Annotated in this window: 54 protein-coding genes (2 of these 54 running past the window's edge); 18 read left to right on the plus strand and 36 right to left on the minus strand. The window is 64.0% G+C overall.

From position 1 onward, the window contains the following. Positions 1–752, minus strand: partial view of a propionyl-CoA synthetase gene (locus AB4Z43_RS12605; protein WP_202360990.1) — the beginning only. The gene continues 1,156 nt to the left of window position 1, outside the view; only the first 752 of its 1,908 coding nucleotides appear in the window; it begins with the start codon at positions 750–752; its stop codon lies off the left edge, out of view. A gap of 156 nt (positions 753–908) precedes the next feature. On the opposite strand from AB4Z43_RS12605, the gene AB4Z43_RS12610 reads away from it, so the two are divergent. Then, positions 909–1,139 carry a hypothetical protein gene (locus tag AB4Z43_RS12610; protein WP_038651769.1) on the plus strand — a complete coding sequence of 77 codons (231 nt, stop codon included), beginning with the start codon at positions 909–911 and terminating at the stop codon, positions 1,137–1,139. A 479-nt stretch (positions 1,140–1,618) separates the two neighbouring features. Here AB4Z43_RS12610 and dhaK read toward each other — a convergent pair whose 3' ends face one another. The 14 genes from dhaK to AB4Z43_RS12680 all read right to left on the minus strand — a co-directional run bounded on the left by dhaK (position 1,619) and on the right by AB4Z43_RS12680 (position 14,380). Beyond that, a complete protein-coding gene (dhaK, locus tag AB4Z43_RS12615; RefSeq protein WP_202360989.1) occupies positions 1,619–2,605 on the minus strand; it encodes a dihydroxyacetone kinase subunit DhaK in 987 nt (328 codons plus the stop codon). A gap of 32 nt (positions 2,606–2,637) precedes the next feature. Then, positions 2,638–3,063, minus strand: coding sequence for a hypothetical protein (locus AB4Z43_RS12620; RefSeq protein WP_202360988.1), 426 nt, complete (start codon positions 3,061–3,063; stop codon positions 2,638–2,640). 11 nt (positions 3,064–3,074) lie between these two features. Next, entirely contained in the window at positions 3,075–4,649 is a 1,575-nt protein-coding gene (gene ptsP / locus AB4Z43_RS12625; RefSeq protein WP_441937692.1) for a phosphoenolpyruvate--protein phosphotransferase, read from the minus strand. Positions 4,650–4,690: 41 nt separating this feature from the next. Beyond that, positions 4,691–4,993 carry an HPr family phosphocarrier protein gene (locus tag AB4Z43_RS12630; RefSeq protein ID WP_019862865.1) on the minus strand — a complete coding sequence of 101 codons (303 nt, stop codon included), beginning with the start codon at positions 4,991–4,993 and terminating at the stop codon, positions 4,691–4,693. Between the two features lie 20 nt (positions 4,994–5,013). Then, complete coding sequence (gene dhaM, locus AB4Z43_RS12635; RefSeq protein ID WP_019862866.1) at positions 5,014–5,403, minus strand: dihydroxyacetone kinase phosphoryl donor subunit DhaM; 390 nt, start codon at positions 5,401–5,403, stop codon at positions 5,014–5,016. Next, complete coding sequence (gene dhaL / locus AB4Z43_RS12640; protein WP_441937695.1) at positions 5,400–6,002, minus strand: dihydroxyacetone kinase subunit DhaL; 603 nt, start codon at positions 6,000–6,002, stop codon at positions 5,400–5,402. Before dhaL ends, dhaM begins: the two co-directional genes overlap by 4 nt. Before the next feature lie 72 nt (positions 6,003–6,074). Further along, complete coding sequence (locus tag AB4Z43_RS12645) at positions 6,075–7,718, minus strand: dihydroxyacetone kinase subunit DhaK (RefSeq protein ID WP_202360985.1); 1,644 nt, start codon at positions 7,716–7,718, stop codon at positions 6,075–6,077. A 70-nt stretch (positions 7,719–7,788) separates the two neighbouring features. Then, complete coding sequence (locus AB4Z43_RS12650; protein WP_441937697.1) at positions 7,789–8,802, minus strand: ABC transporter ATP-binding protein; 1,014 nt, start codon at positions 8,800–8,802, stop codon at positions 7,789–7,791. Beyond that, a complete protein-coding gene (locus AB4Z43_RS12655; protein ID WP_202360983.1) occupies positions 8,795–9,907 on the minus strand; it encodes an ABC transporter ATP-binding protein in 1,113 nt (370 codons plus the stop codon). The genes AB4Z43_RS12650 and AB4Z43_RS12655 overlap by 8 nt, the downstream gene beginning before the upstream one ends. A gap of 2 nt (positions 9,908–9,909) precedes the next feature. Then, complete coding sequence (locus AB4Z43_RS12660; protein WP_441937699.1) at positions 9,910–10,116, minus strand: hypothetical protein; 207 nt, start codon at positions 10,114–10,116, stop codon at positions 9,910–9,912. After that, positions 10,113–11,063: a carbohydrate ABC transporter permease gene (locus AB4Z43_RS12665; RefSeq protein ID WP_019862873.1), complete on the minus strand. Its 951-nt coding sequence runs from the start codon at positions 11,061–11,063 to the stop codon at positions 10,113–10,115. Before AB4Z43_RS12665 ends, AB4Z43_RS12660 begins: the two co-directional genes overlap by 4 nt. Beyond that, a complete protein-coding gene (locus AB4Z43_RS12670; protein WP_441937773.1) occupies positions 11,060–12,007 on the minus strand; it encodes a carbohydrate ABC transporter permease in 948 nt (315 codons plus the stop codon). The genes AB4Z43_RS12665 and AB4Z43_RS12670 overlap by 4 nt, the downstream gene beginning before the upstream one ends. A 110-nt stretch (positions 12,008–12,117) precedes the next feature. Then, positions 12,118–13,449, minus strand: coding sequence for an ABC transporter substrate-binding protein (locus AB4Z43_RS12675; RefSeq protein WP_038651785.1), 1,332 nt, complete (start codon positions 13,447–13,449; stop codon positions 12,118–12,120). 232 nt (positions 13,450–13,681) lie between these two features. Beyond that, positions 13,682–14,380, minus strand: coding sequence for a PIG-L deacetylase family protein (locus tag AB4Z43_RS12680; protein ID WP_441937702.1), 699 nt, complete (start codon positions 14,378–14,380; stop codon positions 13,682–13,684). A 27-nt stretch (positions 14,381–14,407) separates the two neighbouring features. Here AB4Z43_RS12680 and AB4Z43_RS12685 point away from each other — a divergent pair, with 27 nt between their 5' ends. From AB4Z43_RS12685 to nhaA, 5 genes are all read left to right on the plus strand, one after another. Further along, positions 14,408–15,298: a DMT family transporter gene (locus AB4Z43_RS12685; protein ID WP_441937704.1), complete on the plus strand. Its 891-nt coding sequence runs from the start codon at positions 14,408–14,410 to the stop codon at positions 15,296–15,298. A 49-nt stretch (positions 15,299–15,347) separates the two neighbouring features. Then, positions 15,348–17,810, plus strand: a complete 2,463-nt coding sequence (hrpB, locus tag AB4Z43_RS12690) for an ATP-dependent helicase HrpB (RefSeq protein ID WP_441937706.1) — start codon at positions 15,348–15,350, stop codon at positions 17,808–17,810. A 26-nt stretch (positions 17,811–17,836) separates the two neighbouring features. Next, positions 17,837–19,168 carry an ActS/PrrB/RegB family redox-sensitive histidine kinase gene (locus tag AB4Z43_RS12695; RefSeq protein ID WP_038651796.1) on the plus strand — a complete coding sequence of 444 codons (1,332 nt, stop codon included), beginning with the start codon at positions 17,837–17,839 and terminating at the stop codon, positions 19,166–19,168. 64 nt (positions 19,169–19,232) lie between these two features. Beyond that, positions 19,233–19,796: an ActR/PrrA/RegA family redox response regulator transcription factor gene (locus AB4Z43_RS12700; RefSeq protein WP_010913121.1), complete on the plus strand. Its 564-nt coding sequence runs from the start codon at positions 19,233–19,235 to the stop codon at positions 19,794–19,796. A gap of 224 nt (positions 19,797–20,020) precedes the next feature. Continuing rightward, positions 20,021–21,217: a Na+/H+ antiporter NhaA gene (nhaA, locus tag AB4Z43_RS12705; RefSeq protein ID WP_441937709.1), complete on the plus strand. Its 1,197-nt coding sequence runs from the start codon at positions 20,021–20,023 to the stop codon at positions 21,215–21,217. Between the two features lie 17 nt (positions 21,218–21,234). On the opposite strand, the gene AB4Z43_RS12710 is transcribed toward nhaA, so the two are convergent. Then, complete coding sequence (locus tag AB4Z43_RS12710; protein ID WP_167470424.1) at positions 21,235–21,735, minus strand: MmcB family DNA repair protein; 501 nt, start codon at positions 21,733–21,735, stop codon at positions 21,235–21,237. A 157-nt stretch (positions 21,736–21,892) separates the two neighbouring features. Here AB4Z43_RS12710 and AB4Z43_RS12715 point away from each other — a divergent pair, with 157 nt between their 5' ends. Beyond that, positions 21,893–22,279: a hypothetical protein gene (locus AB4Z43_RS12715; protein WP_441937711.1), complete on the plus strand. Its 387-nt coding sequence runs from the start codon at positions 21,893–21,895 to the stop codon at positions 22,277–22,279. Positions 22,280–22,352: 73 nt separating this feature from the next. On the opposite strand, the gene AB4Z43_RS12720 is transcribed toward AB4Z43_RS12715, so the two are convergent. The 3 genes from AB4Z43_RS12720 to cueR all read right to left on the minus strand — a co-directional run bounded on the left by AB4Z43_RS12720 (position 22,353) and on the right by cueR (position 24,250). Then, positions 22,353–22,520 (minus strand): hypothetical protein, encoded by a 168-nt coding sequence (locus AB4Z43_RS12720; protein ID WP_019862884.1) that lies wholly within the window; start codon positions 22,518–22,520, stop codon positions 22,353–22,355. An 802-nt stretch (positions 22,521–23,322) separates the two neighbouring features. Then, positions 23,323–23,655 carry a sunset domain-containing protein gene (locus AB4Z43_RS12725; RefSeq protein WP_202360977.1) on the minus strand — a complete coding sequence of 111 codons (333 nt, stop codon included), beginning with the start codon at positions 23,653–23,655 and terminating at the stop codon, positions 23,323–23,325. Positions 23,656–23,827: 172 nt separating this feature from the next. Next, complete coding sequence (gene cueR, locus AB4Z43_RS12730; RefSeq protein WP_027047690.1) at positions 23,828–24,250, minus strand: Cu(I)-responsive transcriptional regulator; 423 nt, start codon at positions 24,248–24,250, stop codon at positions 23,828–23,830. 226 nt (positions 24,251–24,476) lie between these two features. Between cueR and AB4Z43_RS12735 the strand changes: the two genes are divergently transcribed. Continuing rightward, on the plus strand, positions 24,477–25,094 hold the full coding sequence (locus AB4Z43_RS12735; RefSeq protein ID WP_019862886.1) for a L,D-transpeptidase: 618 nt from the start codon (positions 24,477–24,479) through the stop codon (positions 25,092–25,094). Between the two features lie 152 nt (positions 25,095–25,246). Here AB4Z43_RS12735 and AB4Z43_RS12740 read toward each other — a convergent pair whose 3' ends face one another. From AB4Z43_RS12740 to AB4Z43_RS12775, 8 genes are all read right to left on the minus strand, one after another. Continuing rightward, positions 25,247–25,816 carry a NifU family protein gene (locus AB4Z43_RS12740; RefSeq protein ID WP_019862888.1) on the minus strand — a complete coding sequence of 190 codons (570 nt, stop codon included), beginning with the start codon at positions 25,814–25,816 and terminating at the stop codon, positions 25,247–25,249. Between the two features lie 146 nt (positions 25,817–25,962). Next, on the minus strand, positions 25,963–26,454 hold the full coding sequence (locus AB4Z43_RS12745; protein WP_010913128.1) for a universal stress protein: 492 nt from the start codon (positions 26,452–26,454) through the stop codon (positions 25,963–25,965). A gap of 281 nt (positions 26,455–26,735) precedes the next feature. Next, positions 26,736–27,803 (minus strand): tryptophan--tRNA ligase, encoded by a 1,068-nt coding sequence (gene trpS, locus AB4Z43_RS12750; RefSeq protein WP_019862890.1) that lies wholly within the window; start codon positions 27,801–27,803, stop codon positions 26,736–26,738. 151 nt (positions 27,804–27,954) lie between these two features. Beyond that, on the minus strand, positions 27,955–29,256 hold the full coding sequence (locus AB4Z43_RS12755; protein ID WP_441937716.1) for a glycosyltransferase family 2 protein: 1,302 nt from the start codon (positions 29,254–29,256) through the stop codon (positions 27,955–27,957). Between the two features lies 1 nt (position 29,257). Then, complete coding sequence (locus AB4Z43_RS12760; RefSeq protein WP_064984495.1) at positions 29,258–29,788, minus strand: dTDP-4-dehydrorhamnose 3,5-epimerase family protein; 531 nt, start codon at positions 29,786–29,788, stop codon at positions 29,258–29,260. A 181-nt stretch (positions 29,789–29,969) separates the two neighbouring features. Then, complete coding sequence (murJ, locus tag AB4Z43_RS12765; RefSeq protein ID WP_019862893.1) at positions 29,970–31,550, minus strand: murein biosynthesis integral membrane protein MurJ; 1,581 nt, start codon at positions 31,548–31,550, stop codon at positions 29,970–29,972. 46 nt (positions 31,551–31,596) lie between these two features. Then, positions 31,597–34,398 (minus strand): [protein-PII] uridylyltransferase, encoded by a 2,802-nt coding sequence (locus tag AB4Z43_RS12770; RefSeq protein ID WP_019862894.1) that lies wholly within the window; start codon positions 34,396–34,398, stop codon positions 31,597–31,599. A gap of 90 nt (positions 34,399–34,488) precedes the next feature. Next, positions 34,489–35,286 (minus strand): glycosyltransferase family 25 protein, encoded by a 798-nt coding sequence (locus AB4Z43_RS12775; RefSeq protein ID WP_064984498.1) that lies wholly within the window; start codon positions 35,284–35,286, stop codon positions 34,489–34,491. Positions 35,287–35,591: 305 nt separating this feature from the next. Here AB4Z43_RS12775 and AB4Z43_RS12780 point away from each other — a divergent pair, with 305 nt between their 5' ends. The 3 genes from AB4Z43_RS12780 (at position 35,592) to AB4Z43_RS12790 (ending at position 39,479) form a co-directional block, all read left to right on the plus strand. After that, positions 35,592–38,111 carry a heavy metal translocating P-type ATPase gene (locus AB4Z43_RS12780; RefSeq protein ID WP_064984499.1) on the plus strand — a complete coding sequence of 840 codons (2,520 nt, stop codon included), beginning with the start codon at positions 35,592–35,594 and terminating at the stop codon, positions 38,109–38,111. A 43-nt stretch (positions 38,112–38,154) separates the two neighbouring features. Continuing rightward, positions 38,155–38,544 (plus strand): CopM family metallochaperone, encoded by a 390-nt coding sequence (gene copM / locus AB4Z43_RS12785; RefSeq protein WP_096453109.1) that lies wholly within the window; start codon positions 38,155–38,157, stop codon positions 38,542–38,544. Between the two features lie 89 nt (positions 38,545–38,633). Further along, entirely contained in the window at positions 38,634–39,479 is an 846-nt protein-coding gene (locus AB4Z43_RS12790; RefSeq protein ID WP_441937720.1) for an aldo/keto reductase, read from the plus strand. On the opposite strand, the gene mutS is transcribed toward AB4Z43_RS12790, so the two are convergent. Further along, entirely contained in the window at positions 39,480–42,206 is a 2,727-nt protein-coding gene (mutS, locus tag AB4Z43_RS12795; protein WP_441937722.1) for a DNA mismatch repair protein MutS, read from the minus strand. A gap of 214 nt (positions 42,207–42,420) precedes the next feature. On the opposite strand from mutS, the gene AB4Z43_RS12800 reads away from it, so the two are divergent. Next, positions 42,421–44,700, plus strand: coding sequence for an NADP-dependent malic enzyme (locus tag AB4Z43_RS12800; protein WP_019862900.1), 2,280 nt, complete (start codon positions 42,421–42,423; stop codon positions 44,698–44,700). A 177-nt stretch (positions 44,701–44,877) separates the two neighbouring features. Then, positions 44,878–45,963, plus strand: a complete 1,086-nt coding sequence (locus AB4Z43_RS12805) for a sensor domain-containing diguanylate cyclase (RefSeq protein WP_019862901.1) — start codon at positions 44,878–44,880, stop codon at positions 45,961–45,963. 12 nt (positions 45,964–45,975) lie between these two features. On the opposite strand, the gene AB4Z43_RS12810 is transcribed toward AB4Z43_RS12805, so the two are convergent. Next, positions 45,976–46,668, minus strand: coding sequence for an antitoxin Xre/MbcA/ParS-like domain-containing protein (locus AB4Z43_RS12810; protein ID WP_064984511.1), 693 nt, complete (start codon positions 46,666–46,668; stop codon positions 45,976–45,978). Between the two features lie 393 nt (positions 46,669–47,061). Next, positions 47,062–48,054 (minus strand): adenosine kinase, encoded by a 993-nt coding sequence (locus AB4Z43_RS12815; protein WP_027047691.1) that lies wholly within the window; start codon positions 48,052–48,054, stop codon positions 47,062–47,064. Positions 48,055–48,297: 243 nt separating this feature from the next. On the opposite strand from AB4Z43_RS12815, the gene AB4Z43_RS12820 reads away from it, so the two are divergent. Beyond that, positions 48,298–49,200, plus strand: a complete 903-nt coding sequence (locus AB4Z43_RS12820; RefSeq protein ID WP_441937725.1) for a DMT family transporter — start codon at positions 48,298–48,300, stop codon at positions 49,198–49,200. Between the two features lie 94 nt (positions 49,201–49,294). Continuing rightward, positions 49,295–49,993 carry a sulfate transporter family protein gene (locus AB4Z43_RS12825; protein WP_441937727.1) on the plus strand — a complete coding sequence of 233 codons (699 nt, stop codon included), beginning with the start codon at positions 49,295–49,297 and terminating at the stop codon, positions 49,991–49,993. A 27-nt stretch (positions 49,994–50,020) separates the two neighbouring features. Here AB4Z43_RS12825 and AB4Z43_RS12830 read toward each other — a convergent pair whose 3' ends face one another. The 6 genes from AB4Z43_RS12830 to AB4Z43_RS12855 all read right to left on the minus strand — a co-directional run bounded on the left by AB4Z43_RS12830 (position 50,021) and on the right by AB4Z43_RS12855 (position 53,641). After that, a complete protein-coding gene (locus AB4Z43_RS12830) occupies positions 50,021–50,824 on the minus strand; it encodes an isocitrate lyase/PEP mutase family protein (protein ID WP_441937729.1) in 804 nt (267 codons plus the stop codon). Between the two features lie 76 nt (positions 50,825–50,900). Beyond that, positions 50,901–51,269, minus strand: a complete 369-nt coding sequence (locus AB4Z43_RS12835) for a hypothetical protein (protein WP_441937731.1) — start codon at positions 51,267–51,269, stop codon at positions 50,901–50,903. After that, complete coding sequence (locus AB4Z43_RS12840; protein ID WP_441937732.1) at positions 51,263–51,754, minus strand: hypothetical protein; 492 nt, start codon at positions 51,752–51,754, stop codon at positions 51,263–51,265. Before AB4Z43_RS12840 ends, AB4Z43_RS12835 begins: the two co-directional genes overlap by 7 nt. 175 nt (positions 51,755–51,929) lie before the next feature. Next, positions 51,930–52,589, minus strand: a complete 660-nt coding sequence (locus tag AB4Z43_RS12845; protein ID WP_019862913.1) for an HAD family hydrolase — start codon at positions 52,587–52,589, stop codon at positions 51,930–51,932. Further along, positions 52,589–53,074 carry a dUTP diphosphatase gene (dut, locus tag AB4Z43_RS12850; protein ID WP_019862914.1) on the minus strand — a complete coding sequence of 162 codons (486 nt, stop codon included), beginning with the start codon at positions 53,072–53,074 and terminating at the stop codon, positions 52,589–52,591. The genes AB4Z43_RS12845 and dut overlap by 1 nt, the downstream gene beginning before the upstream one ends. A gap of 96 nt (positions 53,075–53,170) precedes the next feature. Continuing rightward, positions 53,171–53,641 (minus strand): Lrp/AsnC family transcriptional regulator, encoded by a 471-nt coding sequence (locus AB4Z43_RS12855; protein ID WP_020629124.1) that lies wholly within the window; start codon positions 53,639–53,641, stop codon positions 53,171–53,173. A gap of 113 nt (positions 53,642–53,754) precedes the next feature. Between AB4Z43_RS12855 and AB4Z43_RS12860 the strand changes: the two genes are divergently transcribed. The 3 genes from AB4Z43_RS12860 to AB4Z43_RS12870 form a co-directional block, all read left to right on the plus strand. Further along, entirely contained in the window at positions 53,755–54,003 is a 249-nt protein-coding gene (locus tag AB4Z43_RS12860) for a DUF6356 family protein (protein ID WP_019862916.1), read from the plus strand. A 15-nt stretch (positions 54,004–54,018) separates the two neighbouring features. Next, positions 54,019–54,819 (plus strand): class II glutamine amidotransferase, encoded by an 801-nt coding sequence (locus AB4Z43_RS12865; protein WP_019862917.1) that lies wholly within the window; start codon positions 54,019–54,021, stop codon positions 54,817–54,819. 320 nt (positions 54,820–55,139) lie between these two features. After that, on the plus strand, positions 55,140–55,763 hold the beginning of the coding sequence (locus AB4Z43_RS12870; protein WP_441937736.1) for an amidase. It continues 750 nt past the right edge of the window; the window shows 624 of its 1,374 coding nt (coding positions 1–624); it begins with the start codon at positions 55,140–55,142; the stop codon falls past the right edge of the window.

Raw genomic sequence — 55,763 nt, forward strand, 5'->3', positions numbered from 1 at the left:
TGGCCGGTCGTGCCTGATGTGTAGATGATGTAGAGCGGGTCGGTGGCCAGCACCGGCACGCAGTCGACATTGGCGCCGGCCGCCCGTTCGCGCGCGACGGCGTCGGCATAGTCGATGTCGAAATTCTCCTTCAGCTCGCAGCGCAGCTGGTCGCGCTGCAGGATCAGGCAGGCGTCCGGCTTGTGGCGGGACATCTCGATCGCCTTGTCGAGCAGCGGCTTGTAGGCGACGATCCGGCCCGGTTCCAGGCCGCAGGAGGCCGAGATGATTACCTTCGGCTTGGCATCGTCGATGCGCGTGGCCAGTTCATGCGAGGCAAAGCCGCCGAACACGACCGAATGCACGGCGCCGATGCGGGCGCAGGCGAGCATGGCGATGGCCGCCTCCGCCACCATCGGCATGTAGATGATGACGCGGTCGCCCCTGCCGATGCCCCGGTTCTTCAGCACCGAGGTCAGCGCCACCACCTCGCGCTTGAGTTCGGCGTAGGTGAATTTTTTCACCGTTCCGGTGATGGCGCTGTCATGGATCAGTGCGATCTGGTCGGCGCGTCCGCCGGCGACATGCCGGTCGATGGCGTTGTAGCAGGTGTTGCAGGTCGCGCCGGTGAACCAGCGGCCATAGACGCCGGCGGTGGCGTCGAACACCTTGTCCCAGGGCGAATACCAGTCGATGGCGCCGGCCGCATCCGCCCAGAATTGTTCCGGGTCGCGTTTCCATCCGTCATAGACCTCATGATAGCGTGAAGCCATCCGTACCTCCCCAGGAAACCATTTGCCGTCTTTGCCAACAGCCTATGCTGTTTTTTCCGGCGCTGTCTTCCCTGATTTTCGTATGAACCGATCCCGGCTTGGCCCCTTGCGCGCCGTATCGTGAAGTGAAGTCTTCTCGGGAGAGGGATCTGAGCGATGCGCCATCCAGCATCGATCGTGGCAAAACCGGTGTTTGCGCTGACGATCGGCGCGGTGCTCGCGATCTCCACCGCAACCGCCCTGGCCGGAGATGCCGCGGCTAGGCGCATCATCGGCTTTTCGCCTTCCGGCAAACCGGCGGTGATCGTCGTGCTGCTGCAACGCTTCAGCCAGGGCTTCGAAGGGCGCGACCACCGCTTCATCGCCGTGACCGGGCAGCCTCGTTGAGAAGCCGGCCGATAGCCGTCTAGAGAGGTTCACCGTTTCACGGAAACGGCGACACTTTCTAACTCTTTGTTTTTTTACGCAATTCCGTACGGAAAACCGGTTCCCACTTTTCCTGGAATTGCTCTAACAAACGGAATTCAGGGGACGAAATGCCGGCCGCACTAGATCGGCAGGGCCACAAGCATGAGGCCTACGCCGCCGAAGATCAAAATGGCTGCCGCCAGCGCTTTCCGATGACGTTCGAAAGTCGTCGGAGCCCGCTCCCAGTTGTAACGCATACGCTATCTCCCCAAAACCCCGGGGAGTCCTTACCTTACTTAGGGGAAGAAAAGCAACGGTCCGGCGAGTCGACGCAGGCTTCGTGGTGACGACTATTTCTGGGGTGATTCACGCTGAGGGCAGGTGATGGCGTATAGATCGCCATTCCCAACGGAAGCGCTATGGCTCTTTCCCGGGAGAATCGCCGCGCATTCGAATTTCTACATGCCCCAACGCAGCGCCGCCGTGTGGACAGGCGCGTCCCACCAGCCGGTCATCTCGTCATCGAGCATGGTGAGCGTGATCGAGCAGCCGGCCATGTCGAGCGAGGTGACGTAGCTGCCGACCAGCGAACGGATTATCGTCACGCCGCGCTTCTCGAAAATTTTGCGCGCGCTGTTGTACATCAAATAGAGCTCCATCAGCGGCGTGCCGCCGAAGCCGTTGACGAACAGCAGCGCCGGTCCTTTCGCTTTGTCGCCGAGATCGCCCAGGATCGCGGTACAGATCTCCTCGGCGATCGCGTCGGCGCTCTTCAAGGTGTCGCGCCGGCGGCCGGGCTCGCCATGGATGCCGACGCCGAATTCCATCTCGCCGTCGCCGATGTCGAAGGTCGGCTTGCCCGCCGCCGGCACGGTGCCGCTGGTCAGCGCCACGCCCATCGAGCGGGTCGCGGCATTGACGCGCTCGCCCAGCGTCTTCAGCACCGGCAGTGCCAGGCCATGCTCGGCAGCCGCGCCGACGATCTTTTCCACCACCAGCGTGCCGGCGACGCCGCGCCTGCCGGTCGTGTAGGACGAATTCTCGACGGCGACATCGTCATTGGTCACCACCTGCAGGACGCCATCAGACATTTCAGCCGCCATGTCGAAATTCATCACGTCGCCCTCGTAGTTCTTGACGATGAACAGGCAGCCGGCGCCGCTGTCGACGGCCTGCGCCGCTGCCAGCATCTGGTCCGGCGTCGGCGAGGTGAACACCTGGCCGGGGCAGGCGGCGTCCAGCATGCCATGGCCGACAAAGCCGCCATGCAGCGGCTCGTGGCCCGAGCCGCCGCCGGAGATCAGCGCCACCTTGCCCGGCCGCAACGTCCTGCGGCGGACGAACTTGTGCTCCTCGCCAAGCACGAGGATATCGGTGTGGGCGGCCACGAAACCGTCGAGGCTCTCGGTCAAAACCGTGTCCACCGCGTTCATAAATTTCTTCATGGCGTCCTCCCAAACAGCCCGGCAAGAAACGGTTAGCTGCCACCCTTGCCGGCGATGCTGGTAATCTTCTGGATGAATTCGTTGATCGCCCGGTCGAGCGCCGCATTCTGCTTGTCGTCGCCGAAATCCGGCACGACAAGCGACACATGCCGCGTCTTGCGCATGCCCGCGGCGATCGACATTTTTCCCGGATGCGCCTGATGGTAGGCGGCGAGAAACTGATCCCGCTCGGCCGGACTGAAATGGCAGACGGAGAAAATAGCCGGCAAATGCTTGGATGGAATGGGCACTGTATAGGCCGGGCTTGAAATCTGCGTCACGAAGCTGCGGTGCTTGCCGAGCGCGTCGGCAAGGCGCTGGCGCGTGCCGGACGGGCGCTGGTCTATGACCTGCGACAGGATCGTCTTGTAGGCGCGGATCGCCTCTTCGGAACCGGGTTCGGGTTTGATGTCAACCATGCCGGCCGCGCCTAGACCGATACATCCGCGATGGCCGACTTGGCCATGGCGAGTTGCGCCGGCGCGACGGAAAGATCGCGCAGACCGGCTTCGAGCAGCGACGGGATCGCGGCCGGATCGCCGCCGGCATCGCCGCACAGGCTGACGGGAATGCCGTTTTCCCGTCCGAAGGCCGTGACTGAGCCGATCAACCGCAGCACAGCGGGATGACGGACCGAATTGAGATGGGCCACAGCAGCGTTATCCCGCGCGGCAGCCATCACATATTGCGTCAAATCGTTGGAGCCGATCGAGAAGAAGGCGACGCCGGCGAACGCCTCCGGCGCGATGGCCACCGACGGCACCTCGACCATGATGCCCAGCGGCGGCATCTTTTGGGTGACGCCACGCGCGGCAAGGACTGCCTGCTCTTCGCCGAACAGAGCGGCTGCGCGTTCATATTCATCGGCCATGGCGATCATCGGAAACATCACCCTGAGATTGCCGTGCGGCGCGGCGCGCAGCAATGCCCTGATCTGTACGCGAAAAATGTCGAGCCGTGCCAGCGACAGCCTGATGCCGCGCAAGCCAAGGAACGGATTGCCTTCCTCGACGGTGAAGCCCGGCACCGGCTTGTCGCCGCCGGCGTCGACGGTGCGGATCGTCACCGGTTTTTCGCCTGCCCATTCCAGCACCTTGCGATAGGCGCGGTATTGCGTCTCCTCATCCGGCAAATTCTTGCCGAACAGGAACTCTGTTCGCATCAGCCCGACACCGTCGCAGGTCGCGATGTCGATGCCGTCGACATCGGACGGATCGGCGATGTTGACCTGCACGCGCACCGCTGTGCCGGTCTTGGTCACAGCCGGCCGCGCCAGAAAACGCCGGACCACGCCCTGGCGGGCGACGAAGGAAGCGGACGACTGCCGGAACGCGCCGATCTCAGCCGGCGAGGGCGCCAGCACGATGCTGCCATGCTCGGCGTCGAGCAGTGCCGTGCCGGCGAGACTGGCAAGTGTTTCGCGCAGCCCCACGACCATCGGCACGCCACGCGAGCGCGCCAGCATGGCGACATGGCTGGCCGTGCTGCCCGCCTTCAGCGCGATGCCGCCGCCATGGCTCCAGTCGGTTTCGAGAAAGCGCGTCGGCGCGATGTCCTCGCCGCAGAGGATGGCACCGGTAGGCGCTGTGCTGTCGCCGTCCTCGGTCAGGGCCCGCAGCACCTGGTCCCTGATATCGCGCAAATCCGTGGCGCGGGCACGGAAATAGTCCTGGTCGGAGGCCTCGTAACCGCCGATCTCGGCATCAAGCGCCTCTCGCCATGCCACGTCGGCGGTCTGTCCGGAAGCGATCGATGCGAAGGCCGGGCCGCTCAAGGCGTCGTCTTCCAGCATGGCAATGTGGAATTCGAGTATGCCGGCGGCGTCGCTGTCGGCGGCCTCCGCCATGGCGGCAAGCCGGCTCACTGCCGTGCCGATCGCGGCTTCCAGCGACGTCTTCTCTTCCGTAGCGGTGGCTTTGCCTGCGTAGACGGCGGGCGGCCGGTCCAGGTCGAACAGCGGCCCCTCGGCATAGCCGGCCGAGGCCGGAACGCCCTCAATCCGCATGGCCCGCATTCCCTGCGGGCTGGCGAAGAAGCGCCCCAGCCTCACGCCGAGCGGACATGACCGGCGTCCTCGTCGAAATCGCGCTGCACTAGGTCGATCAGCGCGCGCACCGCATCATCGGCGCCGCTGCCGCTGGCCCTGATGTGCAGCACCGTGCCCTTCGGCGCCTTGGCGGCCATCACCTTGACGATGCTCTTGGCATCGAACCACGGCCCGTTGGCGGCAAGCGCGATTTCCACGTCGGCGGCAAACGTCTTGGCCAGTTTGGTGAACTTCACCGACGGACGCGCGTGCAGCCCCACATCGTGGGTGATCAGGACGGTCGCTTCGGCGGCTGCGGACATTTTTCAGAAATCCCGTTCATTCACGACGGCGACAATTCATGCGCCGTCGCCACCACTTCCTTCAGCGAGGCGCCGCCGGAGGATTCGGTCGCGGCCATCACCGCGCCCTCCACGATCGGCGCGTTGCACACGATGATCTTCTGCGCACGCGGCTCGCCGATCATCTCCACCGCCATTTCCGAGTTGGTCTCGGCGCCGCCGAGATCGACGAGGATGGCGACACCGGCTTCCGACCAGGCCTTGTCGATGGCGCCCATGATCGCCTCGACGTTGGTGCCAAGCCCGCCATGGCCGTTTCCGCCGCACCATGCAAGCGGCACTTCTTCGCCCACCATCTGGCGTACCATGTCGGCCGTGCCCTCCGCGACCAGCGGCGAATGCGACACGATCACGATCCCGACATTGCTCATGCGCTTTCCCCGATCGCATGCCCCACCGAGCGCACCAACAGCGCGGTCGAGCGCGCGCCGGCATCCATATGGCCGATCGAGCGCTCGCCGAGGAACGAGGCGCGGCCGCGCAGCGCCTTCATCGGCACCGTCGCTTCGGCGGCGGCGTCGGCGATGTCGGCGATTTCCGCCGCCGTCTTTCCCCCGGCCAAGGCATCATGCACCGGCTGTAGCACATCGAGCATGGTTTTTTGTCCGATCTGCGACTTGCCGCGCGCGGCCACCGCGTCGACCGCCTTGCCGAAGGCGGCGGCCAGATTGTTGCGATCGGGATCCGCCGCAATCTCCTTGCCCAGCGCCATGAACAGCGTACCGAACAAGGGACCCGAAGCGCCGCCCACCGTCATCACCAGCTTGGTGCCGATCGCCTTCAGCGCGTCGGGCAAGGGTTTGGCAGCGAACGCATCAGCCTCGGCCCGCACGGCCTCGAAGCCGCGCTTCATGTTCAGCCCATGGTCGCCGTCGCCGATCGCCTGGTCGAGCGCCGTCAATTCCTCGGCGTGAGCGGCAATCGTCTCGGCGGCCACCGCGATCAGCCTGGCAAGGTTCAATGCCGCCATGTCGCCCAAAATCCCGGTTTCCACTGTGCCGGCAGTAACGAAAGAACGGTCATTCGACAACTGCTGCATGCGTCAGGCCGTGACGAGCAGCGCGGCGGCGGCCGAAAACACCTCGGCCACCGCATGGGCGCCGGGGTCGACCACACCTTGCAATTTGGTGCCGACATAGGCGGACCGTCCAGCCTTCGCCTTCTCCATGACGGCCGTCTCCTCGGCGCCGCGCCGGGCGGCGGCCGCCGCCTCTTCCAGCCCGTTGGCGTCGAGCGCTTTCAGCGCGGGCTCCAGCGCATCGACCATGGTGCGATCACCCGGTTTGGCGCCGCCGTAGAAAGTCATCCGCTCGAGGCCGGCAAGCAGTGCCTTGGACAAGCTGCCGCCGCCGCCGAGGGCCTGTGCCGCCGCCGTGAAGAAGATCGACAGCAGCACGCCGCTCGAGCCGCCCATCGACGCGCTCAATATGTCGCCAATCGCGCCGAGCGTCGCCGCCGGGTTCGCCAGAGGCAGCATGTCGAGCCGCTCGAGAATGCTGCGCGCGCCGGTCGCCACCGTCGAGCCGGTGTCGCCGTCGCCCGCCCTGGCGTCGAGCCCGTTCAATGACGCTTCAAGTGAAATCAGTTTTTCGCAGACGGTCACGATCAGGCGCCTGGCACCGGCATCCTGGCTGGCCTTGTGTACCGCACTTTGCCCGGCTGCTTTCGCCATCGGCACGATGACTGGCGCCGCGACTGGCTTGGCCGGCATCCAGGCATGCGGGCCGACCGGCGCCAGCAGGGCGGCCTCGCGCGCCGCATCGAGCCGGATCAGCGACAGCGAGAAGCCGTTCATGTTGAGCGCCGTCATCAGCGGGCCGGGGCCGATCGCCAGCTTGAGGGTCTTGGCCAGCGGCGAGGCCAGAACCGCATTGGCAACCAGCGACATCTCGAGCGGCGGCACCGCGCCGAGATTGTTGATCAGCAAGGCATGGCTTGCCTTCGGGTCGAGCCCTGCCGCGAGGCGCTCCGCCATGATCGCGACCAGCCTGTCGACGCTTTGCAAGGCAATCCGCTCGACGCCCGGCTCGCCATGAATGCCCAGGCCAAGTTCGCCGTCGTCCGCGCCAAACCTGTCTTCATGCGGCTGCCCGGGGATCGAGCAGGACGACAGCGACATGCCGAGCGAAACGATATCCTTTGCTGCCGCCCGCGCCGCTGCCGCGATGTCGGCAAGATGATGGCCGGCCTCCGACAAATGGCCCGAAATCTTGTGCACGAACAATGTGCCGGCGACGCCACGCGGCTGGTTGATGTCAGGCAAAGCGATGTCGTCGGCAACGATCACCATCTCGACGCGAAAGCCCTCGGCGCGCGCCTTCTCGGCGGCCAGGCCGAAATTGAGCCGGTCGCCGGTGTAGTTCTTGACGATCAGCAGGCAGCCGGCCGGCCCGGTGACCGCGCGGATGGCCGCCAGTACCGCTTCGACACTCGGCGAGGCGAATATCTCGCCGGAGACCGCCGCCGTCAGCATGCCCTTGCCGACAAAGCCGGCATGCGAAGGCTCATGCCCGGCGCCGCCGCCGGAGACGACGCTGACCTTCGACTTGTCCCAGTCGGCGCGCAGCACGACCTTGATCTCGGGATAGCCGTCGAGGCGCGCGAGGTCGTCCGAGCCGCTGGTGCGCAACAGGCCGTCCAGCGCCTCGGTGACGATCGTTTCCCTGCGGTTGAAAAAGTGCTTCATCGAATTCGTCCCGTATTCGCGATCGTCAATCAGAAGCTGCGTTGCCCCGGCTGGGAACACCGAAAGCCGTTCACATCAATCTTTGTCCATCGGCGCCGAAATAGAGCGGCGAGCGGTAGCGGATCACCACTTTGTCGCCTTGCGCCAGATCGGTGTCGGGGTCGGTCAGCGTCACCAGTTTCTTCGGCCCCACGGTCACATGCAGGTGGTTCTGGTCGCCGAGATGCTCGACCCAGTCGACGACGCCGTCGGCATGACCATTCCTGGCCTTTTCGATCGTCAGATGTTCGGTGCGCGCGCCGATCGTCCTGGTGCCCACCGGCGCGCTGCCATCGGGCAGCAGGCCGGTTGGCAGAAGATTGATCGCCGGCTGGCCGAGCCTTGCCGCGACATGCAGGTTTGCCGGCTCCGAATAGATGGTTCGCGGCGAGCCGATCTGCACCAGCACGCCATCGGCGAGGATGCCGATGCGGTCGGCCATGGTCATCGCCTCGATCTGGTCGTGCGTGACATAGAGCATGGTGGCGCCGAGTTCGGACTGGATGCGCTTCAGCTCCAGCCGCAGATCCGCGCGCAGCTTGGCGTCGAGCGACGACAGCGGCTCGTCCATCAGATAGATGGCGGGCTTGCGCACCAAAGCGCGGCCGATAGCGACGCGCTGCATTTCGCCGCCCGAAAGCTTGGCCGAGCGGTTGGCGAGCTTGTGGTGGATGCGCACCATCTTCGCCACCTCCTCGATCCGCCGGCGGATCTGGTCCTCCGGGATCTTCCTCGCCGGCGAGCGCAGCGGGAAGGCGAGATTGTCGTAGACCGACAGATGCGGATAGAGCGAGTACTGCTGGAACACGAAGGCCGTGTCGCGCTCGGCCGGCGACAGCGTCGTCGCATTATGGCCGCCGATTTCGATGATGCCGGCATCCGGCTGTTCCAGCCCGGCGATCAGTCGCAGCGTCGTCGTCTTGCCGGCCCCGGTCGGCCCGAGCAGCACGACGAATTCGCCGTCTGCTATGTGCAGGTCGAGACCGTTGACGGCGACATGCTCGCCAAAGCTCTTGGTCACATTCTTGATATGCACGTCAGCCATGCTGCGCTCTCCCCTGAGAGGCGGTGTCGTGGACCGCGGTTCTCACCGCGCGGCCCGATCCCTTGTCGAACAGCGACAGCCGTGCGCTGTTCAGCGCCAGGCCGACATGATCGCCGGCGTTGAGCCGGATCTCGGCCGGAACCCGCGCCTTGATGATGCCGTCGGCCGTTTCCACCGCGACGATCTGCGTGGTGCCGAGATATTCGGTGCCGTAGATGGCGCCGCGCAGCTTCGAGGCATCGTCGAAACGAATGTGTTCCGGGCGGATGCCGAGCGCCATGTCGGCCGGCGCGATATCCTCGCGCACCTCTGGCACCGCGACCTTCGCGCCCTGGACGACGATCTCCTTGGCGCCCTTGGTAAGCCCGCCGCCGAAGCCCAGAAAATTCATCGGCGGCGAGCCGATGAAGTCGGCGACGAACATGGTCGCCGGGCGGTCGTAGATTTCGCGCGGCGTGCCGAACTGTTCGATGACGCCGTGGTTCATCACAGCGATCTTGTCGGCCATCGACATCGCCTCCATCTGGTCGTGGGTGACATAGACTGTGGTGGCGTGGATGCGGTTGTGCAGCTCGCGCAGCTCGTGGACCATGAGGTCGCGGAACTCGGTGTCCAGCGTGCCGAGCGGCTCGTCCATCAGGAAGCATTTCGGCCGCCGCACGATGGCGCGGCCGAGTGCCACGCGCTGGCGGTCGCCGCCGGCGAGGCCGGAGACGGATTTGTTGAGCAGATGGTCGATGCGCAGGAGCTTTGCCGTCTCCTCGACACGTGCGCGGATTTCGGCCGACGGCATGCCTTGCGCCAAGAGCGGAAAGCCGATGTTCCTGCGCACATTCATGTGCGGATAGAGCGCGAACAGCTGGAAGACGAAGGCGATGTCGCGCTCTCGCGCCCGCAGCATGGTGACGTCCTCGCCGCCGAGCAGGATCTGGCCGCCGGTGGGCAGTTCGAGCCCGGCGATCATGCGCAGTGTCGTCGTCTTGCCGCAGCCCGACGGGCCGAGCATGACGAAGAACTCGCCATCCTCGACGACGAAGTTGGAATCCTGCACGGCGACGAAATCGCCGAAGGCCTTTCTCAGGTGCTGAACACGGATCTCGGCCATGATTATTCCGGGAACTTCGAGACGATGATGAACATCACGGTGCCGGCGAGCATGGTGATGAAGGAATAGGTGTAGAGCGACAGCGCGAAAGGCTGGAACAGCATCAGGAAGCCGATGGCGATCAGCACTGTGGCGATGTTTTCCATCAGGCCGCGCCGCGCCCAGATCGGCCAGCGCGACTTGCGTTTGAGGGGATTGGTCATGCTCATTTGCGCACCGCACCGAAGGTGATGCCGCGCAGCAATTGCTTGCGAAGCAAGATGGTGAAAACCAGGATCGGCACCAGGAAGATTGTCGTGCCGGCGGCGACAGCCGGCCAGTCCTGGCCGCCTTCGCCGATGATGGTCGGGATGAAGGGCGGCGCGGTCTGCGCCGTGCCCGAGGTCAAAAGGGCCGCGAAGGCATATTCGTTCCAGGCGAAGATCAGGCAGAAGATCGCGGTCGCGGCGATGCCGGTGGTCGCTTGCGGCAGCACGGTGCGCCAGAATGCCTGCAGCCGCGTATAGCCGTCGATCATCGCCGCTTCTTCATATTCGCGCGGGATCTCGTCAATGAAGCCTTTCAAGAGCCACACCGCCAGCGACACGTTGACCGCCGTGTAGAGCAGGATCATGCCGAGCGCGGTGTCCGACAGGCCAAGCTCGCGGTACATCAGGTAGATCGGAATGGCGACCGCGATAGGCGGCATGAAGCGCGTCGACAGGATGAAGAACAGGAGGTCGTCGGCGAGCGGCACCTTGAAGCGCGAGAAACCATAGGCCGACAGCGTGCCGAGAAAGACGGCGCAGAACGTCGAGCCGAAAGCGATGATCAGCGAGTTGAGGAAGCGCGGCAGGAAGTTGGACGGGCCGGCGATCACCATGTTGCGCTTGCGCACGGTCTCGTCGCAGAAGCCGGTCGCCGGACCCAGCGAGTTGATGTATTCCGGCGTCTGCCGCGTCCGCGTCGTGAACAGGTTGCAATAGCCCTCGATGCTCGGCTGGAACACGATTTTCGGCGGATATGCGATCGAATCCGGCGGCGTCTTGAAGCTGGTGGCGAAGATCCACAGGAGCGGCACGATCGAGATCAGCGCGTAGGCGATGATGATCGCGCCGGCGACGCGCTTCGAATTCGCTGACGGTGCGACGACCGAATGGGCAGTGGTCAGGCTCATCTCTGCTTCACCTTGTTGAGCGCCTTGACGTAGATGTTGGCAAGACCGAACACCGCCACGAACAGGATGATGGCGAAGGCCGAGGAATAGCCGGTGCGCCAGCTCTCGAAAGCCTGCCGCTTCAGTGTGATCGAGGCGACCTCGGTGGTCGAGCCGGGCCCGCCGCCGGTCAAGAGATTGACCATGTCGAACATCTTGAAGTTCTCGATGCCGCGAAACAGCACCGCCAGCATGATGAAGGGCAGCGCCATCGGCAGCGTGATCGACCAGAATTGCCGCCAGTTGGAAGCGCGGTCGACCTCGGCCGCCTCATAGATATATTCGGGGATGGAGCGCAGTCCGGCGAGGCAGATCAGCATGACGTAGGGCGTCCACATCCAGGTATCGACGATGATGATCGACCATGGCGCCAGCGACACGTTGGAGAGCATCTGGATGCTTGTCGGTGGAATGCCGCTGACGAACGAGATCACATAGGAGAACAGGCCGATCTGCGGCTCGTAGAGGAAGCGCCAGAAATTGCCGACCACCGCCGGCGACAGCATCATCGGCACCAGGATCAGCGTCGTCCAGAAGGCGTGGCCGCGGAATTTCCGGTCGATCAGCCAGGCCAGCGTGAAGCCGATCAGCGTTTGCAACAGGATGGTCCAGAACACGAAATGCGCCGTCGTCTGCATGGCGATCCAGATGTCCTGGTCGCCGAGGATGCGCTGGTAGTTGGCAAAGCCGAGATTCTTCACCACTTCGTTCGGCCGGTTGGCCCGGTAGTTGGTGAAGGACAGATAGATCGCCCAGAACAGCGGGAAGATGTTGATGGCGAGCAGCAACAGGATCGTCGGCGAGATGAACAGCCAGGCGAGGCCCTTGTCGCTGATGCCCCGGACCTTGCGGGCCAACGGTTCCGGGGTCGCCCGGGCAACGTTCTCCACGGTCCCATTGAGCATGGTCAGTCCTGCTTCGGTCACTTGGGTCGTCTCTGTGATGGAATTTATCTGAACTGCGTCCCGTGCCAAGGGTGGCACGGGACGCCTGGGCCTAGCTCGGGAGGAGCCGGTTACATCTTGCCATCGTCCTGGAACACCTGGGTCCAGTCCTTGACCAGGCCGTCGAGCGCGTCCTTGGCTGAGCCCTGGCCGGCGACGACATAGTCATGGAAGCGCTTCTGCGAGGCCTGCAACAGCGGTGCGTAGCTCGGCTCGGCCCAGAAGTCCTTCACGATCGCCATCGAGTCGAGGAAGGCCTGGGCGTAGGGCTGGCTGGACGGGAACTTCGGGTCCTTGACCACGGAGTTCAGGCAGGAATAGCCGCCGAGCGACCACCACTTGGCCTGCACGTCCTTGTTGGCGAACCACTTGATGTATTTCAGCGCCGATTCCTGCTTGTCGGAGTAGGAAACCACCGAAATGCCCTGGCCGCCGAGCTGCGCGAACTGGGCGCCGCCAGGACCCTTGGGATTGACGAAGTAGCCGATCTTGTCGCCACCGACATTCTCGTCCTTCTGCAGGCCGGGCCAAGTGAAGGCGAAGTTCATGTGCATCGCCACCTGACCGGATTTGAAGGCATCGACGCCTTCGCCCATGTAGCTGTTCGATGCGCCCGGAGGGGTGCAGCAATCATAGAGAGCCTTGTAGAATTCCAGTCCCTTGACCGAGTCGGCTGAATTGACGAAGCCTTCCATCTCGTAGGGCTTCTTCGGGTTCTCATACTGGAAGCCGTAGCTGTAGAGCACGTCCATGGCGCCCATGGTGATGCCTTCCGAGCCACGCTCGGTGTAGATCGAGGCGCCATAGACGGTCTTGCCGTCGATCTGCCGCTTCTGGAAGAATTCGGCGATCTGCTTCAACTGGTCGAAGGTCGCCGGCGGGCCGAGATCCCAGCCATACTTTTCCTTGAATTCCTTCTGCAGCTCCGGCTTGGAGAACCAGTCCTTGCGATAGGTCCAGCCGACGACGTCGCCCATGGCCGGCAGCGCCCAGTAGTTCGGCGTGTTCTTCGGCCATTCCGAGTAACCGACGACGGTCGCCGGCACGAAGTCGTCCATGCTGATCTTCTCCTTGTCGAAGAAGTCGTTCAGCTTGACGTAGTGGCCGTTCTCGGCCGCGCCGCCGATCCACTGGCTGTCGCCGATGATCAGGTCGCACAGTTTGCCGTGCGAGTTCAGTTCGTTGAGGAAGCGGTCGGCATAGTTGGTCCACGGCACGAACTCGAATTTCATGCCGATGCCGGTTTCCTTGGTAAAGTCCTTGGACAATTCGACAAGTGCGTTGGCCGGGTCCCAGGCGGCCCAGCAGAGCGTCAGGTCTTCAGCGTGTGCGGCGTTCGAGACGGCTGTCGACGCTGCAATCGCCGAGGCCAGTCCCAACGCCAGTTTCAAGCTCGATTTCATGCCTTCCTCCCATTTACGAAACGCGCCCGGATGACGGTTTCAAGAGCCCTCAACCTCTCTCCTCAGAGGCCTAAACATGGCGGCGCCGGAGCGCGGCAGATGTTTAGTAATTTGTTTAGTGATGCAATTTTTACTAAACAACGCAAGCGAATTCGTTGCTGCGTCGCAACATGACGAAAGGAATGATTGAAATCGTTTGGAAATGATCGCCGGATGTTTCTCCGGCAGCCGCTCAGCCGGCCTCGCCGATGAGGTTCGTCTGTGGCGTCACCGCCCGAACCGGCGGCGCGGGCGGCAGTAAGGCGCGTATGTCGGCGAAGGGAAATGTAGGCTCGAAGCGAAAAGCCTCGGCCAGGGAACCGGGGACAGCGTTGCATTGGCCGGCGCGAAATTCATTCTGGATGCGCGCCCTCTCGACATATTGCTCCGGCCGCTGTGACCGGTGCATGCGGATCCCCTGTGACTTGATATCCCGGTAGGCCGATATATCGACATAGTGCGTCGGCGCAAATCCGGTACCGCCCATCGTGTCGGCATGCAGCACAGGAACCGCGAAGGAAGCCGCTATGCGCACGCCGTCCGACAGCGCGCGGTGGTCGGCGTGATAGTCGTTGGGCGCATGCGTGATCACCAGCTCCGGCCCGGTCTCGCGGATCAGCGTTTTCAGCACGCCGATGAGCGCGGCATCGGCCACCAGCTCGCCATCGGGAAAGTCGAGAAAGCGTGGCGCAGCACCAAGCAGCGCTGCCGCCGCCGTGGCTTCCTCGCGACGGACGCGGGCGAGAACGGCGGGATCACTCTTGCCGCCCTTGGCCCCATCCGTGGCCACGGCAAAAGTCAATTCTGCGCCTTGCGCCGCATAGGCGGCCAGCGTACCGAACATGAAGATCTCGATGTCGTCCGGATGCGCACCGAGCGCCAATATTTTCAAGCTACTCTCTCCCGGAAATGGAAAAACGTGCCGAACGGAATCCTGCTCGCCCTGATCGCCTATGCAAGCTATTCGGGCAGCGATGCCGTTATCAAGAGCCTGGGAGGACAGTTTACCGTCTTCGAGATCGGCTTCTTCGTCACTTTGTTTGCCGGCTTTTTCCTGTTCTTCACCCGCCCGGCGGGCGAGCGCTGGCTCGATTTCTGGCGCATGAAGCGGCCATGGGCGGTGCAGGCGCGCGCCTGGGCCGGCATCGCGTCGGGCGTGCTCAGCGTCTATGCCTTCACGCACATTCCGCTTGCCGAAGTCTACGCTCTGATCTTCCTGGCGCCTTTGCTGGTCACCATCCTGTCCACCGTCATCCTGAAGGAAAAGGTCGGCCCCTGGCGATGGCTGGCCGTGGTCGCCGGCTTTGCCGGGGTGATGCTGGTGGTGCGGCCGGGTTTTCGTGAATTGAACCTCGGCCACCTTGCCGCTTTCGTGAACGCCTTCCTCGCCGCGACCAGCGTCATCCTGCTGCGCTCGCTCGCGCAGCAGGAAAAGCGCACCTCGATGCTCGGTGTACTTGTCGGCTACGGCCTGCTGTTCAACGGGGCTGGCGCCGCCGCCACCTCATTTGCCTTGCCGAATGCCGTACAGCTCGTCTGGCTGGCGATGGCCGGCGCCTTCACCCCGGGCGGACAATTCATGCAGCTGCTCGCCGCCAAATACGCCCCCGCCAACCGGATCGCGCCGACGCATTATTCGCAGATCGTCTGGGCGGTGATCCTTGGCGCGCTGTTCTTCCAGGAATACCCGGACTGGCTGACGCTGGTCGGCCTCGCGATCGTCGGCGGCTCCGGCCTGCTGACCATGGTGCGCGAGGAGGTGCGGCTCGGCACCGTGCGCTGGAACCCGTTTGCGCGCACCCGGCTTTGAGCCGGCGCCCCGGTTGCACGGTGACCGTGACCGCTGATATGCGGACGCGATGACGACAAGATCCCTGCCGGAGCTTCCGGTATCCGCCGTGCTCCCGGCGCTCAGCGAAGCGCTCGGTGCCGGCAACAGCGCCGTGCTGGTGGCGCCGCCCGGCGCCGGCAAGACGACGCTGGTGCCGCTGGCGCTGCTCGATGCGCCGTGGATGGGCACAGGCAAGATCATCCTGCTCGAACCGCGCCGGCTCGCCGCCCGCGCCGCCGCGCGCCGCATGGCGCAATTGCTTGACGAGGAGCCGGGCGCGACCGTCGGCTATGCCATGCGCATGGAAAACCGCACCTCGGCCAGGACCAGGATACTGGTCGTCACCGAGGGCGTGCTGGCGCGCATGATCCTCGACGATCCCGAACTGCCCGGCGTCTCGGCGGTGATCTTCGACGAATTCCACGAGCGTTCGCTCGACGGCGATTTTGGCCTCGCGCTGGCGCTCGACGTGCAAGGTGCGTTGCGGCCGGATCTCAGGCTGCTGGTGATGTCGGCCACACTGGATGGCGCGCGCGTGGCAAAGCTCCTGTCGGGCGCGCCAGTGATCGAAAGCGAAGGCCGCGCCTTCCCCGTCGACATAGGCTACGACGAACGGCCGGCCGGCGTCCCGATCGAGGATGCGATGGCCAAGGCGATCCGCGCCGCCCTTGCCGATGAGAGCGGCAGCGTGCTTGCCTTCCTGCCCGGCCAGCGCGAGATCGAGCGCACCGCCGAACGGCTGGCCGGCAAGGTCGGCGCCGACACCGACATCGTGCCACTCTATGGCCAGCTCGACGGCAAGGCGCAGGACGCCGCGATCAAGCCGGCGCCGCCGGGCCGCCGCAAGGTGGTGCTGGCGACGTCGATTGCCGAGACCTCCATCACCATCGACGGCGTGCGCGTCGTCATCGATTCCGGCCTGTCGCGGCTGCCGCGCTATGAGCCGGCAAGCGGCCTGACGCGGCTGGAGACGGTGCGCGTCAGCAAGGCCTCCGCCGACCAGCGTGCCGGCCGTGCCGGGCGCACGCAAGCCGGCGTCGCCATCCGGCTCTGGCGCGCCGAACAGACCGCGGCACTGCCCGCCTTCACGCCGCCGGAAATCCTCGAAGCGGACCTTTCAGGCCTGCTACTCGACTGTGCCGCCTTTAGTGTGGCCGATCCGACCGGCCTCGCTTTCCTCGATCCGCCGCCGGCGCCGGCGCTCAACGAGGCAAGGGTGCTGCTGCGCGCGCTCCATGCCATCGACGAGGCGGGGCGCCTGACGGAAGCGGGCGCTTCGATGCGCAAGCTCGCTCTGCCGGTGCGGCTTGCACATATGGTCGCCGAAGCTGCGCGGAGCGGCCATGCGGGCGAGGCGGCCATGCTGGCGGTGCTGCTCACCGAACGCGGCCTTGGTGGCGACGGCGCCGATCTGGAGCGGCGGCTGATGCGCTTTCGCGGGGAAAGATCGCCCCGCGCCACCGCCGCGCGGCAACTCGCGGAGAGGCTGGCCAGGCAGGTGGGTGGGACGAAAAACAGCGAAGCCGCACCCGCGGGCTCTCTTCTCGTCAACGCCTGGCCGGACCGCGTCGCCAAGGCGCGTGGCGAGCGCGGCCGCTTCGTGCTGGCCAATGGCTCCGGCGCCATACTCGATGCCGCCGACCCGCTGGCCGGCGAGCCGTTTCTGGTTGTCGCCGACCTGCAGGGCAAGGCGCAGAATGCCCGCATCGCGGCCGCCGCGGCAATAAGCGAGGACGATATCCGCGCCACGCTGGCCGACCGGATCGAAACACGCCGGCAAACCAGTTTCGATCGCGAGCGTCGCGCCGTGCGCGTGCGCGAAACCGTGCGTCTTGGCGCCATCATGCTCGCCGAACGCATGCTGCCGGCTCCTTCAGGCGCCGATGCCGACCGCGCCATAACAGATGCGTTGCGCGAGCACGGCCTGTCACTGCTGAGCTGGAGCAAGGAGGCCGAGACGCTGCGCCAGCGGCTGTCCTGGCTGCATCGTGGCCTTGGGTCCCCCTGGCCCGATATGTCGGACGAAGCGCTGATCGAGCGCCTCGACGACTGGCTGCTGCCCTTCCTGTCTGGGGCGGCTTCCCTGGCCGCCATCGATCCCGGTGTCGTCTCGGCTGGCCTCGCCTCGCTCGTGCCGCACGAGCTGCAGCGCAAGGTCGATGCGCTGGCGCCGACGCATTTCGACGCCCCGTCCGGCAGCCATGTGCCGATCCGCTATGACGGCGAATGGCCTGTGCTTGCGGTGCGCGTGCAGGAACTGTTCGGCCTCGACCGCCACCCCTCGATTGCCAACGGCACCGTGCCGCTGACGCTCGAACTCTTGTCGCCGGCGCACCGGCCAATCCAGACGACGCGCGACCTGCCCGGCTTCTGGCGTGGCTCCTGGGCCGACGTGCGCGCCGACATGCGCGGGCGCTATCCCAAACATGTCTGGCCGGAGAATCCGCTGCTGGCGGCGGCTACCGCCCGCGCGAAACCGCGCGGCACCTAGCGCTTGCCCTCAAGCGGCTGTAATCCATGGCCATGATCAACATCCTGAACGCGCCCGATTTCCAGCAGAGCCAGCGGTTGCGCCTCAACACGCTGATCCGGCTGCGCTGGCTGGCCATTGTCGGCCAGAGCGTGGCGGTGCTCGTCGTCGCCTATGGGTTGAAATTTCCGCTCCCGGTCAGCCTGTGTTTTGCGCTGATCGCCTGTTCGGCCTGGATGAACCTGTTCCTGGCCTTCAGGTTTCCGGCGGCGCACAGGCTCACGCCGTTCGCCGCCTTCGGCATCCTGATCTTCGACAGCCTGCAGCTTGCCGGCCTGCTCTATATGACCGGCGGCCTGACCAATCCGTTCTCGCTGCTGATGACCGTGCCTGTCGTCATTTCGGCGACGTCGCTGCCCCTGCGCCTCACCGCCATCCTCGGCGGGTTGGTGATGCTGGCGGCGACCTTGCTGGTGTTCTTCCATCTGCCGTTGCCCTGGTATGAAGGCGCGCCGCTGGCCATGCCTTTCATCTATGTCGCCGGCATGTGGATGGCGGTGCTGTCCTCGATCGCCTTCACCGCCATGTATGCCTTCCGGGTGGCCGCCGAAGCGCGGCTTTTGGCCAATGCGCTTGCCGCCACCGAACTGGTGCTGCAGCGCGAACAGCACCTTTCGGCGCTCGACGGCCTGGCGGCGGCGGCCGCGCATGAGCTCGGCACGCCGCTCGCCACCATCACGCTCGTCGCCAAGGAGATGGAAAAGGCGCTCGGCAGCGACCCGAAATACGGGGAGGACGTGAAGCTGCTGCGCTCGCAAAGCGAACGCTGCCGCGAAATCCTCAAGCGCCTGACCAGCCTGTCGTCGGAGGGCGAGGCGCATCTGTCCCGCTTGCCGCTGACCTCGCTGGTCGAGGAGGTCACCGCGCCGCATCGCGACTTCGGCATCTCGATCAAGCTCCGCCCGGGCGAACGCAGCGGGCCGGAGCCGGTCGGGCGGCGCAATCCGGGCGTCATCTACGGCCTCGGCAATCTGGTCGAGAACGCCGTCGACTTCGCCCGCAAGAGCGTCACCGTGCGCTGGAGCTGGGACGAGGCGGCCGTCACCTTCTCGATCATCGATGACGGGCCTGGTTTCCCACCTGAAATCATCGATCGCATCGGCGAGCCCTATATGTCGACGCGCCAGGGCACCGAGGCCGGCGGCGGGCTGGGACTCGGCCTGTTCATCGCCAAGACTCTGCTCGAACGCTCGGGCGCCACGCTCGACTTCCGCAATTCGAGCGGCCTGGGCGAGGGCGCCGTGGTGCAGATTTCGTGGCCGAGATCGGTCTTCCTGAACCCGGAAACGGCCCCGGCCACCATGTTTGACACTGCGTAAATTGGACAATAGCGGCGCAAAACTATATCTGCGTAAAATTAAGGCAGCAGGAATTCTTACGACGATGACAGGCGATGAAAATATTGGCGCAATGGTTGAAGGCGAGGACACCTCGCTTCTGATCGTCGATGACGACAAGCCGTTCCTCACGCGTCTCGCCCGCGCCATGGAAACCAGGGGTTTTGTGGTCGAGACCGCCGAGAGCGTCGAGGAGGCGGTGGGCAAGGCCCGCGCCAATCCGCCGGCCTACGCTGTGGTCGACATGCGGCTCGGCGACGGCAACGGCCTCGATGTCGTCGCCGCCATCCGCGAGAAGCGCGAGGATTCCCGCACCATCATCCTGACCGGCTACGGCAACATCGCCACCGCGGTGACGGCGGTGAAGCTCGGCGCCGTCGATTATCTGTCGAAGCCTGCCGACGCCGACGACATCTTCGCCGCCCTCACCCGCACCTCGGGCGAGCGCGCGGCACCGCCGGAAAACCCGATGTCGGCCGACCGCGTGCGCTGGGAGCATATCCAGCGCGTCTACGAAATGTGCGAGCGCAACGTTTCCGAAACAGCGCGCCGGCTCAACATGCACCGCCGCACGCTGCAGCGGATACTGGCCAAGCGCGCCCCGCGATGAGACTGTTTGGAAATTCTACTCTGGCGGCCATCTGATGGCGTTTTCTGCGCTTCCGGTGCTCACGGACCCGAACGTCCGCTCCGCTCCGGTTCTCGAAACCACCACCATATGACTCGCCAGAGCGAATTTCGAAACAGTCTCTGAGACGCCCAAGCACGGTCGGATACTGTCCGGAGGCCGGAGTTTGAGCATCATCGCAAGTGACGCGGTTTAACGGAGGCGACATGCAGGATTTGAAGCAGCGGCCGATTTCCGTCTTCCGCGAATTCCTCGACAGCGAGGCGGCCGGCGGCATCATCCTGATGGTGGCGGCGGCCTTGGCCTTGATCGTCGCCAACTCACCGCTTGCCGAAACCTATTTCTCCGTTCTCCATGCCTATCTCGGCCCGCTCAGCGTGTCGCATTGGGTCAATGACGGGCTGATGGCGGTGTTCTTCCTGCTCGTCGGGCTGGAGATCAAGCGCGAGATGCTGGACGGCCAGCTGTCGACCTGGCCACGCCGCGTCCTGCCCGGCATCGCGGCGGCCGGCGGCATGGTGGTTCCGGCGCTGGTCTATGTCGCCATCAATCGCAACAATTCGGCGGCACTCTCCGGCTGGGCGATCCCGACCGCCACCGACATCGCCTTCGCGCTTGGCGTGCTGTCGCTGCTCGGCAGCCGCGTGCCGGCTTCGCTGAAGGTCTTCCTGACCGCGCTCGCCATCATCGACGACCTCGGCGCCGTCATCATCATCGCCATCTTCTATACGAGCGGCCTGTCGCTCATCTATCTCGGCGCCGCCTTCGCCGTCATTGCGGTGCTTGTCGTGCTCAACCGCATGCGGGTGATGACGCTGGTGCCCTATCTCCTGCTCGGCGCAATCCTGTGGGTATTGGTGCTGAAATCGGGCGTCCACGCCACGCTTGCCGGCGTTGCGCTCGCGCTGACCATTCCGCTCGAGCGTTCCGCCGGGATCGGTCACGATCTCGACCATTCGCCGCTGCACCGGCTCGAGCACGGCCTGCACAAAATCGTCCCCTTTTTCGTCATCCCGATCTTCGGCTTCGCCAATGCCGGCGTTTCGCTCGCCGGCCTGAGTTTTGGCGCGCTGATAGAGCCGCTGACGCTGGGCGTCGCCGCCGGCCTGGTGGTCGGCAAGCTGGTCGGCGTGTTCGGCTCCTCGGCACTTGCCATAAGGCTCGGCCTGGCCGACCTGCCGGCCCATGCCGGCTGGTCGCATATGATCGGCATCTCGCTGCTCTGCGGCATCGGCTTCACCATGAGCCTGTTCATCGGCCTGCTCGCCTTCGCCAGCGATGTGGCTCTGCAGGACGCGGTCAAGGTCGGCATCCTCGCCGGCTCCTTCATCGCCGCCATCATCGGCGCTGCCGTGCTGCTGATGGCGCCGGCCGCGGGTGGAGCGGAAGAAGAGACGGAGTAGGGGCGCGGTTCCGCGAACTACTCGCTCTCCCCCTCGAGTGCCGGCACCGAGACGCCGGCCAGCTCCGCCGCCAGCAGCCGCGCCGCGCCGGCGCGCGCGATCCGCAGCATCAGTGCCTTGCGTGTTGCCGCCGCCATGCGGTGCTCCGGCGCCTCGCGCAGGATTTCGGCGCCATAGCCGTCGGAGAGGATGAAGCCGCACTCCTCCGGAAAGATCTCCGCCGGCACGCCGGGGTGGGTGGCGAAGAAGAAGCGGTCGGAGTGCAGCCGGTAGTCGGGCCATTTGCGGTCGACCCGGAAATCCTCGATCGAGGATTTGATTTCGATGATCCAGATGTCGCCCTGGCGGGTCAGCGCCACGAGGTCGGCGCGACGGCCGGTGGCCAGCGACAGTTCAGGCAGCACATGCGCGCCCATCGCCATGAGCAGCCGCTGCACGCCGCGCCGCACCAGCATGGCGCGTTCCGACTGGCGACCGTCGATGAGGGGGTTGATTGCGATGGGGGAAATGATCGGCATGGCAGGCACCATGCCAGATTTTGTTCACGGTTTGAACCCGCCTTGTGATGGCGATTATATATTTGACAAACCTGGCCGGGTCCTCGACGGGCCGGCGTATCCCCGCTGACAATTAGGCCTAGCTAATATATGCTGGCCCTCAAAAGCGAGGGGTATCATGAAACAGCCACGGGGATGGATCGCGCTGGCATGGCTTCTCTTGGCCGGCGACGCAGATGCCCACGATTGGTATACCGGCAAAAAAGATCCGGTTCTGCGCTATGATTGCTGCGGCAACAAAGATTGCCATCCGATAGACTCTCGCGCCGTGAGAGAGACCAAAGACGGCTATTACGTCCGCTTGCCCCGCCCTGCCTATCTCAATGAGCCACAAGAGCCGGAGTGGTTTATCCCCAGGGAACGTGCCCAAGTCTCCATTGATGACCACTACCATCTCTGTGAGCGTTTAATGACGTTCTATCGAACGATCATTCCCCATACGAAGTTCGAGGCCTACTACAGATTCAGATGGACGTGTTTCTTCGTGCCTAAGGGCACGAGTTAAATTCGATCTAGCGCTACCCAGCCGTAGGGGAATGGCTACCACTGTAAGACCGGTGCGGCTCCTGCGCCGGGAATCAGTTCGATTCGCGCTGACGAACGCGTTGTTTTTCGAGGAACCGCTTGGCGTGTTCCCCCCACTCCGCTGCCGTGGTTTTGTGCTCTTGAACGTACGTGTCGAAAGCCTTGCGCAGAGCGTCCAGGTCCAAAGCCCAAAACTGCTTGTCTTTTTCGTCGTTCAACATTGTGTCACCAAGCCCATTGGGTTGACGGTATGCCCTTCAAATCAAGCCTTCAAGAACCGATCCTGACTTCTTTTGGGTGTATCGGCCCTGTCAAACATTCATCCCGTGAACCAGCACGGAACAGGTTCTGCTCTCTGCAACTGGGCAGTCCGTGGGCGGGACTTCAGTCTTAATTGAGCTGTGGCTAATATGCATATAGCTTAGGCAGTGCGGAGACGATCCCAAAAGCCTGACCCGCAACGACCCGGCACGACCCCATGTCCCCCCGACTGCGAGCGTGCCGGGTCGTTCCTACGGGGTGCGTTGCAAGCGGCGCATGCAAGGCACGATCGCTCGTGGAACAATGGTCGATTACGCAATCGCTCTCTGCCGGCCGATTGGGTTGGCGAACCCCAGCCCTAGGGGCCTTCCGTGATCGCGCAATATCCGGCTGGGGGCGGTCTGGTATTCATCTCTGTGGAGCCCTATGTCGTGGCGATCAACTTGCGCTCTTCACTAGAGGGCGGCAAGACTAAAGTCTTGCGTGCCGGTGTACAAAGGTCTGAGGGGACCTTTTAAGTTCCTCAAATGTCCATTGGACGTTCCGTTACTTTAGTTAGCCGACATATAAGGACTGACGTAAGGAATATGCCTGGCGGAATGGCCGGCGCAGTTTGGCTTTGGGTCTAAAGGGGGCTGCGCCGGCCATTGCGGGTTTGGGCTTTGGGTGTGATTGTCCCCGCGCTGATTAACCTATATGTATATTAGCGATCGCGCAAATAAGACTGAAGTCCCTGGTTCGGCCGGACCTGGCCGGACGTTCTCATAATCTTGATTTTCGCCAGCCAGCCTTTCGAGCTTCTTGTTCCGAACAGAACCAGCGTTCGCCCTTCCACAGGCTGATCCGGGTCTCGTTGTAATATTGCTGTCCGGGAACGTGATAGATGCGCTCGCCCGTATTGTAGCTGATATTTCCCTTGATGTTGCAGCCCACGAGAGGCGGCCCGGCCTTGACGGCGATCAGGCTGGCCAGGATGGCGATCGCCGCGGCAATCAATGTCCACCAGATGGTGTTGCGCGAGGGACGCCAATGCCGGCGACCCCTGGCACGCCTTCGCCAGCGGTCGGAACGATTGTCGTAGCGAGACTTGTCCACTCCCCCTCCCGAGAGGAGAATGCCGCCGCTCTGGCGAGGAGTCTATAAGCATTGCCTAACTTAATGGCGCGCCGTCTTGGCCGGCAGAGGGCGAACAATGGCGCCCAATGCGGCGCATGACCGGAAAGCCATCTCGCTGGGTGGTCTGCCCAAAATCCCTTGCTAGGGTCTGCTATGGTCTCGCTGAGACGGCCTTGTCGCCAGGCGCCGCAGCCCCTGCCATGTCATCCAGGATCGGGCAATCCGGCCGCTCGTCGCCATGGCAGGCGTGGATCAGTTTCTGCAGGGTCGAGCGCATCGACTGCAGCTCGCGCACCTTCTCCTCGATGGCCGTGACATGAGCGGCGGCGATCTCGCGCACGTCGGCGCTGGCGCGGCCGCGATCCTGGTACAGCGCCATCAGCTGGCGGCAATCGTCGATGGAAAAACCGAGGTTGCGCGCGCGGCGCAGGAAGGTCAGCCGATGGATGTCGTCACCGGAATAGTCGCGGTAGCCGTTGGCGGCGCGCGCCGGCGCGATCAGACCGATCTCCTCATAGTAGCGAATGGTCTTGGCCGGCAGGCCTGAACGATGGGCGGCATCGCCGACATTCATGGCGTGGTCCTCGATTTTGCCGGGCCTGCGAGTCAGGCCCATTGAATTTCCTTCACAATCCGGTGAAGGCTGTTGCTGAAATGCCATACTGATACGCATACCAGCACGTAAGTCCCAGCATATAGGCATCGTGCGCTTGGCAAGCAAAGCAAATGCCAGCATGAATGATCGCAAGAAAGCGGCCGACTCGTGCCGCTGACATTTGGGCAGGGCACCGGATCATCTCATGCGCATGAAGTCGCTTGCAATAATTGCCGCATTGGCGCTGTCCACGGCCATCGCCGGCTGCAGCACCATCGGCGGGCAGATCTTCTCCAACGACTACGGCGCAGTGACCGATGCTGGCTACCAACTGCCGCGCATCCCGATCGAAAAGGTGCCGAGGCAGTATCACCGGCAGGAAGTGAACTACGACACCAAGGAAAAGCCAGGCACCATCATCGTCGATACGCAGAACAAGTATCTCTACTTCGTCGAAGGTGACGGGCTCGCGATCCGCTACGGCATCGGCGTTGGTCGCGAAGGCTTCGAATGGCACGGCACCGCCCATATCGCGCTGAAGCGCGAATGGCCGACCTGGACGCCGCCCCGCGAAATGATCAGGCGCCAGCCGGAACTGGCGAAGTTCGCCAATGGCATGGAGCCGGGCCTGAAGAACCCACTTGGCGCGCGCGCCATGTATCTCTTCAACAAGGGCGGCGACATGGGCTACCGCCTGCACGGCAGCCCGGAATGGAATTCGATCGGCAAGGCGATGTCGTCCGGCTGCATCAGGCTGATGAACCAGGACATCATTGATCTCTATGACCGCGCCTCGGTCGGCGCCAAGGTCATCGTGATGTAAGGACCAGGATCCCTCGCGGGATCATGGCCAACGAGAAGGCAAGTTCGTACGCGGACCGTCTAGGCAACAACGGACGTCCCAAACAGAAAACCGGGCAATTCGGCCCGGTTTTTTGTTTTTTACGACTGAAATCGTGCTGGCTACGGGGGTGGTCAGGCGACCTGTTCGACCTGCTGCACTTCCGGCACGAAATGCCGAAGCAGGTTCTGGATGCCGTGCTTCAGCGTCGCCGTCGATGACGGGCAGCCGGCGCAGGCGCCCTTCATATGCAGGAACACCGTGCCGTTCTCGAAGCCGCGGAAGGTGATGTCGCCGCCATCCTGGGCCACCGCCGGGCGCACCCTGGTGTCGAGCAGTTCCTTGATGGTGATGACGAGTTCCTCGTCCGCCTTGTCGTAGAACTCGCCGGTCTGGCTGGTCTCTGCGGCCGGGCCGCTTTTCGCCATGACAGGCGCGCCGGACATGAAATGCTCCATGATGGCGCCGAGGATCGCCGGCTTCAGGTGCTGCCAGTCGGGGCCGTCCTTGGTCACCGTGATGAAATCGTAGCCGAAGAAGACGCCGGTGACACCGGGGATTTCGAACAGCCGGCCGGCCAGCGGCGAGGCCGTTGCCGCACTGTCGGCATCGCGGAAATCGGCGGTACCTTCCATCAGCACTTCCTTGCCGGGCAGGAATTTCAACGTCGCCGGATTGGGCGTCGATTCGGTCTGGATGAACATGGCCGTCTCCGTGCCCGCTACGGGCAGATAGTTTGGAATAGTTCTAAATAGGCCTTATCGGCTTGACATTCAAGCGAAACGCATCGCCCGAACGGCTGGCTGGCGGAATGTTTTTGCTGGCTGGGGGACAGAATCCCGGGCGGGCTTCAAGCGAGGCTGTCGATCTCCTCGTCGGACAGATTCTGCGGCACCACCGTGACCGGAATGGGGAAGGCGGCGCCCTTGCCGGCCACGGCACCGACCAGCGGCCCGGGGCCTTCCTTGCCGGCGCCGGCCGCCAGCACCAGGATGGCGATGTCCTGGTCTTCCTCGATCAGTTTGTGGATCTCTTCCGTCGGCTTGCCTTCACGCACCACCATCTCCGGCTCGATGCCGAGCTTCTGGCGTACCTTGTTGGCATAGCCATCGAGAGCCGCGCGGGCCGTGGCGTTCGCCTCCTCGCGCATGATCTTCTCGACGCCCAACCAATGCTGGAAATCGTCCGGTACTATGACATAGAGCAGCACCAGCGTGCCGCTGGTGCTCTGCGCCCGCTTCGAGGCGTAGGCGACGGCGCGCTCGCACTCGGGCGTATCGTCGATGATCGTCAGGAATTTCCTGCGATGACCGGCTTCGCGGCTGAGGCGTTTGGAGACCATGTCTATCTACCTAGTGTCGTGATTTCGAAGTTCGCCTGCTTTCGATATCGCGCTCCGAGCGAACTTCGAAATCAAAAACGACACTAGAAATCAATCGTTTGCTCGTGTCCCTGATTTTGAAATTCGCATTGCCCTTGATATCCAACCCTGGCTGATTTCAAAATCAGTGACGCGAGTGCGTTTTCGGCCGCAATCTGCCACCGCCGCCGACCGGCGGCAAGCCGCCGACCTTAGGCCAGTATGTCTTGTGCCGGAATGGTGCGCTGCACTGACGATGCGGATCAGCTCTGAAGCAGCCCGATGATGTCGCGCACCGTCTTCATCGTCGTTTCGGCGAGCACGCCGGCGCGTTCGCCGCCGTCCCTGAGCACCGCGTCGACATAGGCGCGGTCGCCTTCGATGCGGCGCATCTCGCCGGCGATCGGCGCCAGCTTCTCCACCGCAAGGTCGGCGAGTGCCGGCTTGAACACGGAAAACTGCTGGCCGCCGAATTCCTTCAGCACGTCGGCCTTCGACATCTCGGCCAGGCCGGCATAGATGCCGACAAGGTTTTCCGCTTCCGGCCGGCTTTCCAGCCCGTCGACTTCGCTCGGCAAAGCCTCTGGATCGGTCTTGGCCTTGCGGATCTTTTTCGAGATGGTGTCGGCATCGTCGGTCAGGTTGATGCGCGACAGGTCCGACGGATCCGACTTCGACATCTTCTTCGAACCGTCGCGCAGGCTCATGATGCGCGCCGCCGGGCCGCCGATCACCGGCTCGGTGATCGGGAAGAAGCCGTTCACCGTCTCCTCGCCGACCTGCATCTCGACGCCGACGCCAAGCCTGGCGATGCGGTCGGAAAAATCATTGTTGAATTTCTGGGCGATGTCGCGGGTCAGCTCGAGATGCTGCTTCTGGTCCTCGCCCACCGGCACATGCGTGGCGCGGTAGAGCAGGATGTCGGCAGCCATCAGCGAGGGATAGGCGAGCAGGCCCAGCGAGGCATTTTCGCGGTCCTTGCCGGCCTTGTCCTTGAACTGCGTCATCTTGTTCATCCAGCCGATGCGCGCGACGCAATTGAAGATCCAGGCGAGCTCGGCATGCTGCATCACCCGCGACTGGTTGAAGACGATGTGCTTCTTCGGGTCGATGCCCGAGGCAAGGAAGGCGGCGGTGATCGAGCGCGTCTGGTCTGCGAGGTCGTCATAAACGAGCTGCGCGGTCAGCGAATGCAGGTCGACGACGCAGTAGATGCAATCGGACGTTTCTTGCAGGGCGACGAATTTTTTGATGGCGCCGAGATAGTTGCCGAGATGCAGATTGCCGGTCGGCTGGACGCCGGAGAAGACGAGTGGCTTGAAGGCGGACATAGGTTTCCTCATGGCTTGTGGAGGGCCGTAAAAGCGTGATTCCAAAAAGTTGCAGACTTTTTGGAGCCGATCATGCGGCTGGAAACCGCACGCGGCGAAAGTCTTGCGACGGCGCGCTTATGGACGAAGGGTGAAAAACCGGCAAGAGCTATCAGCGGGTTGGACGGAACTTTGCCAGCAGCCGCGCGCCTTTTGCAACAATGCTTCGCCACCCCAACGGGCTCACCTCTATGTCGCCAACGCCGATGCCGTTGCGTGCCGCAGGTCTTTGCAATCTGGTGAGATGAAGCTCCAGGATCGTATGATCGTCCCTTCGCAGCGCCGTTTCAAACGTCGCTTGTGCGTTCCAGAGGTTGCCTTCTTGGCGCACGTTGCAAAGGCTTGCCACAGCCAGCTGGCCGTTTACGGACAATTTGAGCTTGGTCAGCGCCTCGCGTAGAGGGTGCCGGATGTCCAGGCGAATCCGCGCCTTGCCGGCATATTTGAACGGCACAAGCAGCTTTGGGCGCGGATTGCAGCCGACCCACAATACCCAGTCGCCGCCCGCTTGGAGTGGAAACCAATCGAGCGCTTTGGGCGAGTTGTCCTGCTTGATGACCTCACGCTGTCTAAGCTTGCGCAGATCCGGGCGGACGACGCCCTTGGCCATCGCATTCTGACTCGAAACCTGACCATTTTCATAGCGCCCGTAATCCGGATGCACGACCACCATGTAGGCGCCGGCGGCCTTCGCCTTGGCCAGCTCGGACGCCAGAAAGCCGTTATATCCCGGCCGGGCCATTCGCCGGACCATTCGCTCCTGCTCGTCCGAAGTGTGGCTCGTATAACTCAGGTAGCGGTGGCCGGCCGCGAATTTGTGGACGGTGATCCGCTGTGTCGAGACAAAATTCATCCCGGACCCTGCCGCCCGCAAAAGGAAATCCGCGTCAACGGGCGCTGTGATCTCTTTGGGATGGCGCCATTTCCCAATTCGATCGGCGACGTCGCGTCGGTGACCGAAACTGGAAGGCGGGAAGAAGTGCCTGAGAGCGGTGTCCGATTCGTCGAAGATGCCGGTCACCCACCGGAAATTGCTTGCCCTGGGGCCATGAAATATCGCGCCGCTCACGACAAAGTCCGGCTGCGGGCTGTGCCCGAAAAGATCTGCCAGTGCCTGGAGATGGTCCGGAGCCCAGATATCGTCATGACCGAGATAGGCAATATATCGCCCGCACGACATCTCTATGCCCGCATTGTTGGGGAAGGCTTGGCTGCCGCCGCGCTCGGGCAGGTTCAACCAGCGGATTTGCGGAGACGCGAGCGCCCGAACCACATCCGCGGTATCGTCAGTGCAGCAATCGCCTACCACCAACAGCTCGAAGTCTCGACAGGTCTGGCTCAGCACCGATTGGATCGACGGAAGAATATGCCTGCCGCGATTGTAGGTGGCCATGATGACGGAAAACGTGGTCATGTTATCCGAATTTGTAAGGGATGCCCGGATGATCGAAGGGGATTCGTGATTTGTCCGGATGCTTAGGATCGTAGACGGTTGTCGGCATGTTGATGAATGTCGCGGTGCTCCTGCCCCGATTCTGAATCCCGTGAACGACATAGGGCGGAATCGTCAGCAGGATCTTGTTTGCCGCGCCGACGTCGAGGACCTTCAGTTTTTCGTAGGTCGGACTATCCTCGCGCAGATCGTAGAGCACGACCCTCAGGTCGCCATTTGTATAGGCGAGCCGGTCGAACTGTCGCTTGTGATAGACCCACGCCCTGATCGATCCCGCCTCGGCCGATACCAGATAGACATGTGGCGGCGGGCTTATGGGCTCCACCAGTGCCGACATGAGGACCGTAAGCTCGCCACGCTTGTCGCCCCTTGTAACCAGCCGCTGCATTCGCACGCCCGCTATCGGATTTTCACTGGAAATGTCTTCCAGAAGCGGAACGTCGTCTTCCCAAGGCTGGTCATCAACAAAATCTTCGAGTGACAGCCTGTCCATCGAGCCCTCCAACGTTAGCGGCAAATGCAATCTAGGCTTGTCCTGCTGTCAGTCGGCGCCAAAGGCAATACACGAGGAGGCGATGGCGCCTCAGCGCTCGCATATCCACAGGGATTCTCGCATATCAACAGGGATTAAGGCGGTCGAACGGCATCCGGTAGTATCAAGAGTCCGGGGATCGTCAGCCGACAGGCGGCGATCCCTTACGCCCGATGTTTCTGCGGATCATGCCGAAATCGGCGCCGCCGGTGGCAAAGGCGGTGACGAAGTAGAGCAACGCCCCGCCGGCCACCAGTGCCAGCAGCGTCGTCGCCTTGACGACCAGCGGCGAGCCGGGACCGAGCCTGACGGCCAGCCAGTGCTCGGCGAAATACAGCGCCACCGCCATCACCGCCGCCGACAGCACCAGCCGGGGAATGCGCTTCAGGAGCGGCACGTCGCGGCCCCAATGGCCGCGCCGGATCAAGACCGCAAGCAGCATCAGCGCGTTGACCCAGCCGGCCACGGCCGAGGCCACCGCAATGCCGGGTGCGCCCATCCTGGGAAACAGCGTCAGCGCGGTGGCGACGTTCACCGCCACCGAGATGGCGGCGAAGATCATCGGCGTGCGCGTGTCCTCGCGGGCGAAATAGCCCGGGGTGAAGGCCTTGATCAGCACGAAGGCCGGCAGGCCAAGGCCGAAGATCGCCAGGATCGCCGCCACGGTCGGGGTCGAATGGTTGGCGGCAAACGCGCCGCGCTCATAGACCAGCCGCACGATCGGCTCCGACATCACCCAGAGCGCCGCCGCCGCCGGCAAGGTCATGAACAGAGTGAACTCGACGGAGCGGTTCTGCAGATTGGCGGCCTCGATGAGATTGCCCGATTTCAGCGCCCGCGACAGTTCGGGCAACAGCACGATCGCCACCGCCACGCCGACGACACCGAGCGGCAGCTGATAGACGCGGTCGGCATAGGCGAGCGAGGACACCGCACTGTCCTGCGCCGACGCGATCGCCGTGCCGATCAACTGGTTGATCTGGGTGATGCCGCCGGTGATCGCCGCCGGCAGGGCCAGGATCAGCAGGCGCTTGACGTTCGGCGTCATCTTCGGCCGGCGGAAGCCGATCGAGATGCCGGCATTGCGCACCGCCACCCAGACGATGGCGAGCTGCACGAGCCCCGCCGCCAGCACGCCCCAGGACAGGCTGAAGCCCACGGCATGCGCATCCAGCCCGTGATACCAGGCATAGCCAAGCACGCTGATCAGGATGATGTTGAGGAAAGCGGGCGCGATCGCCGCCGCGAAATAGCGGCGCAGCGAATTCAGCATGCCGGCCATCATGGCCGCGAGCGACATGCAGATGAGATAGGGGAACATGATCGTCGCCAGCAGGACGGTCGTCTCGAATTTGCCCGGCGTGTCGGCAAAGCCCGGCGCCACCAGATAGCGCACGATCAGCGGCATCGCCAGTTCCATGGCGATGGTCAGCGCCAGCAGCGCCGAGAACAGCACGCCGAACACTTCCTCGGAAAAACGCTTGGCGCCGTCGGTGCCGTGCGTTTCGATCTCCTTGGCAAACAGCGGCACGAAGGCGGCGTTGAACGCGCCTTCGGCAAACAGCCGGCGAAAGGTGTTGGGGAACTGGAAGGCGGCGTTGAAGGCGTCGGCCACCGGTCCGGTGCCGAGCGCTGCCGCCATCAGCATCTCGCGGCCGAAACCAAGCGCGCGGCTCATCAGCGTGCCGGAAGCGACCGTTGCGAATTTCTTGACGAGGCTCATGCTTTTGGGAACTGCCTGCGGAATTGGGACAAAGTGATGGAGGCTGTCACTCGGCCGCCGCCTTGGCCTTGCCGCCGCGTTCGGGCGCGATGCCTTCGAGCGCTGCCATCAGCCGGTTGCGGATGGTGGCGATGCGGGTCGGGTTGTCGATCTTCTGGCCGGTGAGGTCTGTCACATAGAAGGTGTCGATGACCTTTTCGCCGAAAGTGGTGATGTGCGCCGAGGCAATGTCGAGCGACAGGTCGGACAGCGTGCCGGTGATCTCAGACAGCAGGCCCGGGCGGTCGAGCCCCTCGACCTCGATGACCGAAAACCGGTTCGACAGCGCGTTGCGGATTTCGGCGCGTGGCGGGATCTTGAACACCTTGGCGCCGCGCTTTGGCTTGGTGCGCTTCTCGATCATCTCCGGCAGCCAGCTCTTGCCCGACAGCACGTCCTCGATCAGCCGGCCGACACGCTCGGCACGACGGCGTTCGTCCTCGTCACGGTCGAATTCCCTCGAAATCAGGATGGTGTCGAGCGCGCGGCCGTCGGCGGTGGTGAAGATCTGCGCGTCGACGATATTGCCGCCGGCGCCGACGCATGCCCCGGCAATGACCGACAGAAGGCGGGGATGGTCCTGCGCCAGCACGGTGATTTCGGTCACCGCCTCGAACTGGTGGGTCTTGACCATGGTGGCGAGCTTCTTGCCGGCCGCGTCGGCCTCGCGGACGAATTCGGCGTGGCGCAGCTGATCCGGCAGGTCGACCGTGAGCAGATAATTCTCGTAATGCAGCCCGACATAGCGCTTGCGGTCCTTGTCGGACCAGTCCGCGAGTGCCTCGGCCAGGCGTTCGCGCGCCGCCGCCGTGCGCTGGGCGCGCGACACTTCCGAGAAACCGCCGGTCAGCAGCAGTTCGGTCTCGTAGTAGAGCGTGCGCAGCAACTGGCCCTTCCAGCCGTTCCACACACCCGGCCCGACGCCCCTGATGTCGCAGACAGTGAGGATCAACAAGAGCTTCAGCCGCTCGACCGACTGCACGATCGAGGCGAAATCCTCGATGGTCTTGCGGTCGTTGAGGTCGCGGGTCTGCGCCGTCATCGACATGACGAGATGGTTCTCGACCAGCCAGGCGACGGTTTCCGTGTCCGCCGCCGACATCCCCATATGCGGGCAGATGCGCCGTGCGATGCGGGCGCCGGCCTCGGAATGGTCCTCCGGCCTGCCCTTGGCGATGTCGTGCAGCAAGACGGCGACATAAAGCGCCTCGCGGCTCTTCTTCAGGCCGGGCATCAGCGAATGCGACAGCGGATGCACCTTTTCGCCATCGCCGCGCTCGATCTCGGCCAACACGCCGATGCAGCGGATCAGGTGCTCGTCGACCGTGTAGTGGTGGTACATCGAGAACTGCATCATGGCGACGATCTTGCCGAAATCGGGGATCAGCCTGCCCAGCAGCCCCGCCTCGTTCATGCGCCGCAGATTGAGTTCGGCATTGCGGTCGGAGGTCAATATGTCGAGGAACAGCCGGTTGGCCTCTTCGTCGCGCCGCAGCGATTTGTTGACCAGGCCGAGCGAGCGGGTGAGCAGCTTCAGCGCATCGGGGTGGAATTCCAGCCCGTGCTTGTCTGCGAACCAGAACAGCCTGAGCAGATTGACCGGATCGCGCTCGAACACCTGGTCGTCGGCGATGTTGATGCGGTGGTTGTCGACAATGAAATCGGACGTGCCGGCAAGCTTGCGCTTGCGGCGCTGGAAGGTGAGGAAGATGCGATTGAAGCCGGGCACATGCTTGGCCTGCTCCTCTTCCAACGCGGCGCAGAAGATGCGGGTCAGGTCGCCGACATCCTTGGCGACGAGGAAGTAGTGCTTCATGAAGCGCTCGACCGCCGACAGGCCGGGATGGGTGGTGTAGCCGAGCCGCTCGGCGATCTCGCGCTGGATGTCGAAATGCAGCCGCTCTTCGGCCTTGCCGGTGAGGAAATGCATGTGGCAGCGCACCGCCCACAGGAAGTCCTCGGCCTTCTGGAACTCGCGGTACTCGGCCTCGGTGAAGACGCCCTTTTCGACCAATTCCTCGCCGGTGCGCACTCGGTAGAAGTATTTGCCGATCCAGAACAGCGTCTGCAGGTCGCGCAGGCCACCCTTGCCGTCCTTGACGTTGGGTTCTACCAGGTAGCGGCTTTCGCCGGCCTTGGCATGGCGCTCGTCGCGCTCGGCGAGCTTGGCCTGGACATATTCCGGGCCGGTCGTGCGCACCACCTCGTGGTCGAAGCGCAGCATCAACTCGTCATAGAGCTTGCGTTCGCCCCACAGGAAGCGCGCTTCCAGAATCGAGGTGCGGATGGTGATGTCGGTGCGCGACAGCCGCAGGCACTCGTCGATGTTGCGGGTGGCGTGGCCGACCTTTAGGCCCAGATCCCACAGCATGTAGAGCATGTATTCGACGGTCTGCTCGCCCCACGGTGTCTGCTTGTAGGGCAAGAGGAACAGAAGATCGATGTCGGATCCCGGCGCCAGCGTGCCGCGGCCATAGCCGCCCACCGCCACGACGGCCATGCGTTCGGCCGACGAACGGTTCTTCACGCGGTACACATGCGTCGCCGCGAAATCGTAAAGCGCCCGGATCAGCTCATCCATCAGATGCGACAATCGCTCGGCGCAGGCATTGCCGCCGCCATCCTCCTTCAGCATGGCCTCGGCAATCCTCCGGCCTTCGGCGAGCCGGGCCTTGAGAAGCTGCAGCACACCGGCGCGGGCGGCGGCTCCCGAACCGTCACCCGCCGTGGCCGTCGTCAGCGCGGTCATCTCGCGGCGCAAGGCTTCGCCGTCGATCAGTTCATCGAGCTTCAGGGAGATTTTCGCCATAGGTATCAGTCGGCCTTGCCATTTGGGCGGCGTCTATAGCGTGTTTTCGCGGCGCTGGGTATGGGGCCTTCTGGTGGCCCGGCAAGCGGGCTAGTCCGTTGCCTCGATCGGATCGATGGGAACGACGATCCGTTGCCGGAATCTGCAGAAATCGGCGATCCACCGTGCGGTTCGCCCGGCCTCTCTGCTGATTCTCACGGTCATCGGCTTCCTCTGCCTTGTCATAAGCCCGCTAGCGGTCCGCGCGGCATCGCGTTCGTGGTCAAGCAGGCTTGGCAGCCTTCCGTCGACGAATTGATCCTGTGCGCAGAGCGCCGGAACAAGTTGGTAGATGGTCTTGCCGGCCGACATGACGGGGTTGAAGATGAGATCATCGGTAGCAATGCTGACCTGCGCCGTTGCCTCCAGAAAGTCGCGCGCCGTCCGCCGCGAGAGCAGATAACCACCGGCCCCCGGATGGCCCTTGCGGAGCCGGGCCATGGAAAAACCATGTCCGGCAGAGGTCCTTCTCCTCTGGATCACGGTTGTGGAGAAGAATGTCTCGAGCTTCACGACATCGGCGTCCGCCGGCACCCAACTCGTATCGCCCAGCAACGCCCCGGCCCTACTGGAGAAGACCATGTCGTCCTCGAACACGGCGCCGTATGGGGCCTCATCCTGGGCAATGATCGTCCAGCAGGCTCGATGACTGTGCAGGCAGGCGATTTCGCTGCCGGAGAGCGGCCGGGTGGCGTGTATTGCGTGCTGCGGCTGCAGAATCAGGTCGGGATGTTCCTTGCCATCGACCCCCGCGACCCGTTCGAACCCAACGCCGATGCGGGCGAATTCCCTCGACATGTGGGCAAGCCGCTCGGGAGATCGATCGAGGTTGATGACCAGACGCTTCATTTTCACGAGCTATTTTTTCAAAACCCTTGCTTCCAGCGAACCGGCGGGAACCGCCAAGCACCGCGGGAGCCTTCAAGCACAGGTGATGCTATGGTTTGTTGATCTTTCTCGGGTGGATATCATGCCGCAATGGCAGAGCCAACAGAGGACGTCGCGTGCCATTTGCTTCGACACGATGTAGCCACCTGGTACAGGGTGAGCGGCCAATGCCGGGCCAGAAACGAAAAAATCGGAACAGCCCTTGACCTTCCAGTTACTGGAAGCACTACCTCCGCGATCAGGCAGAGGCATAGAGGCATTTTGGAATGACGCACCCAGACCATGACCATCGCGGCGATCACCACGCACAAGGCGCGCACGGCAGTTGTTGCGCGCCGAAAGGCGCCGATACTGCAGCCGTTCTGCGCGATCCGGTCTGCGGCATGACCGTGGATCCAGCAGTCGGCAAGCCGACATCGGAGCATGGCGGTCGCCTCTACCATTTCTGCAGCGAGCGCTGCCGTTCGAAATTCCAGGCCGAGCCGGAACAATACCTCACGGCCACCGACCCCGTCTGTGGCATGAGCGTCGACCGTGCCACAGCCAGGCACTTCGTGCGCCATGAAGGCCAGGGCTTCTATTTCTGTTCCGCCGGCTGCAAGGCGAAATTCGAGGCGGCACCGCAGACTTATCTCGGCGACAGGCCGGCACCGCCGCCCGCGCCCAAGGGCACGCAGTACACCTGCCCGATGCATCCCGAAATCGTCCGCGACAAGCCCGGCTCCTGCCCGATCTGTGGCATGGCGCTTGAGCCGATGGGCGTGCCATCGGGCGATGAAGGGCCAAATCCCGAACTGGTCGATTTCACCAGGCGGTTCTGGGTCAGCGCAGTCCTGTCGATCCCGCTTCTGATCGTCGCGATGGCGCCAATGATTGGAGTGTCGTTCGAAAGCTGGGTCGATGATCGCACAAAGGTCTGGATAGAATTGCTCCTGGCAAGCCCGGTGGTGCTCTGGGCCGCTTTTCCCTTCTTCCACCGTGGCTGGGAGTCTGTCCTCAACCGCAGCCCCAACATGTGGACGCTGATTTCGCTAGGCGTCGGCGCGGCCTACATCTACAGCGTCGTCGCCACCCTGTTTCCGGACATCTTCCCGCATCAGTTCCGCGGCCATGGCGGCGCGGTGCCGGTCTATTTCGAGGCCGCCGCCGTTATTGTCGCGCTGGTTTTCCTCGGCCAGGTGCTGGAATTGCGTGCCCGCGAAAAGACCGGGTCGGCAATCCGCGCCTTGCTCGATCTGGCGCCGAAGACCGCGCGCCGTATGGCCGAAGACGGTTCCGAGGCCGATGTGCCGCTGGACAGCGTCAAGGCTGGCGATCGCCTGCGTATCCGGCCCGGTGATGCCGTGCCGGTCGACGGCACGGTGCTCGAAGGCCGCTCCTCCATCGACGAATCGATGATCACGGGCGAGCCGCTGCCGGTCGAAAAGGCCGAGGGCGACGCTCTCACCGGCGGCACGCTCAACAAACAAGGTTCGCTGATCATGCGTGCCGAACGGATCGGCGCAGAGACCACGCTGGCGCGCATCGTCGAACTCGTCGCCAAGGCACAGCGCTCGCGCGCGCCGATCCAGGGGCTGGCAGACCGCGTTTCCTTCTACTTTGTCCCGGCCGTCGTCCTTGTCGCCGTTGTGGCCTTCATCGCCTGGGCCGTCTTCGGCCCCGAGCCCAGCCTGATCTTCGCCATCGTCTCGGCGGTCTCGGTGCTGATCATCGCCTGTCCCTGTGCGCTTGGCCTCGCCACGCCGATGTCGATCATGACCGCCACCGGACGCGGGGCGCATGCTGGCGTGCTGATCAAGGAAGCCGCCGCGCTCGAACGCTTCGCCTCCGTCGACACGCTGATCGTCGACAAGACCGGCACGCTGACCGAGGGCAGACCGAAACTGACGGATGTCGTCGTGGCAACCGGCTTTTCCGAAGACGAATTGCTGGGGCTCGCCGCGAGCCTGGAGAAGGGCTCGGAACATCCGCTGGCCGAGGCCATCGTCGAGGGCGCCGCGGCGCGCGGTGCGACCGTCACCGACGCCGGCGATTTCGAGGCGGTTACCGGCAAGGGTGTTTCCGGCACGGTGTCGGGTAAGGCCGTCGCGCTCGGCAATGCCGCGATGATGGGCGATCTCGGCGTTGACGTTTCCGCCGTTTCGGCCGGCGCAGAAGCGCTGCAGGGCGATGGCAAGACGGCGATGTTCGTCGCTGTCGGCGGCAGACTGGCCGGCATCGTCGCCGTCGCCGATCCCATCAAGGCGACCACCGCCGAGGCGATCAAGGCGCTGCATGACAGCGGACTCAGGATCATCATGGCGACCGGCGACAATGAGCGCACGGCCAACGCAATCGCCAAAAGCCTCGGCATCGACGAGGTTCGCGCCGGCCTGTTGCCGGAACAGAAGGCAGCCCTGGTCGAGGAACTGCGCGGCAGGGGCGCCGGCGTCGCCATGGCCGGCGACGGCGTCAACGATGCGCCGGCCTTGGCCAGCGCCGATGTCGGCATCGCCATGGGCACCGGCGCCGATGTCGCGGTCGAAAGCGCCGGCATCACTTTGGTCAAGGGCGACCTCAACGGCATCGTCCGCGCCCGCACGCTGGCCCAGGCGACGATCGGCAACATCCGCCAGAACCTGTTCTTCGCCTTCCTCTACAATGTCCTTGGCGTGCCCGTCGCCGCAGGCGTGCTCTATCCGCTCACCGGCATGCTTTTGTCGCCGATGCTGGCGGCAGCGGCGATGAGCCTGTCTTCCGTCTCGGTCATCGCCAACGCATTGCGGCTGCGAACGTTGAAACTCTGATCCAAACCCCCAAATACGAAACTCAACCAACAGGAGACCATGAATGACCTTGGCCAAGAAACTCGTGCTTTTGCTGATGGCGGCGGGAATGCTGCTCGCCGTCTTCCTCGAAAGCGTTCCGGCGCAGAGCGAAGAAATGAAACACGACATGGCGGGCATGGCGATGGGTGCGCAAAGCCCTGCCACCGTTGGCTACAAGAAGGCGATGGACAAGATGCACAAGGACATGATGGTCAAATACACCGGCAATGCCGATGTCGATTTCGTCCGCGGCATGATCCCGCACCACCAGGGCGCCATCGACATGGCCAAGGTCGAGCTTGCCAACGGTAAGGACCCGGAAATCCGCAAGCTCGCCGAAGGCGTCATCGCCGCGCAGGAAGCCGAGATCAAGCAGATGCAGGATTGGCTCGCCGCGCATCCAGTGAAGTGAGCCTTTCGCGACGGGGAGATTTGGGCGAGAACGCCTCTGGATTCTCTCGCCCGCCCTATGATGCGATTCGGCCTCAAACGGAGCCTGCCATGCCATCCACCATCAGAACCACCACACTGCCTTCTGGCGAAGCCATTCAAGTGCTCGGCCAGGGCACGTGGAAGATGGGCGAGGATTCGCGTCGCCGTGCCGATGAGGTCAACGCTCTCAAACTCGGCCTCGATCTTGGCCTCACGCTGATCGACACCGCCGAAATGTATGCCAGCGGCGGCGCCGAGGAAGTGGTGGCGCAAGCCATTGCCGGGCGCCGCGCCGAGGTCTTCGTGGTCTCGAAAGTTTTGCCATCGAACGCGTCGCGCGCCGGCGTGCAGCGCGCCTGCGAGAACAGCCTGAAGCGCCTGCGCACCGACCGCATCGATCTCTATCTCCTGCATTGGCCGGGCAGCGTGCCTTTGGCGGAGACGGTCGAAGCCTTCGAGGCCTTGAGGAGGGCCGGCAAGATCCGCCATTGGGGCGTCAGCAATTTCGACACCGAGGACATGGAGGACCTGGCCGGTTTGCCCGACGGTGGCAACGTCCAGACCAACCAGGTGCTTTACAATCTGGTCCGACGTGGCCCCGAATTCGATCTGGCGCCCTGGAGCCGCAAGCGCGGCATCCCTTTGATGGCCTATTCGCCGGTCGAGCAGGGCGCGCTGGCACGTAATACTGGGCTTGACGCCGTCGCCGCCCGCCACAATGCGACCGCGGCACAAATCGCCCTGGCCTGGGGGATGCAGCAGGAAGGCGTCATCGCCATTCCGAAAGCCAGCAGCCAGGAGCACGTCCGCCAGAATTTTGCGGCGCTCGACATAAAGCTCACAGCTGGGGATCTCGCCGATCTCGACCGTGCGTTCCCGCCACCGACGCGCAAGCGTGGGCTGGAGATGATCTAATTACTTCCCCGCCAGTCCCTTCAGCCGGTAAAGCGCTTCCAGCGCTTCCCTCGGCGTCATCTCGTCGGGGTTGATCTCGCCCAGCGCGGCGCCGAGCGCGTCGCTCTTCACCGGCTTCGGCGCCTCCCGCTTCATGGCCACGGAAAACAGCGGCAGGTCGTCGACCAGCCGGTTGGTCTTGCCGGAAACCTCGCCTTCCTCCAGCTGGTGCAGCACCTGCTTGGCCCGGTCGACCACCGCTTCCGGCAGGCCGGCGAGCCGCGCCACCTGCACGCCATAGGAGCGGTCGGCGGCACCCTTGCCGACCTCGTGCAGGAAGACGACGTCGCCTTCCCATTCCTTGACCCGCATGGTGACGTTGTGGAGCCGCGCCAGCTTGCCGGCGAGCGAGGTCATTTCGTGGAAATGGGTGGCGAAGATCGCCCGGCAGCGGTTCTTCTCATGCAGGTACTCCACCGCCGCCCAGGCGATCGACAGGCCGTCGAAGGTGGCGGTGCCGCGGCCGATCTCGTCGAGGATCACCAGCGCCCGTTCGCCGGCCTGGTTGAGGATCGCCGCCGTCTCGACCATCTCGACCATGAAGGTCGAACGGCCGCGCGCCAGATCGTCCGAGGCGCCGACTCGCGAGAACAGCCGGTCGACGACGCCGATATGGGCCGATGTTGCCGGCACGAAGGAGCCGGTCTGGGCCAGGATGGCGATCAGCGCGTTCTGCCGCAGGAACGTCGATTTACCGCCCATGTTCGGGCCGGTCAGCAGCCAGATCGCGCCGTTCTTGGCGTTCCCCTCCGGCGACAGGTCGCAATCATTGGCGACGAACGGCCCGTCGCCGGAACGGCGCAAGGCCTGCTCGACAACCGGATGCCGACCGCCGTAGATTTCGAAGGCAAGGCTGGAATCCACCACCGGCCGGCACCAGGCTTCGCTTTCCGAAAGCAGCGCCAGTGCCGCCGAGACATCGATCGCTGCCAGCGCATCGGCGCCGGCACGGATCTTTTCCGCCTCGCCGACGGCTTGCGCCGTCAGCGCATCGAACGCCGCCAGTTCGATGCTGAGCGCCCGGTCTGCCGCGTTGGCGATCTTGGTCTCGAGTTCGGCAAGCTCCGTCGTGGTGAAGCGCATGGCATTAGCCATGGTCTGGCGGTGGATGAAGCGCGCCTTGGCGCCATCGCTGCCGGTCATGATCGCATGATGGTTGGCGGTCACCTCGATGTAGTAACCCAGCACATTGTTGTGCCGGATCTTCAGGGAACGGATGCCGGTCTCCTCGATCAGCGAGCGCTCCAGCCCGGCGATCACTTTTCGCGATTCGTCGCGCAACGCCCGCATCTCGTCGAGTTCCGGGTGGTAACCGCCGCGCAGGAAGCCACCGTCGCGCTTGAGCAGCGGCAATTCCTCGCCGAGCGCCTGCGTCAGATGCTGGGCAAGCGCCTGCGGCAGCGCCTGGATGGCGGCCATCGCGTCCGCCAGTTCCTGGGGCAGGGCGGTTGCGGCGAAGATTTCGACGATGGCGCCGGCCGCCTCGAAACCGGCGCGTAGTGCGCCGAGGTCGCGCGGGCCACCGCGGTTGAGCGCCAGCCGGGACAGCGCACGCGGCATGTCGGCGACGCTTTTCAGGCTCGTCCGCACCGCCTGGCAAAGCCGGGTTTCGGAGCGGAAGAACGACACCGAGTCCAGGCGTGCGCCAATCGCCGCCGGGTCGGTCAGCGGCGCCATCAACCGGTCGGCGAGCAGCCTTGCGCCGCCGCCGGTCACCGTGCGGTCGATCGCCTTGAACAGCGAGCCCTCGCGGCTGCCGGACAGCGTGCGTAAGAGTTCGAGATTGCCGCGCGTCGCCGGATCGATGAACAGGGTCGAGCCCTGCTCTTCGCGCTCCGGCCGCGACAAAGGCGGCCGCTCGGCCTTCTGCGTCTTCTCGACATAGGCGATGGCGCCCGAGATCGCCGACAGTTCGGCGCGCGAGAACGTGCCGAAACTGTCCGGCGTCGCCACGTCGAAGAAGCGGGCGATGCGCCCGGTGGCCGAGGCAGAATCGAACAGCGACGGCGGCTGTGGATTTGCGACGCGGCCGAGCACGTCGAACACCGGCCTCAGTTCGGGATCATGGAACACCGGCTCGGCGACGATCAGCTCGCGCGGATCGACACGGAAAATGTCGGCCAGCAGCCGGTCGGCGGTGGTCTCGGCAACGCGGAAGGCGCCGGTCGAGATGTCGATCCAGGCAATTGCGAAGGAATGGTCGCTGCCGCCCTTCACCCGGCCCAGCGCCATCAGGAAGCTCGATTCCGACGGCGCCAGCAATTTGTCCTCGGTGATGGTGCCCGGCGTCACCAGCCGCACCACGTCGCGGCGCACCACCGATTTGGAACCGCGTTTCTTGGCCTCAGCCGGATCCTCGATCTGCTCGCAGACGGCGACGCGGAATCCCTGGCCGATCAGCTTCTGCAGATAGTCGTCGGCCGCATGCACCGGCACGCCGCACATCGGGATATCGTGGCCCTGGTGCTTGCCGCGCTTGGTCAGGACGATGCCCAGCGCCCGGCTCGCCTTTTCGGCGTCGTCGAAGAACAGCTCGTAGAAATCGCCCATGCGGTAGAACAAGAGCGAATCCGGGTTCGCCGCCTTGATCTCGATGAACTGCTCCATCATCGGCGTGACGGCGGCCGTGCCGGGCGGCGGCGTCATCACCTCGGGGGCGTCGGGCTCATTCGCTAGGTGCATGTTCATGGCGCGGCACGCTAGCAGATGTGTTGGCCGGGTTTAATGCCGGAGCTTCGAAAAGCAGGGGAAGACCGAGGCGATCGTTTGCACGCAATTGTCCTTCGGCCTGCGATTCCCGCGCGCTGGCGGTTTACACGCGGCGGCGCGTGGTCTTAATTCGGACCGAAACAAAGCACCCGCTTCAAGGAGGTGCTGCACCGGCGAGGAAATCAAAAGCATCATGGCCAGGAAAACCGAGAACAACGGTCCGTCCGTCAGCGCGCAGGAAGCGCTCGAATTCCATGCGATGGGCCGGCCTGGCAAGCTGGAGATCGTCGCCACCAAGCCGATGACGACGCAGCGCGATCTGAGCCTCGCCTATTCGCCAGGCGTCGCCGTGCCGGTGCGCGCCATCGCCGAGGATCCCAGCCGCGCCTTCGACTATACGACGCGCGGCAACATGGTGGCCGTCATCTCCAACGGCACCGCCATCCTTGGCCTCGGCAATCTCGGTGCGCTGGCCTCCAAGCCGGTGATGGAGGGCAAGGCGGTGCTGTTCAAGCGCTTCGCCGATGTCGATTCCATCGACCTCGAGGTCGACACCGAGGATGCCGACGAGTTTATCAACTGCGTGCGCTTCCTCGGGCCGTCCTTCGGCGGCATCAACCTCGAGGATATCAAGGCGCCGGAGTGCTTCATCATCGAGCAGCGCCTGCGCGAGCTGATGGACATCCCGGTCTTCCACGACGACCAGCACGGCACCGCCATCATCTCGGCCGCCGGCCTGATCAACGCGCTGGAGATCACCGGCCGCGACATGAAGACCACCAGGCTGGTCTGCAACGGCGCGGGTGCCGCCGGCATCGCCTGCATCGAGCTGATGAAGGCGATGGGCTTCGCACCCGAAAACATCATCCTGTGCGACACCAAGGGCGTGGTCTTCCAGGGCCGCACCGAAGGCATGAACCAGTGGAAGTCGGCGCATGCGGTGAAAACCGAGGCACGCAGCCTTGCCGAGGCGCTCGACGGCGCAGACGTCTTCCTCGGCCTCTCGGCCAAGGGCGCGCTGACCACCGCCATGGTGCAATCGATGGCCAAGAACCCGATCATCTTCGCCATGGCCAATCCCGATCCGGAAATCACGCCGGAGGAAGTGGCCGAGATCCGCACCGACGCCATCATGGCGACGGGCCGTTCGGACTATCCGAACCAGGTCAACAACGTGCTCGGCTTCCCCTACATCTTCCGCGGCGCGCTGGATGTACGGGCGACCACCATCAATGACGACATGAAGATCGCCGCGGCCCGCGCGCTGGCCGAACTGGCGCGCCAGGACGTGCCCGACGACGTCGCCGCCGCCTATCAGGGCAACCGGCCGAAATTCGGGCCCAACTACATCATTCCGGTACCGTTCGACCCGCGGCTGATCTCCGCCATTCCGCTGGCGGTTGCCAAGGCAGCTATGGAGTCGGGCGTCGCCCGCAAGCCGATCCTCGACCTCGACCGCTATGCGCAGGAACTGTCGGCTCGCCGCGACCCGATCGCCTCGACCCTGCAGCGCATCTACGACCGCGTCCGCCGCCAGCCCAAGCGCATCGTCTTCGCCGAGGGCGAGGAGGAGCAGGTGATGCGCGCTGCCGTCTCCTATGTGAACCAGCGCCTCGGCACCGCCATCCTGCTCGGCCGCGACGACGTCATCAAGGAAAACGCCAAGCACGCCGGCATCGACCTGAACAAGCAAGGCATCGAGATCATCAATGCAAGGCTGTCGCGCCGCAACGGCATCTACACCGACTATCTCTACGAGCGCATGCAGCGCAAAGGCTTCCTGTTCCGCGACTGCCAGCGCCTGATCAACAACGACCGCAACCATTTCGCCGCCTGCATGGTGGCGCTGGGCGACGCCGACGGCATCGTCACCGGCGTGACCCGTAACTATTCCACCGCGCTCGACGACATCCGCCGCGTCATCGACGCCAAGCCCGGCCACCGCGTCATCGGCGTCTCGATCGTGCTTGCGCGGGGCAAGACCGTGCTGGTCGCCGACACCGCCGTGCACGACATGCCGAATGCCGAGCAGATCGCCGATATCGCCGAGGAAGCGGCTGGCTTTGCCCGCCGCATGGGCTACGAGCCGAGGCTCGCCATGCTCGCCTATTCCACCTTCGGCCACCCCCAGGGTGAGCGCTCCGAACGCGTCCAGGAAGCCGTGCGCATCCTCGACAAGCGCCGCGTCGATTTCGAATATGACGGCGAAATGGCCGCCGACGTCGCGCTGAATGCCCGCGCCATGGCGCAATACCCATTCATCCGCCTCACCGGCCCGGCCAATGTGCTGATCATGCCGGCCTTCCACTCGGCCTCGATCTCGACCAAGATGCTGCAGGAACTCGGCGGCTCGACGGTCATCGGCCCGTTGCTGGTCGGCCTGAACAAGCCGGTGCAGATCGTCTCGCTGAACGCCAAGGACTCGGACATCGTCAACATGGCGGCGATCGCGGCGTACACGGCGGGGACTTGAGGGCCGGTCCGCGTCGAAGGCGGAAGCCAACGATCCGGCTCTTCGAACCCGGCGGCGCTCGAAACGCCGTCGGCTCCCCATAACAGATTGATAAGATTCACCTGATATACGGAAACTCTTGCCGCATGCCGTAACGGCATCCACGGCGCGCTCAGACCGCTAAATGGGGGTGCGGCCATGAAGCATGACGGAGTTTCCGTACCCACGGCCGGCCCGGGGGTCTACCACGACGAGCGGCTGGACGCCTTGCTCAGCATTACCGGCCGCATGGACGGTTATCTCTACCGCTGCCGCAACGACGCGTCCTACACCATGCTCTATATCAGCGACGGCATCTTCACCGTCAGCGGTTATCGGCCGAGCGATTTCATCCACAATGCGGTGCGCGACTATGTCTCGGCCATCCATCCGGATGACCTGCCATCGGTCTATGCCGCCGTCGACGCCGCGCTCGAGGCGCGCTGCAACTGGAACGTCGACTACCGTATCGTGCCCAGGGCCGGCGAACCGCTCTGGGTCCGCGAGATCGGCGGCGGTGTCTGGGACAAAGCCGGCGAACTCGAATTCCTGGAGGGCTTCGTCGTCGACATCAGCGACCGCAAGGTCGTCGAGGACCTCAACGCCCAGCTGGTCCTGGATCTGAAGACCGCCAACGAGGAACTCTCCGCGCAAAAGCGCGAGATCGAGGTGGCGAAGCAGCAGAGCGACCATTCGGCCAACCACGATGCCTTGACCGACCTGCCCAACCGGCGTGCGTTCCACAACGAGCTCAAATCGGTGGTCGCCCGCTGCGGCGCCACCGGCGAGGCGGCCGGGCTGCTGTTCATCGACCTCGACCGGTTCAAGGAAGTCAATGACACGCTCGGCCACGAGGCCGGCGATGCGCTGCTGCAGCGTGTGTCGAGCCAGCTTCGCTCGATCCTGCGCAGCGCAGATTTCGTCGCCCGGCTCGGCGGCGACGAGTTCGCCTTCCTGTTCTCGGCCGACACCGAGCTGGCACGGCAGAAGGCCGTGCGCGTCGCCGAACGCATCCTGGAAAGGTTGCGAATCAAGGTCCCCGCGCCCAATGGCGCCATCCAGGTCGGTTGCACCGTTGGCGTGGCGATGTATCCGGCGGAAGCCGGCGACTCCGAAGCGCTGATCGCGCTCGCCGACCGGCTGATGTACATCGGCAAAAAGAGCGGCCGAAACCGGCTCGTCACCGCGAGCGAAATGGCGCCACAACAGCCATCGCCCAGGCCTCGTCTTCGCAAGACGGCGTAGCTATCGCCGGCTTCAGCCCGGCGCGAACGCCCGTGCCGCTTCGACGACCTCCTCGATCTGGTCCTGCCGCAGCAGGTCGATCGGAACGCGGCCGTCGAGCTGTGCCGCCGGGCGCGTCAGCCACAGCCAGGCAAGTCTCGGATTGCCTATCAGCGACTGCACGTTGCTTATGCCGGCGACCGGCCTGCCGTCGACGAACTGCGCCAGCGGGAAAACGTGCTTGCGGCCGCCCTTGCGCAAGGCGATGACGTCGCCGCGCCTCTGCCAGCGGTGCAGGGTCGAGCGGGCGATGCGCAGGTTTTCCTCCAGATAGGTCGAGCCGGCGACGCGGCCGGCCCAGTCCTCGATCAGCATCGATTCGAGGTCGTCGGACCGTGGCGGCGGGGCAAGCGTTTCATCGGCCGGCAACGCCCTCGGCATATCGGTGACGCCGGCTTCGCTGCGGCGCGCGGCTTCGGCCGCCAGTGCGCGCACGAATTTCGAGGCAAGGCCGGGAAGGTCGGCATGGATGGCGTCGATGGCGCGCTGGTGCTTTGGCGACAGCAAGGTGACGGCGGATGCTATGCTGCCGGCGATCTTGCCGACCGAGACCACGGTGGACTGGTTTATCGCTTCGTCATAATGGGCAAGCGCACGTTCGACGTCCTCCGCGACCATCTCCGCGAAGTCGTCCTGTCCAAGACCGGTTGTCTGAAATCTGCTCATGCACATGTCTTCCGGCCGCGTGCGCTCCTCCCTCAGCCGCGGCCGATTGCTGAATATCTACTGCGGAAAACGGAAATCATGGCGGCAACGGATCGCGCCGCCCGACAGCTTGCTGTCTTGCATCTTTTCAACATCCCATCTGACTGCGGGCGCCCCGAAATGTCAGTCACGGGACGCTCTCGATTTCGTGTAGGAGCGATATGTGACAACTGCGCGACGGTGAGAAGCGGTCCGCTTTTCCTTCTCCCCTTGTGGGAGAAGGTGGATTGGCGCGTAGCGCCAAGACGGATGAGGGGTGTTCCAGCGGAGTGAGACGTTGGCGTTCCCTGGAACACCCCTCATCCGTCGCCTGCGGCGACACCTTCTCCCACAGGGGGAGAAGGGAAAGGAGCTCTACAGCAACCCAGCCTGTTCCGCCTCGCGGCGCAGGTTCTGCCTTGGCCTTGGGCCGATCTGCTGGATCACCAGGCCGGCGGCCAGTGAGCCAAGGTCGCCGCAGGTCTTGAGGTCGCGGCCTTGCGTATAGCCATGCAGGAAGCCGGCGGCGTAGAGATCGCCGGCGCCCGTCGTGTCGACCAGTTCCCGGATCGCCGTCGCCTGGATCACCACGGTCTCGTCGCCGCGCACGATGACCGAGCCTTTTTCCGAGCGGGTGACGGCGGCTATTCTGCAGTCCTTGCGGATCTTGGCCAGCGCCTCGTCGAAGGACGATGTCTGGTAGAGCGACTTGATCTCGTGGCTGTTGGCAAAGACGATGTCGACCGTGCCCGAGCGCATCAGCTCGAGGAATTCGTCGCGGTAGCGGTCGACGCAGAACGAATCCGACAGCGTCATGGAGACTTCGCGGCCTGCCGCATGCGCCAGCCTGGCCGTCTGCCGGATCGCCTCCTTGGCGCGCGGCGGGTCCCACAGATAGCCTTCGAAATAGGTGACCTTGGCGCCCGATGCCTTGTCGGCCTCGACATCCTCCGGCCCAAGCTCGACGCAGGCGCCGAGATAGGTGTTCATCGAGCGTTCGCCGTCGGGTGTGACGAAGATCATCGAGCGCGCCGTCGGCGGCTCGCCCGTGAGCGGCTTGGTGTCGAAGGCGACGCCCTGCGCGCGGATGTCGTGGGCGTAGATTTCGCCCAGCCCATCGTTGGAGACCTTGCCGAAGAAGGCGGCGCGGCCGCCGAAAGAGGCAACGCCAGCCGCCGTGTTGCCGGCGCTGCCGCCGGAGGCTTCGATCGCCGGACCCATGCGGCTATAGAGCAGTTCGGCGCGGTGGGTGTCGATGAGGTTCATCGCGCCCTTGATGATGCCGTTGGTTTCGAGGAATGCCTCCTCGCACTGGGCGATGATGTCGACAATGGCATTGCCGATGCAAAGCACGTCATAATCCGGCATCAATGTCTCCGCCAAAAACCCGAGCCGGCTTCTTGTCACGCTGGCCGGGCGCGGGTTTAGCGATTCGCGGCGGCTTTGCCTAGGGCATGTTGCTATTCAGGTGATGCCGGCCTGACCTGAATTGCAACGAGCCCTGGAGCGCGACACGCCAGGCGCTACGACAATTCGACCGTGGACGAAGCATTTCTTCGCGGCGTTGCCTACAAGTCAGCCCGATCGATCACATCGGAATACGGCAGGCCCATGTCCGCAAAGAACGACACGACAACCGACCTGGCATTGCTCGGTGTGCTGGCTGTGCTGTGGGGTGCTTCCTACACTTTCATCAAGATCGGCGTCGAAACCATCCCTCCGGTGACTTTCATCGCCGCCCGCACCTTGATCGCCGGCGGCATCCTGTTCGCCGTCATCCGTTGGCGCGGACTTGCGATGCCGCACGACCTGGCCATCTGGCGCCGCTTCGCCTTCCAGGCCTGCCTCAACAGCGTCATACCGTTCACGCTGATCGCCGCGGCCGAGCGCTCGGTCGATGCCGGCCTCGCCACCATCCTCAACGCGACCTCGCCGATCTTCACCTTCCTGCTGACGGCGCTCATCACCCGCCACGAGCCGGTCACGGTGCGCAAGCTGATCGGTGTCGGTGCCGGCATAGCCGGCATCTGCCTTATTGTCGGCACGGAGGCGCTGGGTGGTCTCGGCCACGAGCTGTGGGCGCAGGTCGCCATCGTCGTGGCGACGATCTGCTATGCCGGGGCCGCCATTTTCGGCCGCAGCTTCAAGGGTCTCGATCCGATGCTGCCGGCGGCAGGCTCGATGCTGTGCGGCGCGGTCATGCTGGTGCCGCTCAGCCTGGTGGTCGACCAGCCCTGGGCGCTCGCGCCATCGACGGCGTCGATCCTGGCCTTGCTCGGCCTGTCGGTGTTTTCGACCGCACTTGCCTTCGTCATCTATTTCCGCCTCATCCACACGCTGGGTTCCGTCGGCACCACGTCGCAGGCCTATCTGCGCGTGCCGATCGGCGTCGGCATCGGCGCCGTCTTCCTCGGCGAAAGCCTGGGGCCGACGGCGTGGCTCGGCATGGCTTTTGTCGTGGCCGGCGTCGCGGCCATGACCATTCCGGTCCGTAAGCCGGCCTTCGCCCGTTAGACGCCCCGATTTACTTGTGCTCGCGGCCCGCGCTGCCTATCTCGGAAGCGTCCCGCCTTCCGGCGGTGTCCTGCGACCCGGGGGGTGAAACACGGTGATTTTCGACGCTGCCCGCATCGCGGTCTTCGAGCTGCTCTCGCCGCCGTTTCGTGCCGTGTTCATCAAGACGCTCGGCCTGACCGTGCTGGCGCTGGTCGCCTTGTGGTTCGGCCTGACCAGCCTTGTCGAGTGGCTGGCTTTACCATGGCTCCAGACCTTGTTGCCGGGCATACCGTCCTGGGCCGGCTGGCTTGGCGGCATCATCGCGGCCATCGCCCTTGCCTTCGGCATGGCACTGCTCGTCGCGCCGGTCACGGCGGTGATCGCCGGCTTGTTCCTCGACGATGTCGCCGAAGTGGTCGAGCGCACCGATTATCCCCGCGACCCGGTCGGGCGCGCCATGCCGGCGCTGCGCTCGCTGGTGCTGGCTATAAAGTTCTTCGGCGTCGTCATTCTCGGCAACATCGTGGCGCTCATGCTCCTGCTGGTGCCGGGTATCAACATCGCCGCCTTCTTCATCGTCAACGGCTATCTGCTCGGCCGCGAATTCTTCGAATTCGCCGCGATGCGCTTTCGCCCTGAGGATGAAGCCAGGGCCTTGCGCCGGCAGTATGCCGGCACGGTGTTTCTCGCCGGGCTGGTCATAGCGGCCTTCCTTGCCATGCCGCTGCTCAATTTGCTGACGCCGCTCTTCGCCGCCGCCATGATGGTGCATCTGCACAAGGCGGTTTCGGCGCGGGAAAGCCGTCGCTGACCACGGTCGTCTTATGACGGCCGCCGTTTAATCCGGGGATTTGCCGAACAGCGCCTGCAATTTGCCGAACGGCATGGCGGCGCGGGTGAAGCCGAACGTGCCGTCCTGCTGGATTTCGCGCGTCGCCGTCTCCAGCATGCCATAGGCGAAATTGGTCAGCCACGGCCCGAGCGAAATGCGCTTCACTCCGGCCTTTGAGAGATCGGCGATGGTGAAGCCCGGTTTCGCCATGACGTTGACCGGCTTGCTGAGCGCCGAACACAACGTTCGCACCATCTCGACGTCGCCGATCCCAGGCGCATAGAGCACGTCGGCGCCGGCCTTCTCGAAGGCCTGCAGCCGCTTGATGGTGTCGTCGAGATCGGACTTGCCCCACAGAAAATTCTCGGCCCGCGCCGTGAAGACGAAATCGCGTCTTAAGGCCCGCGCCGCCTCCGCCGCCGCCGCGACGCGCTCGACCGCGTGGGAGAAATCATAGATCGGCCTGTCGGGATCGCCGGTGTGGTCCTCGATCGAGCAGCCGGCAAGGCCGGCGGCTTCCGCCGCGAAGATGGTTTCGGCGGCCCGCTCGGCGCTGTCGCCCTTGCCTTTCTCGAGATCGGCGGAGACCGGCAGGTCGGTGGCCGCCGTCACCTCGCGGCAGTGATGGATCATCTGCTCGAAGGTCACCGCGCCGTCCGGCAGGCCGCGCGAAAAGGCAAAGCCGGCGCTGGTCGTCGCCAGCGCCTTGAAACCGAAGGATCCGAGCAGCTTGGTCGTGCCCGGATCCCAGGGATTGGGCATGACGAAAGTCGAGGCATGCAGGTCACGAAAGATCTTGCCCTTGTCCATGAATGCTCCCCATCACAAGTGTTTGGGGGCGGATGCTATCGCGCCGTCTTCGGCCGGGCAAATAAATGCGCTTGGTTCAGAAGCGTTTCTCGTTCTCTGCTGCCAATTTCTCGAACGCGTCGGAATCCTTGACGTAGCGCGATGTCTTCTTGTCCCAATGATAGGTAACGGAAATGTCGTGCGACGACGCTTCGGGCGGCGCGTCATCGCAGCTTTCATCGCTTGGCACGGTGCTGTCGGTGACCGTCACCTTGACGGCGGCATAGGGCTGGCCGTCGGCGATGGTCTGGAAGGTCACATCCTGCTTGCGGCTGTAGGCGCAGAGCCTTTCGTCGAACGTGTAGATCATGTCGACCAGCTCGAATTTGTCGTCGCGGACCATGATCAGCGGCGTGATCACATAGCCCTGGCTCGAATTGAAATGCGTGCTCATGGTGATCAGCATGTCGTCGCCGGCGCCGATCGAGAGCTTGTTCGGCTCGCGAAAATAGGTGCTGCGGTCGACCGCGACATTGGCCGCATCGAGCAGTTTCGGCTTGGCCGTGACGTCGTAGAGCGCCAGCACAGCATAGCCTCTGCACTGTCGGGAGAGTCGCCAAGGTCGAACAGCATCGCCAGTCGGTCCTGGCCGCCGGCCCTGATGGGAAGCACGGCGGCATTGGGGAAGCTGGATGTCTCTGGCGGCGAGCCGCCGCTATCCGGTCCCTCGACATGGCGCATCTCGATCGGCAATCCGCCCTTGTAGAAACCATTCCCGTCCGAGGCGAGGCTCGGGATGACCAATTTGGCCAGGTCGAGATAGGTGACATCGCTGCGGCCGGGCAGGGCGCTGCCGAGATCCGGGAAGCTGACGGTTTGCGCGCCGGCCGCGGTCCACAAGAGCGGCAGCAGCATCACGGCGAGGATGAAGCGGAAAAGGTTCGTTTGCATGAGCGCCCCCCAAGATCAGGCCACTCACGCTAGAGCAGTTCCAGGAAAAGTGTGAGCGGTTTTCCGCCTGGAATTGCGTCAAAACAAAGAGTTAGAGCGGTTCGCCGTTTCCATGAAACGGTGAAACGCTCTAGCAGCACGGGTTCCAGCATCGTGCAGCCGTGCCGGAACCGGATCAGTGGATCGGCACCATCCCGGCCAGCTCGCGCATGTCGTCGAACAGGATGCCGCCGGCCTCGATCAGGCCATCTCGGTCGGAATAGGGGTCGCCATGATAGGAAAACACCCGCATGCCGGCGGCGATACCGGCCTGCGTCCCGGCGACGCTGTCCTCGATGACGATGCAGTCGACGGGCGCGAAGCCCATGGTCTTGGCCGCATGCAGGAACAGGTCGGGGAACGGCTTGCCGCGCCCGACCATGGTCGAGGAAAACATCGCATGTTCGAACAATGGCAACAGCCCGGTCTGGCCGAGTGTGATGTGCATCTTCGAAATCCTGGCCGAGGTGGCCACGCAATAGGGGATGCCGGCCGCGCGGACCGTCTCAATGAATTCCCGGACATAGGGGATCGCCTCGACGCCATGGGAAAACAGGTCCGGCAGGCCGGCATTCCAGCGCTCGACGAAATCGGCGCCAAGCCGGACCTCGGTCGCCGCCTCGATCTCTTTCTGCACCGAAGCCATGCTGCGGCCGGAGAAATTCTTGCGGCAATATTCGAAGCTTGTCGGATAGCCGGCAGCCGCCAACCATTCGGCGAGGCGTCGATTGGCGAGATTCTCCGTATCGACGAGGATGCCGTCGCAGTCGAAGATAACCAGCTTTGGTATTTGCATCAGGCGGTGCCGGTCGATCCGAACCCGCCCGCACCACGCGCCGTGCCGCCAGCCAGCGAACGCTCTTCGACGGCCACCTGCGTCACCGCGGCGAAAACGATCTGGGCGATGCGCATGCCGCGCGTCACGGCAAAATCCTCGTCGCCGAGATTGATCAAAAGCACCTTCACCTCGCCGCGATAGTCGCTGTCGACCGTGCCGGGGGAGTTGAGCACGGTGAGGCCATGCTTGAAGGCAAGGCCGGAGCGCGGCCGCACCTGGCCTTCCATGCCTTCGGGAATCTCCAGGATCAGCCCGGTCGGCACCAAAGCCCGTTTTCCCGGCAGGATCAGCAGCGGCCGGTCGTCGGGTACCGCCGCGCGAAGATCCATGCCGGCGGCGCCGGTGCTTTCGTAGGCGGGGAGGGGAAGTCCTTCAGCATGCGGCAATCTGACGAAGCCGACGGTCGGACCGATGACGGAGGAGTTTTGGAGGGCTGCGCGCATAAAATCGATCCTATCGGCGCGATTGCCGATTCGGTCAATTCGCCCGCGCCGCTATCAACGGCTTTCTTTCAGGCATCACTATGACCTGAGCACGCTTTAGCGCACTTCCATTGGAACAATTGTCGTCTCTTTGATCTCCTCCATGACGAAGGAGGCGGACACATCGGACAGCGCCACCTTGGCGATCAGCCGCTGGTAGAGCCGGTCATAAGCCTTCACGTCGGCAACACGGGCACGCAGGACATAGTCGAGGTCGCCGGACATGCGGTAGACGCCGATGATCTCGGGAAGGCTGGTCACCGCCGCCCGAAACTTCTGCAACCAGTCGGGATCATGGTTGGACGTACGGACCAGAATGAACACCGAAAGGCCAAGCCCGAGCTTGTCGGCATCGACCAGCGCCACGCGGCCGGTGATGACGCCATCCTCCTCCAGCCGCTTGACGCGCCGCCAACAGGCATTGCGCGACAACGCCACCCGTTCCGACAGCTGGTCGACCGACAACGTGCCGTCGCGTTGCAATTCGGCGAGCAGTTTTCGGTCTATTTCATCGATATCCAGCGCCATATTGGGATGTTTGTCCTGCGGAATGACAAAACACAAGGACATTTTGGGACCGATGAACCGACGAAGCGTGTCAGGATACTCATATCGGAACGCAAGCGCTGAAGGGGATCTAAATGTCGGTCGCAAGCATCTTCACTTCCCATCCGGCCAAGGTCGGCGAAACCTATTTCGGCCATATGGCCTTTGCCGCCTGGTTCTCCTCGCGCCTGCTGCTGGCGGCGGGCGCCGCGCTCGTTCACGCTTTCTTGCCATTTCTCTTCGAGACTACCGCCAGCCGAATCGTCCGCGAGCTCTACGAACGGACGCACAACAGAGGCACACACGCGACCAAGGAGCCGGCGGCTCTCATGGATCGCGCCTAGAGGACGACAGAAGCGATGTGCCGGTGGGCGGCCTATCTCGGTGAAGCGGTCTTTCTTGAAGACATTCTCACGGCGCCCTGCCACTCGCTGATCGCCCAGAGCCATTGCGCCCAGGAAGCCAAGTCGCCGACCAATGGCGACGGTTTCGGCCTCGCCTGGTATGGCGACCGGCCGCAGCCCGGCCTCTACCGCGACATCCTGCCGGCCTGGTCCGATCCCAATCTGAAGAGCCTGTGCCGGCAGATCAAATCCGGCCTGTTCCTCGCCCATGTGCGGGCCTCGACCGGCGGCGCCACCAGCCGCATGAACTGCCATCCCTTCATCTCCGGTCCCTGGTCGTTCATGCACAACGGCCAGATCGGCGGCTTTGAAAAGATCCGCCGCGCGCTGGAGAATTCGCTGTCCGACGCCGTCTTCGACCAGCGCGAAGGCACCACCGATTCCGAACTGTTCTTCCTGCTGATGATCGACGAGGGATTGGCTGGCGACCCGCAAGGCGCGGTCTCGCGCGCCACTGCCCGTGTGCTCGACGCCTCGCGCCGCGCCGGCCTCGAACCGGCACTGAAACTCACCGCCGCCTTCTCGGACGGGCAGGCGCTGCACGCGGTGCGCTATGCCACCGACGCCCATGCACCGACGCTCTACACCTCCTCCTTGCGCAAAGGCGGCGGCCGCTGCATCGTCTCCGAACCTTTCGATCGCGAGGGTGGAGACTGGCAGGCGATCCCGCCGTCGAGCTTCGTCACCATGACTGGGGATGGCATGGCCATCCGTCCTTTCGCGCCCGCATCGGCCAGGCTGGCCGTGGCCGTCTAGTCGCACTTGCAGCTACGCCGGGGGCCAGCGCCCCCCTCTGTCCTCCCGGACATCTTCCCCACGGGGGGAGATCGGATGTCGCGACGGCTTTCGCCAATCTCCAACGTTGCAAGACTGAGCGAAGCGCCGAAGCTGCTAATCTCCCACTTGTGGGGTAGATGTCCGGCAGGACAGAGGGGGGGCGCCGTAGAGTACCGACCTCAACAGACGGCCGGCGCAATTCCGATCAAACGCAGCCAAGCTCCGAATGCTCAACTCCGCTTGAAGTCGTGCCGCTGTCCGCCATTTTCCAACCAAGCGGCCAAGCCGGAGCCTTGATCATGAATCCCGTCTTCTCCTCAACCGTCGAACTCGCCGCCGCCATCGCTCGGCGCAAAATCTCCGCCGTCGAAGCACTCAATGCCCATCTGGCGCAGATCGACCGGCACAATGAAGGCGTCAACGCAGTCATCTCGCTCGACAGGGAGGGCGCGTGCGAACGCGCAAAGAAGGCCGACGCGGCACTCGCGCGCGGCGCCACGCCCGGGCCGCTGCATGGCGTTCCCTTCACGCTGAAGGACATGCACGAAACCGTCGGCATGAAAACCACGGTCGGCTTCCCGCCCTTCGCCGACTATGTCGCGAGCCACGACAGCCCGGTCGTTGCGAGACTGAAGGCGGCCGGCGGTGTGCTGATGGCCAAGACTAATGTCGCCACCATGCTGTCGGACTGGCAGTCGGACAATCCGCTGTTCGGGCGCACCAGCAATCCATGGAACCTTGAGCGTACGGCGGGCGGCTCCAGCGGCGGCGCCGCGGCGGCGGTGGCGGCCGCCATGACGCCGTTCGATGTCGGCACCGACATGCAGGATTCAATCCGGCTGCCGGCCGCCTTCTGCGGCGTCTATGGCCTGAAGCCGACCGAACACCGCGTCTCGCTGGCCGGCGCCTTCCCAAATCCTGGC

The sequence above is a fragment of the Mesorhizobium sp. 2RAF45 genome, from assembly GCF_052115225.1.
Taxonomy (GTDB): Bacteria; Pseudomonadota; Alphaproteobacteria; order Rhizobiales; family Rhizobiaceae; genus Mesorhizobium; species Mesorhizobium jarvisii.

What these genes read in the sequence shown, in the direction of transcription:
- copM (WP_096453109.1), top strand. Translation starts at nt 38,155, where the DNA reads ATGACCTTGGCCAAGAAACTCGTGCTTTTGCTGATGGCGGCGGGAATG.
- ptsP (WP_441937692.1), bottom strand. Translation starts at nt 4,649, where the DNA reads ATGCGGATTGAGGGCGTTCCGGCCTCGGCCGGCTATGCCGAGGGGCCG.
- AB4Z43_RS12715 (WP_441937711.1), top strand. Translation starts at nt 21,893, where the DNA reads ATGAAACAGCCACGGGGATGGATCGCGCTGGCATGGCTTCTCTTGGCC.
- dhaL (WP_441937695.1), bottom strand. Translation starts at nt 6,002, where the DNA reads ATGGCGGCATTGAACCTTGCCAGGCTGATCGCGGTGGCCGCCGAGACG.
- AB4Z43_RS12665 (WP_019862873.1), bottom strand. Translation starts at nt 11,063, where the DNA reads ATGAGCCTGACCACTGCCCATTCGGTCGTCGCACCGTCAGCGAATTCG.
- AB4Z43_RS12760 (WP_064984495.1), bottom strand. Translation starts at nt 29,788, where the DNA reads ATGGACAGGCTGTCACTCGAAGATTTTGTTGATGACCAGCCTTGGGAA.
- dhaM (WP_019862866.1), bottom strand. Translation starts at nt 5,403, where the DNA reads ATGAGCAATGTCGGGATCGTGATCGTGTCGCATTCGCCGCTGGTCGCG.
- AB4Z43_RS12845 (WP_019862913.1), bottom strand. Translation starts at nt 52,589, where the DNA reads ATGCAAATACCAAAGCTGGTTATCTTCGACTGCGACGGCATCCTCGTC.
- nhaA (WP_441937709.1), top strand. Translation starts at nt 20,021, where the DNA reads ATGCAGGATTTGAAGCAGCGGCCGATTTCCGTCTTCCGCGAATTCCTC.
- AB4Z43_RS12770 (WP_019862894.1), bottom strand. Translation starts at nt 34,398, where the DNA reads ATGGCGAAAATCTCCCTGAAGCTCGATGAACTGATCGACGGCGAAGCC.
- AB4Z43_RS12855 (WP_020629124.1), bottom strand. Translation starts at nt 53,641, where the DNA reads ATGGCGCTGGATATCGATGAAATAGACCGAAAACTGCTCGCCGAATTG.
- trpS (WP_019862890.1), bottom strand. Translation starts at nt 27,803, where the DNA reads ATGTCCGCCTTCAAGCCACTCGTCTTCTCCGGCGTCCAGCCGACCGGC.
- AB4Z43_RS12735 (WP_019862886.1), top strand. Translation starts at nt 24,477, where the DNA reads ATGCGCATGAAGTCGCTTGCAATAATTGCCGCATTGGCGCTGTCCACG.
- AB4Z43_RS12800 (WP_019862900.1), top strand. Translation starts at nt 42,421, where the DNA reads ATGGCCAGGAAAACCGAGAACAACGGTCCGTCCGTCAGCGCGCAGGAA.
- AB4Z43_RS12815 (WP_027047691.1), bottom strand. Translation starts at nt 48,054, where the DNA reads ATGCCGGATTATGACGTGCTTTGCATCGGCAATGCCATTGTCGACATC.
- mutS (WP_441937722.1), bottom strand. Translation starts at nt 42,206, where the DNA reads ATGAACATGCACCTAGCGAATGAGCCCGACGCCCCCGAGGTGATGACG.
- AB4Z43_RS12740 (WP_019862888.1), bottom strand. Translation starts at nt 25,816, where the DNA reads ATGTTCATCCAGACCGAATCGACGCCCAATCCGGCGACGTTGAAATTC.
- AB4Z43_RS12720 (WP_019862884.1), bottom strand. Translation starts at nt 22,520, where the DNA reads ATGTTGAACGACGAAAAAGACAAGCAGTTTTGGGCTTTGGACCTGGAC.
- AB4Z43_RS12835 (WP_441937731.1), bottom strand. Translation starts at nt 51,269, where the DNA reads ATGCTGATCACCATGAGCACGCATTTCAATTCGAGCCAGGGCTATGTG.
- AB4Z43_RS12670 (WP_441937773.1), bottom strand. Translation starts at nt 12,007, where the DNA reads ATGCTCAATGGGACCGTGGAGAACGTTGCCCGGGCGACCCCGGAACCG.
- AB4Z43_RS12700 (WP_010913121.1), top strand. Translation starts at nt 19,233, where the DNA reads ATGACAGGCGATGAAAATATTGGCGCAATGGTTGAAGGCGAGGACACC.
- cueR (WP_027047690.1), bottom strand. Translation starts at nt 24,250, where the DNA reads ATGAATGTCGGCGATGCCGCCCATCGTTCAGGCCTGCCGGCCAAGACC.
- hrpB (WP_441937706.1), top strand. Translation starts at nt 15,348, where the DNA reads ATGACGACAAGATCCCTGCCGGAGCTTCCGGTATCCGCCGTGCTCCCG.
- AB4Z43_RS12610 (WP_038651769.1), top strand. Translation starts at nt 909, where the DNA reads ATGCGCCATCCAGCATCGATCGTGGCAAAACCGGTGTTTGCGCTGACG.
- AB4Z43_RS12710 (WP_167470424.1), bottom strand. Translation starts at nt 21,735, where the DNA reads ATGCCGATCATTTCCCCCATCGCAATCAACCCCCTCATCGACGGTCGC.
- AB4Z43_RS12830 (WP_441937729.1), bottom strand. Translation starts at nt 50,824, where the DNA reads ATGGACAAGGGCAAGATCTTTCGTGACCTGCATGCCTCGACTTTCGTC.
- AB4Z43_RS12655 (WP_202360983.1), bottom strand. Translation starts at nt 9,907, where the DNA reads ATGGCCGAGATCCGTGTTCAGCACCTGAGAAAGGCCTTCGGCGATTTC.
- AB4Z43_RS12645 (WP_202360985.1), bottom strand. Translation starts at nt 7,718, where the DNA reads ATGAAGCACTTTTTCAACCGCAGGGAAACGATCGTCACCGAGGCGCTG.
- dhaK (WP_202360989.1), bottom strand. Translation starts at nt 2,605, where the DNA reads ATGAAGAAATTTATGAACGCGGTGGACACGGTTTTGACCGAGAGCCTC.
- AB4Z43_RS12675 (WP_038651785.1), bottom strand. Translation starts at nt 13,449, where the DNA reads ATGAAATCGAGCTTGAAACTGGCGTTGGGACTGGCCTCGGCGATTGCA.
- AB4Z43_RS12650 (WP_441937697.1), bottom strand. Translation starts at nt 8,802, where the DNA reads ATGGCTGACGTGCATATCAAGAATGTGACCAAGAGCTTTGGCGAGCAT.
- AB4Z43_RS12630 (WP_019862865.1), bottom strand. Translation starts at nt 4,993, where the DNA reads ATGTCCGCAGCCGCCGAAGCGACCGTCCTGATCACCCACGATGTGGGG.
- AB4Z43_RS12620 (WP_202360988.1), bottom strand. Translation starts at nt 3,063, where the DNA reads ATGGTTGACATCAAACCCGAACCCGGTTCCGAAGAGGCGATCCGCGCC.
- dut (WP_019862914.1), bottom strand. Translation starts at nt 53,074, where the DNA reads ATGCGCGCAGCCCTCCAAAACTCCTCCGTCATCGGTCCGACCGTCGGC.
- AB4Z43_RS12790 (WP_441937720.1), top strand. Translation starts at nt 38,634, where the DNA reads ATGCCATCCACCATCAGAACCACCACACTGCCTTCTGGCGAAGCCATT.
- AB4Z43_RS12820 (WP_441937725.1), top strand. Translation starts at nt 48,298, where the DNA reads ATGTCCGCAAAGAACGACACGACAACCGACCTGGCATTGCTCGGTGTG.
- AB4Z43_RS12780 (WP_064984499.1), top strand. Translation starts at nt 35,592, where the DNA reads ATGACGCACCCAGACCATGACCATCGCGGCGATCACCACGCACAAGGC.
- AB4Z43_RS12755 (WP_441937716.1), bottom strand. Translation starts at nt 29,256, where the DNA reads ATGACCACGTTTTCCGTCATCATGGCCACCTACAATCGCGGCAGGCAT.
- AB4Z43_RS12745 (WP_010913128.1), bottom strand. Translation starts at nt 26,454, where the DNA reads ATGGTCTCCAAACGCCTCAGCCGCGAAGCCGGTCATCGCAGGAAATTC.
- AB4Z43_RS12695 (WP_038651796.1), top strand. Translation starts at nt 17,837, where the DNA reads ATGGCCATGATCAACATCCTGAACGCGCCCGATTTCCAGCAGAGCCAG.
- murJ (WP_019862893.1), bottom strand. Translation starts at nt 31,550, where the DNA reads ATGAGCCTCGTCAAGAAATTCGCAACGGTCGCTTCCGGCACGCTGATG.
- AB4Z43_RS12775 (WP_064984498.1), bottom strand. Translation starts at nt 35,286, where the DNA reads ATGAAGCGTCTGGTCATCAACCTCGATCGATCTCCCGAGCGGCTTGCC.
- AB4Z43_RS12840 (WP_441937732.1), bottom strand. Translation starts at nt 51,754, where the DNA reads ATGCAAACGAACCTTTTCCGCTTCATCCTCGCCGTGATGCTGCTGCCG.
- AB4Z43_RS12660 (WP_441937699.1), bottom strand. Translation starts at nt 10,116, where the DNA reads ATGAGCATGACCAATCCCCTCAAACGCAAGTCGCGCTGGCCGATCTGG.
- AB4Z43_RS12865 (WP_019862917.1), top strand. Translation starts at nt 54,019, where the DNA reads ATGTGCCGGTGGGCGGCCTATCTCGGTGAAGCGGTCTTTCTTGAAGAC.
- AB4Z43_RS12805 (WP_019862901.1), top strand. Translation starts at nt 44,878, where the DNA reads ATGAAGCATGACGGAGTTTCCGTACCCACGGCCGGCCCGGGGGTCTAC.
- AB4Z43_RS12860 (WP_019862916.1), top strand. Translation starts at nt 53,755, where the DNA reads ATGTCGGTCGCAAGCATCTTCACTTCCCATCCGGCCAAGGTCGGCGAA.
- AB4Z43_RS12810 (WP_064984511.1), bottom strand. Translation starts at nt 46,668, where the DNA reads ATGAGCAGATTTCAGACAACCGGTCTTGGACAGGACGACTTCGCGGAG.